At 57.2% G+C, this 57671-nt stretch carries 43 protein-coding genes, 1 pseudogene and 2 CRISPR repeat arrays (1 of these 46 running past the window's edge); of the genes and pseudogenes, 10 read left to right on the forward strand and 34 right to left on the reverse strand.

Annotated features, from left to right (window positions below; genetic code table 11):
* Window positions 1–81: 81 nt before the first annotated feature.
* The 4 genes from FD37_RS02330 to FD37_RS02345 form a co-directional block, all read right to left on the reverse strand.
* On the reverse strand, window positions 82–1011 hold the full coding sequence (locus FD37_RS02330; RefSeq protein WP_045806852.1) for an aliphatic sulfonate ABC transporter substrate-binding protein: 930 nt from the start codon (window positions 1009–1011) through the stop codon (window positions 82–84).
* A gap of 41 nt (window positions 1012–1052) precedes the next feature.
* Entirely contained in the window at window positions 1053–2564 is a 1512-nt protein-coding gene (locus tag FD37_RS02335) for an AMP-binding protein (RefSeq protein ID WP_056963171.1), read from the reverse strand.
* Window positions 2500–3720 carry an acyltransferase family protein gene (locus tag FD37_RS02340; protein WP_056963173.1) on the reverse strand — a complete coding sequence of 407 codons (1221 nt, stop codon included), beginning with the start codon at window positions 3718–3720 and terminating at the stop codon, window positions 2500–2502. Before FD37_RS02340 ends, FD37_RS02335 begins: the two co-directional genes overlap by 65 nt.
* Window positions 3721–3902: 182 nt before the next feature.
* Window positions 3903–5801 carry a DUF5776 domain-containing protein gene (locus FD37_RS02345; protein ID WP_056963175.1) on the reverse strand — a complete coding sequence of 633 codons (1899 nt, stop codon included), beginning with the start codon at window positions 5799–5801 and terminating at the stop codon, window positions 3903–3905.
* A gap of 373 nt (window positions 5802–6174) precedes the next feature.
* On the opposite strand from FD37_RS02345, the gene FD37_RS02350 reads away from it, so the two are divergent.
* The gene (locus tag FD37_RS02350) at window positions 6175–6891 is read left to right on the forward strand and encodes a sulfite exporter TauE/SafE family protein (protein WP_056963177.1); all 717 of its coding nucleotides are present in this window, start codon (window positions 6175–6177) and stop codon (window positions 6889–6891) included.
* A gap of 52 nt (window positions 6892–6943) precedes the next feature.
* Here FD37_RS02350 and FD37_RS02355 read toward each other — a convergent pair whose 3' ends face one another.
* The 3 genes from FD37_RS02355 to FD37_RS02365 form a co-directional block, all read right to left on the reverse strand.
* Window positions 6944–7147, reverse strand: coding sequence for a hypothetical protein (locus FD37_RS02355; protein WP_056963179.1), 204 nt, complete (start codon window positions 7145–7147; stop codon window positions 6944–6946).
* 222 nt (window positions 7148–7369) lie between these two features.
* Window positions 7370–9634, reverse strand: a complete 2265-nt coding sequence (locus tag FD37_RS02360; protein WP_056963181.1) for a KxYKxGKxW signal peptide domain-containing protein — start codon at window positions 9632–9634, stop codon at window positions 7370–7372.
* A gap of 298 nt (window positions 9635–9932) precedes the next feature.
* On the reverse strand, window positions 9933–10784 hold the full coding sequence (locus tag FD37_RS02365; protein WP_056963183.1) for a metallophosphoesterase family protein: 852 nt from the start codon (window positions 10782–10784) through the stop codon (window positions 9933–9935).
* A 711-nt stretch (window positions 10785–11495) separates the two neighbouring features.
* Between FD37_RS02365 and FD37_RS02370 the strand changes: the two genes are divergently transcribed.
* Window positions 11496–12410, forward strand: a complete 915-nt coding sequence (locus FD37_RS02370) for a hypothetical protein (RefSeq protein ID WP_056963185.1) — start codon at window positions 11496–11498, stop codon at window positions 12408–12410.
* Between the two features lie 61 nt (window positions 12411–12471).
* Window positions 12472–13169: direct repeats of the CRISPR family, unit length 28 nt; unit sequence GGATCACCCCCACACGTGTGGGGAATAC.
* A gap of 29 nt (window positions 13170–13198) precedes the next feature.
* Here the strand turns inward: FD37_RS02370 and cas2e are convergent.
* The 12 genes and pseudogenes from cas2e to FD37_RS02430 form a co-directional block, all read right to left on the reverse strand.
* Complete coding sequence (cas2e, locus tag FD37_RS02375; RefSeq protein WP_056963187.1) at window positions 13199–14086, reverse strand: type I-E CRISPR-associated endoribonuclease Cas2e; 888 nt, start codon at window positions 14084–14086, stop codon at window positions 13199–13201.
* The gene (cas1e, locus tag FD37_RS02380; protein WP_056963189.1) at window positions 14083–15036 is read right to left on the reverse strand and encodes a type I-E CRISPR-associated endonuclease Cas1e; all 954 of its coding nucleotides are present in this window, start codon (window positions 15034–15036) and stop codon (window positions 14083–14085) included. The genes cas2e and cas1e overlap by 4 nt, the downstream gene beginning before the upstream one ends.
* A gap of 2 nt (window positions 15037–15038) precedes the next feature.
* Complete coding sequence (cas6e, locus tag FD37_RS02385; RefSeq protein ID WP_056963190.1) at window positions 15039–15710, reverse strand: type I-E CRISPR-associated protein Cas6/Cse3/CasE; 672 nt, start codon at window positions 15708–15710, stop codon at window positions 15039–15041.
* Window positions 15711–15727: 17 nt separating this feature from the next.
* Window positions 15728–16435 (reverse strand): type I-E CRISPR-associated protein Cas5/CasD, encoded by a 708-nt coding sequence (cas5e, locus tag FD37_RS02390; protein WP_056963192.1) that lies wholly within the window; start codon window positions 16433–16435, stop codon window positions 15728–15730.
* Window positions 16416–17486, reverse strand: a complete 1071-nt coding sequence (cas7e, locus tag FD37_RS02395) for a type I-E CRISPR-associated protein Cas7/Cse4/CasC (RefSeq protein ID WP_056963194.1) — start codon at window positions 17484–17486, stop codon at window positions 16416–16418. Before cas7e ends, cas5e begins: the two co-directional genes overlap by 20 nt.
* A complete protein-coding gene (gene casB, locus FD37_RS02400; protein WP_056963196.1) occupies window positions 17483–18094 on the reverse strand; it encodes a type I-E CRISPR-associated protein Cse2/CasB in 612 nt (203 codons plus the stop codon). The genes cas7e and casB overlap by 4 nt, the downstream gene beginning before the upstream one ends.
* 10 nt (window positions 18095–18104) lie before the next feature.
* Window positions 18105–19823, reverse strand: a pseudogene (locus FD37_RS02405) (type I-E CRISPR-associated protein Cse1/CasA).
* Window positions 19789–22548 carry a CRISPR-associated helicase/endonuclease Cas3 gene (locus FD37_RS02410; protein WP_056963198.1) on the reverse strand — a complete coding sequence of 920 codons (2760 nt, stop codon included), beginning with the start codon at window positions 22546–22548 and terminating at the stop codon, window positions 19789–19791. The pseudogene FD37_RS02405 and the gene FD37_RS02410 overlap by 35 nt, the downstream one beginning before the upstream one ends.
* A 532-nt stretch (window positions 22549–23080) precedes the next feature.
* Window positions 23081–23657: a CRISPR direct-repeat array (repeat unit 28 nt; unit sequence GGATCACCCCCACACGTGTGGGGAATAC).
* Between the two features lie 209 nt (window positions 23658–23866).
* Complete coding sequence (locus FD37_RS02415) at window positions 23867–24604, reverse strand: DnaD domain protein (RefSeq protein WP_056963200.1); 738 nt, start codon at window positions 24602–24604, stop codon at window positions 23867–23869.
* 76 nt (window positions 24605–24680) lie between these two features.
* A complete protein-coding gene (locus tag FD37_RS02420) occupies window positions 24681–25865 on the reverse strand; it encodes a pyridoxal phosphate-dependent aminotransferase (protein ID WP_056963202.1) in 1185 nt (394 codons plus the stop codon).
* Between the two features lie 20 nt (window positions 25866–25885).
* On the reverse strand, window positions 25886–26398 hold the full coding sequence (locus FD37_RS02425; RefSeq protein WP_045806638.1) for a cell wall elongation regulator TseB-like domain-containing protein: 513 nt from the start codon (window positions 26396–26398) through the stop codon (window positions 25886–25888).
* A gap of 39 nt (window positions 26399–26437) precedes the next feature.
* Window positions 26438–29281: a helicase C-terminal domain-containing protein gene (locus FD37_RS02430; RefSeq protein WP_045806639.1), complete on the reverse strand. Its 2844-nt coding sequence runs from the start codon at window positions 29279–29281 to the stop codon at window positions 26438–26440.
* A 234-nt stretch (window positions 29282–29515) separates the two neighbouring features.
* Here FD37_RS02430 and mvk point away from each other — a divergent pair, with 234 nt between their 5' ends.
* Genes mvk through fni form a run of 4 tightly spaced genes read left to right on the forward strand, consistent with a single transcriptional unit; the run spans window position 29516 to window position 33638 of the window.
* Window positions 29516–30463, forward strand: a complete 948-nt coding sequence (mvk, locus tag FD37_RS02435) for a mevalonate kinase (RefSeq protein ID WP_056963205.1) — start codon at window positions 29516–29518, stop codon at window positions 30461–30463.
* Window positions 30463–31452, forward strand: a complete 990-nt coding sequence (mvaD, locus tag FD37_RS02440) for a diphosphomevalonate decarboxylase (RefSeq protein ID WP_056963207.1) — start codon at window positions 30463–30465, stop codon at window positions 31450–31452. Before mvk ends, mvaD begins: the two co-directional genes overlap by 1 nt.
* Window positions 31453–31506: 54 nt before the next feature.
* Complete coding sequence (locus tag FD37_RS02445) at window positions 31507–32580, forward strand: phosphomevalonate kinase (protein WP_045806642.1); 1074 nt, start codon at window positions 31507–31509, stop codon at window positions 32578–32580.
* A 14-nt stretch (window positions 32581–32594) separates the two neighbouring features.
* Window positions 32595–33638 (forward strand): type 2 isopentenyl-diphosphate Delta-isomerase, encoded by a 1044-nt coding sequence (fni, locus tag FD37_RS02450; protein ID WP_056963209.1) that lies wholly within the window; start codon window positions 32595–32597, stop codon window positions 33636–33638.
* A 172-nt stretch (window positions 33639–33810) separates the two neighbouring features.
* On the opposite strand, the gene FD37_RS02455 is transcribed toward fni, so the two are convergent.
* Complete coding sequence (locus FD37_RS02455; protein ID WP_056963244.1) at window positions 33811–35184, reverse strand: RsmF rRNA methyltransferase first C-terminal domain-containing protein; 1374 nt, start codon at window positions 35182–35184, stop codon at window positions 33811–33813.
* 190 nt (window positions 35185–35374) lie between these two features.
* Here FD37_RS02455 and FD37_RS02460 point away from each other — a divergent pair, with 190 nt between their 5' ends.
* The gene (locus FD37_RS02460) at window positions 35375–36187 is read left to right on the forward strand and encodes a Cof-type HAD-IIB family hydrolase (protein WP_045806644.1); all 813 of its coding nucleotides are present in this window, start codon (window positions 35375–35377) and stop codon (window positions 36185–36187) included.
* 54 nt (window positions 36188–36241) lie between these two features.
* Window positions 36242–36397 (forward strand): hypothetical protein, encoded by a 156-nt coding sequence (locus FD37_RS12740; protein ID WP_156153301.1) that lies wholly within the window; start codon window positions 36242–36244, stop codon window positions 36395–36397.
* A gap of 134 nt (window positions 36398–36531) precedes the next feature.
* Here FD37_RS12740 and FD37_RS02465 read toward each other — a convergent pair whose 3' ends face one another.
* From FD37_RS02465 to FD37_RS02490, 6 genes are all read right to left on the reverse strand, one after another.
* Window positions 36532–37575 carry a zinc-binding dehydrogenase gene (locus FD37_RS02465; protein WP_056963210.1) on the reverse strand — a complete coding sequence of 348 codons (1044 nt, stop codon included), beginning with the start codon at window positions 37573–37575 and terminating at the stop codon, window positions 36532–36534.
* A gap of 118 nt (window positions 37576–37693) precedes the next feature.
* Window positions 37694–40657: a KxYKxGKxW signal peptide domain-containing protein gene (locus FD37_RS12905; protein ID WP_056963212.1), complete on the reverse strand. Its 2964-nt coding sequence runs from the start codon at window positions 40655–40657 to the stop codon at window positions 37694–37696.
* A gap of 371 nt (window positions 40658–41028) precedes the next feature.
* On the reverse strand, window positions 41029–43341 hold the full coding sequence (locus tag FD37_RS02475) for a bacterial Ig-like domain-containing protein (protein ID WP_056963214.1): 2313 nt from the start codon (window positions 43339–43341) through the stop codon (window positions 41029–41031).
* A 368-nt stretch (window positions 43342–43709) separates the two neighbouring features.
* Window positions 43710–45215 (reverse strand): glycerol kinase GlpK, encoded by a 1506-nt coding sequence (gene glpK, locus FD37_RS02480; protein WP_045806647.1) that lies wholly within the window; start codon window positions 45213–45215, stop codon window positions 43710–43712.
* 183 nt (window positions 45216–45398) lie between these two features.
* Window positions 45399–45587 (reverse strand): 2-hydroxymuconate tautomerase, encoded by a 189-nt coding sequence (locus FD37_RS02485; protein WP_024746403.1) that lies wholly within the window; start codon window positions 45585–45587, stop codon window positions 45399–45401.
* Window positions 45588–45658: 71 nt separating this feature from the next.
* Window positions 45659–46549, reverse strand: a complete 891-nt coding sequence (locus FD37_RS02490) for a YitT family protein (protein ID WP_371862591.1) — start codon at window positions 46547–46549, stop codon at window positions 45659–45661.
* A 271-nt stretch (window positions 46550–46820) separates the two neighbouring features.
* Between FD37_RS02490 and FD37_RS02495 the strand changes: the two genes are divergently transcribed.
* Entirely contained in the window at window positions 46821–48236 is a 1416-nt protein-coding gene (locus FD37_RS02495) for a C69 family dipeptidase (protein WP_056963216.1), read from the forward strand.
* Window positions 48237–48287: 51 nt separating this feature from the next.
* Window positions 48288–49790 (forward strand): glutamate/gamma-aminobutyrate family transporter YjeM, encoded by a 1503-nt coding sequence (yjeM, locus tag FD37_RS02500; RefSeq protein ID WP_045806651.1) that lies wholly within the window; start codon window positions 48288–48290, stop codon window positions 49788–49790.
* Window positions 49791–49896: 106 nt separating this feature from the next.
* On the opposite strand, the gene FD37_RS02505 is transcribed toward yjeM, so the two are convergent.
* The 8 genes in view from FD37_RS02505 to FD37_RS02535 are tightly spaced (at most 41 nt apart) and all read right to left on the reverse strand, a layout consistent with a single transcriptional unit that may run on beyond the window.
* On the reverse strand, window positions 49897–51861 hold the full coding sequence (locus FD37_RS02505; protein ID WP_056963246.1) for a KUP/HAK/KT family potassium transporter: 1965 nt from the start codon (window positions 51859–51861) through the stop codon (window positions 49897–49899).
* A 41-nt stretch (window positions 51862–51902) separates the two neighbouring features.
* Window positions 51903–52103, reverse strand: a complete 201-nt coding sequence (locus tag FD37_RS12550; RefSeq protein ID WP_082605097.1) for a tyrosine-protein phosphatase — start codon at window positions 52101–52103, stop codon at window positions 51903–51905.
* A 6-nt stretch (window positions 52104–52109) separates the two neighbouring features.
* On the reverse strand, window positions 52110–53168 hold the full coding sequence (locus FD37_RS02510; RefSeq protein ID WP_082605100.1) for an oxidoreductase: 1059 nt from the start codon (window positions 53166–53168) through the stop codon (window positions 52110–52112).
* A 25-nt stretch (window positions 53169–53193) separates the two neighbouring features.
* Entirely contained in the window at window positions 53194–53538 is a 345-nt protein-coding gene (locus FD37_RS02515; protein WP_045806656.1) for a BMC domain-containing protein, read from the reverse strand.
* Between the two features lie 27 nt (window positions 53539–53565).
* Window positions 53566–54753 (reverse strand): acetate/propionate family kinase, encoded by a 1188-nt coding sequence (locus tag FD37_RS02520; RefSeq protein WP_056963220.1) that lies wholly within the window; start codon window positions 54751–54753, stop codon window positions 53566–53568.
* A 32-nt stretch (window positions 54754–54785) separates the two neighbouring features.
* Window positions 54786–55907, reverse strand: a complete 1122-nt coding sequence (locus tag FD37_RS02525) for a 1-propanol dehydrogenase PduQ (protein WP_045806658.1) — start codon at window positions 55905–55907, stop codon at window positions 54786–54788.
* 3 nt (window positions 55908–55910) lie between these two features.
* A complete protein-coding gene (locus tag FD37_RS02530) occupies window positions 55911–57344 on the reverse strand; it encodes an aldehyde dehydrogenase family protein (protein ID WP_056963222.1) in 1434 nt (477 codons plus the stop codon).
* Between the two features lie 2 nt (window positions 57345–57346).
* Window positions 57347–57671, reverse strand: the 3' portion of a protein-coding gene (locus FD37_RS02535; RefSeq protein WP_045806660.1) for a GlcG/HbpS family heme-binding protein. 158 nt of this gene lie beyond the right edge of the window; the window shows 325 of its 483 coding nt (coding positions 159–483); its start codon lies off the right edge, out of view — the gene reads right to left on this strand; it ends in the stop codon at window positions 57347–57349.

The raw sequence follows: 57671 nt of genomic DNA on the forward strand, positions 1-57671 counted from the left end.
AACATAGTAAAACCCCCTGAGTTTGGATTTACTCCAACTCAGGGGGTTCACTTTAAACTGACGAGGAACACACTTTTTTGATTAATCATTACTCTTCTTAATCGTCACGTGGTGCTTAATCAACCCTTCCTGGTAGAACAGGTCAGCAATCTTCTGTTCTTCCTTGATCTCACTAGTCGTCACCGCTGACATGGTGTAGCTGCGGCGCTCGACCATCTTTTTGACCACGGACTTGGACAGCTTCAGAGACTTGCTCAGCATGGTGATCAGTTGCTGATGATGGGTGTCGGCCCACTGCATGTCCTCACCCAGATACTTAGTCAGCAGTGTCGATACCTGACTGTTCTTCTTTTGATAACTTGGCGTGGTGACCAGGTAATCCCGGTTCTTACTCAAGCCCTCACCGGTGACCAGGATCTTCCCGTTTTCCGTCAGTTGGGCTTGCGCCGTGTACGGATCCCAGGTGACCCACGCGTCGACCTTGCCCTTGGCAAAGGCCACGCTGGCCGCCGACTGCTGCATGTTGACCCAGGTAATGTCCGACTTCGCCATGCCGGCCTTCTTCAGGGCGCTTAGCAGCATGTACTCGGACGCGGTCCCCTTGGTGTAGGCGACCTTCTTACCCTTTAAATCCTTGATGGAACTGATACTGCTCGATTGTTTGATCACGATGGCAGATCCCTGGGCCTTCGACGACCCGGCGGCCACGAAGGTCAACTTGGTCCCCGCCGCGATGGCGCTCACGGGTGGCGAGTCTCCTAACCGAGCGTAGTCGATACTCCCCGCTTTCAGGGCCTGCATCAGGGCACTCCCATCCTGGAACTGCTTATACACGACCTGGTACCCCTTTTTCTTCATCTTCTGGACCAGTTCACCGCGTTGTTTCGCGATGTCGACCGGGTCGCCCTTTTGGTACCCAATCGTGACCGTGGTCAGCTGACTTGAAGTCGAGGTGTCCGTGCGTGTCTGGGTGTAGCCGTAACCGGCCACCCCCGCCCACAGAACCAACATCAGGGTGATGACCCATTTCAACAGGCGCCGCTTCGCCGGCCTCACGCGCCCGCTCCCAGCTCAGCGACTAATTGGCGCCGCAGCTGTGGCCGCAGGACCTTCCCCGTGGCGTTCCGCGGGTAGTCCCGGACGAACAGGACCTGCTTGGGTTGCTCGTAGGTCGCCAGCTGTTGCTGGGCCTGGGTGAAGATGGCCTGGCGTTGCCGTTCCTGGTCACCGGGACGACCAATGATCACGGCCGTGACCCGCTCGCCGTAGAGGTCGTCGGGGGTCCCGATGACGGTGACCTCCTTGACGAAGGCCAACTGGCTCAGCACGTTCTCCACGTGAACCGGCGCCACCTTCTCGCCCCCGACGCTAATGATATCCTTCTTGCGTCCGGTGATGAAGAGGTAGCCGTCCGCATCGAAGTACCCCAGATCCCCAGTCAGGAACCACCCGTCTTGAAAGGCATCCGGGTGCGGGTCCAGGTAGCGGGTGATGACGTGGTCCCCCTTCACGGCGATCTCGCCGATCTGGTTAGCGGCCTTTTCGAAATGGCCGTTGCGTAGTACCGCCATTTCGGTGCCCACGGGACGACCCGCGGACCCGATCTTCGGCGCGTCAAACGGGTTCAGCGTGCACTGACTGGCGGTCTCGGTCATGCCGTAGCCTTCCAGAACCCGGGTCTGGTAGTCGTGCTCGAACTGGGTCAGCTTCTGGCGGGGCAGGGAGAACGACGAGCAGCGCACGAAGCGCAGCGGTTGCTGGCCCGTGTAGCTGGCGCGGGCCGCCGGATTGATCAACAGAATGTTAATGATGGTCGGCACCACCGACGCCCAGGTCACCCCGTTGGCCTGTACCTGGGGCCAGAAGTTATGAGCGCTGAACTTCGGGGTGATGACGAGCTTGCCCCCGGATAGCCGGGTCGAGAGGACCGAGACCACCTGGGCGTTGATGTGAAACATCGGCATGGTGATCAGCGTCGTGTCGGCGGCCGTCAACCGGTGACTCGCGATGTCGTGTTGGGCCCCGTTCCATAAAAGCCGGTGGGTCAGCCCCACCCGTTTCGGCTTGCCGGTGGTCCCCGAGGTGTTCAGGATCAACCCCAGGTCGTCTTCACCGGGGGCGGCGACCGGATGGCCCGTGACGGCTTGATTGCGGACCACGGCCAGGTGATCCACCGTGTTGAGCAGCAGCTCGACCAGCCGAGTCGGCCGCCCCGCCTGCGCGGCGGGCAACAGGTGATCACTGACGATGGTCGCCGCGTAAGTCTGTTCGTTTAACGCCGCCTGGAGTTCTCCGGCCGGCGTGGTCGCGGCGACCGGGTGCATCACGGCCCCGACCTCCCAGATGGCTTGGGTCAGGACCGGATAAACGGCCGAATTCGGGAGGCAAACGAACACCACGTCCCCGTGGCCAATGGTCTGCTGCCGGAACAGGTCGACCAGCTGGGCCACGTCGCCGGCCAGCTCCGTGCCGTTGAACCACCGTCCTTGACTTTCATCCTTAATGATCTTCTGACTTGACGCTTGTTGCAGGTGCTGGGTGAGACGTTGCGTGATTTGAGACATGTGCAAGAACTCCTTTCAGGGGGTGCCATTGCGGACGGCCAATCAACACGCCGAACGGTGGCACCCGGTAACAGAACCAGGAAATGGTCAGGGCCCCGCCTAAAACGAACAGGTACCCCACCGGTAATAGTAGTAACAGGCCCCAGGCCGGGACGTGCAGCAGTCCCAGGATCCCGTACAGGGCGAATAACGGCAGGCTTTGGACCAGGTAGATTCCAAACGACACCTTCGAGAAGGCTTGGACCAGCCGGTCGATCCAGCCGGGCAGGCCGCGTTGGCGGACCCGGGCGTACTGCAAGCCGATCCAGAAGACCAGGCTGATCATGAAGACGTCGTAGACGAAGATCAACGGCTGGTGGACCGAAAACGTCGCCGCCCGACTGAGGTGTAAGACGTTTTGATTTCCGAAGTACAGTCCCACCGTTCCCAGGGCCAGCAGCCCCGCCATCGTCGCGATGAACCGGTGTTGCCGTTCCAGCCAAGCCACGACGGCGTCATAGTGGATCGCCGTGAAGCCGCCGGCAATGAAGTAGACCTGATAGACCAAAACGTTGTTGCCGTAGCTGCGGAACCACCAGAGCCAGTGCTGGGTGTCCACCTGGGGCAGCCAGTACTTGATGGCTATTAGAAGTAACAGTTGCAGGACCGCGCTGACCCCCAGGACATGCAGGTGGTGCTGGGGCAACTTCTTGAAGAGCAGGACCAACAGCGGGAACAACAGGTAAAGCTGGAAGGTCACCAGGATATAGTACATGTAGTACTCGTTACCGTACTGCAGGGCGTTGCCCAGATGGGCCCAGTAGGCCGGCCAGTCGATGCCGCCCCCCGCAATCAGGGTCGCTACCAGCATGATGATGGCGTTCCAGGCCACGTACGGGATGCCGGAACTGGTATAGCGTTTCCACCAGAACTGCCCCCAGTGCGGGTCGCGATGATAGTAGTTCAGGACCAGCACTAGGCCGGTCATGAACATGAAGCCCATCCGGGTAAAGTGGAGCGCCAGGTGGGTCGCCTCTAGGAAGAGATGGCTTTTGGTGGTGTTGACCAGCCGGGATTCAAAGGCCGTCGTGGTGTGATTCAGGAGCACGCCGCCGATGAAGATGACCCGCATCAGGTCCACCTCGTGAAGATAGCGATGCTTGGTTTTTTCAGCCACGCGCTCACCTCGCTTTCTGTGCTGTTTTTGAGCATGTTCCCGTTATAGCATTGGCCGGCCGCCCCCGTCCTAATAAGGCGTTAAACATTTCCTATGAATTTCTTAGATAGCGGTTTCACGACTCACGGCACCTAAAAAAGCGCCTCCCGGCCGGCTGATGGACTGGGAGACGCTTAGATGGGTTATTGAATAACTTGAATAAATTTTCGATTGGCGGTCACGTACCCGCCGGCGACCCGGTAGCGCAGGGTCCCCCGCGTGCCAAAATCATTTGGATGGGAGTACGTCCACCCCAGGATCGACAGGTGCTTGCCCGCCGCGAACCGGCCGTTTCGACTCGTCAGGTTCGCCGTTCGGTACCGGTTGAGCGTTGTCTTGGTCCGCAGAGCCCTTGGCGTGGCCTGCGTGCCCGCTAAGACCAGCTTTCGGTTCGCCGTGACGTAACGGCCGTTACTCAACTTGAACCGGGTGGTCAGGCGGTGCTGCTGCAGGCCCACGACCTTCAAGACCGTTCCCTGCCGGTAGTGCACCGCCGCGCCCTTCAGGTCCGCCTTCCGGTAGGCGTTCACCCCACCCGGATTGATGACCGTGATCTTGGCGTGCTTGGCCTGGTAGTAGACCGGCAACGTGTAGCGCTGGTTCGCCGTGATGTACCCGGTCTTCCCCGCCGTTTGGCTCCGGTGGTTCACGTCGGTCACGCGGTACCGCAACGTGCCGTTGGCCGAGCGGGCATAGCCCTTGACCACGAACATCGGTCGGTTGATCCGCGGCTGCTGCACGTATTTGGCCAGCCGTTCACGATTCTTAAACGTCGCGTTGCGGTATAGGTAGATTGGTTTGACGGCGTAGACCACGCTCCCGGTCGTGGCCGGGGTCCCGGTGATCTGGTCGGCGGCGGACCCCGCCGTCACCGTTGAATCCGCGTTGGACGTGGCCGTCGAGGACTCGGTGGTGCTGGGCGTGCCGGGGTCGATCGGCGTGGTGGCGGACCCACTGCCACCCCCGGTGGTCGTCGACGAGCTGGACGACTCTTCCGGTTCCGCCTCCCACTTCAGCGCGTAGTACTGCATCCCATCGGCCACCAGGGTACTGCCATCCGCGTAGACGATGGGGTCAAGGTCGGGATAGTTGCTGTTATTGTACTGATGGTCCAGGATCACCCAGTTAAGGGTCTTATTCAGGCCCTGAACCAGCGCGTCGGTCCCGTCCTTCACGTAGGTGCCCGTGTCGTTGTAAAAGACGTGGGTGCTGGTCTGAATCGGTTCGCCTTCCAGCCCCTTGACCTGCGTGGGGAAGCGGTACGCCGTGGTCGGGTCATAGGTTTCCGGATCGATGTAGGTCACGGGCGTCCAAAAGACCTGGTACTGGCCAAAGGCGAGCAGGTCGATCTTGCCATACGACTGAAAGACCGAGAAGTCGGTCAGCTGCTGATTGGCGAACGTGAAGCGCATCGCCCCGTTGACGTTCTTGTGCTCTAGGTTGGCAAACTGGGTCAATAACGGCGCCAGCTGCGGGATATCGTCATTGGTCAGGCCCCCGTAGTTCCGGTACTGATTCTCACCGGCCAGACAGATCTGTCGGTAGCCGTACGCGGAGGGATCTTCCAGCACCCGAATCGTGTTCAGGGCGGCCAGGTCGCCGTCGTGCATCCCATCCTGCACGATCGTCAGGCTTCCCGACACCGCCAGATTCTGGAACACCGCCAGGGAGACGCCCTTGGTCAGGTGAATCTGAATCGCGATGCCAATGCCGGCGGGGAGTTCTTGAAGGCTTTCGAGCCCCGTCAAGGACGTGATGTTGCCCTGGACCGCGTCCACGTCTGGCTGCTTACCCTGGTAGTGGCGGATATCGCCGTAGGTCACGGCCCCCGTGGCCCCGACGGCCTTGCCGACTGCCGTGGCGAGCGCCGGGTCTTCAAAGGTGACCGGGTCCTCGTCCGCGTGGTCGGCACTCACCGTCTGGCTGGTCGGTGCCTCATCCGCGGCTTGGGCCGGAACGGTGGTGGTCAGGCCTCCCACCGTCAAAACGGTTCCAACGGCGCCCGCTAAGAGCCACCGCTGCCATGGTTCGACTGTTCGCATGATAAACTCCCCCTTTATTTACTTCGGCTGTCATCAGTTTATGGGTCTTATTATATCAAATTGCTGAAAGCGGTTCCATCTTTAATTGTGACGATTGTGGTTAAATGTGCAAGCGAGTAAACCAACAATTAATCTGCAAGAAAGCCCGTTTTTCGGTCAATTCAACCGTTAAAGAGCGCCATCGCCCCGGCTAATACCAGTTAAACCGTTTACCCTATTTGAGGCAAAAGCCACTGTTTTCCGGCCCCAGCCGACAGACTCGGCTGGTCAACTGACCGAACCAGCCGCGTAGGCGAATCAGTGGTGGGCATTGACAGGTTCCCCCATTATCCGGCACACTAGTCTTAGTATCTTTCATGAGGAGGCGGGTCGTGTGACCTGGTTATTGATTGTTTTTCCCGCCCTACTAGCGGGGCTGGTCCAAGGGCTAACGGGGTTCGGCGCGGTCATCATCATGATGATCTTCTTCCCGTCGGTCCTGCCGATGGCCCAGGCCGCGGGGGTCGGCGGTGTCATTATGTTCACCAGTGTGCTGGGATTGACGCTGCGTTACCGGCACCATTTACAGCTGAAACGGATCATCGGCCCCTTCCTGATCTACGCCACGGTGGCGACTTGGTCGGTCCATTTGGGGCACGTGCTCGATAGCCACCTGCTGCGCATGCTGTTAGGCGGGTTACTGGTGGCGTTGTGCGCCTACTTCACCCTGGCCAAGGGCGCGGGCGACCGGCGCTACCCCTGGTACGTGGCGGTCTGCTTTATGGTCATTTCGGGCTTCTTTAACGGTCTGTTCGGCATCGGGGGCCCGCTGATGGCCCTGTACTTCTTGTCGCTCTCCACGTCGATGCCCGACTACATCGCGAATATTCAGGGATTCTTCCTGATCGACACGCTGTACATCACCAGTGTGCGGGTCGCCACCGGCATCCTGACGGTCCACCTGATCCCCCAGATTCTGCTAGGGATGGTGGCCGCCAGCCTCGGGACCATCATCGCCGCGCACCTCCTGAATCGCCTGAATCCGGATACGCTGAAGCGTTGGATCTACGGGTTTATCGGGTTGAGCGGGCTGTATTACCTGTTCTTTTAGACGACACATCAATGGCCCCACAACCGCGCAGATTGTGAGGCCATTGGTGTGTCTAGGCCAAGACCAGGGATAAAAACAGCCAGAAGAAGCAAATCTCAACGAAGGCCACCGATAAAATGCCGCCATCGGTGTAAAACCGGTTGAAAACAATGCCACAAATCGCCTTAAACAGGGCGTACCCCAGCAATATCAGCAAACCAATCAGGTACCCCCGTTCCACACCGGCACTCACGGAAATGATTGCCGGCGTCACCATGAGAATCAATCCATAGAAAATCACGAGTCCCCACAGATACACATTTTTCTTGGTTGGATGGAACCATCTTAAACATGGCGCTCCCCTCCTCAGCTACCATCATAGTTTAATTATCCAAAAAAACAATTGCGAACATGAATTTTTCGTCCAACGCACTATTCACAAAAAAGCCTGTGCAACCAATCTCACTGGTCGCTCAGGCTTTTCATCTGCCTTCTTCAATTAACTGTTGCGGTGTTTCCGCCGGCCCGCTAGACCTAGCGTGGTCAGCAGGAGCAGAACCCCCGCCGCCAACGGATTCACGCTGGCCGCGCGCTCACCGGTCTGCGGCAACGTCGTGGCGGTCATTCCCGCCGACTGCTGCGTTGCCTGTGCGGAGGTCGGCGCGGAGTTTGCCCCCGCGGAAGCGGCCAGCTGCGTCACCCGACCCGCGGCCCGTGCCGTGATGGTCGTGGCGGTAGCGGCGGCGCCACCCCGTTGCGTTTGACTGGCCGTCACCTGGTTGACCGTCTTGGCCGGTTGCGGTGCGTTGCCGGGCTGCTGAGCCGTTGGCCGATTGGCATCCGCCGCGCTCCCACCGGTCGTGGGGTGGCTTGGCGTGGTCGTGCCGCCGTTATTGCCCGGATTGGTGGGCGTCGTCGTTGCCCCACCGTTATTGTCTGGGTCAGTGGGCGTTACGGTCGACCCACCATTGTCGCCTGGGTCAGTGGGGGTCGTGGTCGAGCCGCCATTGTCCCCCGGGTCGGTCGGTGTCGTGGTCGACCCACCGCCCTGATTGCCACCGTCGGCCGCCGGGTCCACGTGAACCTTGGCCGTGACCGTCACAATGTACGGTTCGCCTTTGCCATAGTAGTCGGCAGCGACCTGGTAACTGTACGTCACCGTCAGGTCCCCCGACCGGACGGCCTTGCCCGCCTGCATGATGCCGTCCGGGTCCTGCACCTGGACACCGACCTGGTCCGCCGTAAGCGGCGCGTCGGCATCGTCCAGCCCCGCGACAAAGTTGTCCAGGTCCGTCCATTGGTCGCCGACCTTCAGGGTGCTGTCCTTTGCCGTCAGGACCTTCCGTAAGGTGATGTAGACGTGCGGCGCATAGGTGCCCGTGGCCGCACTGCCGTCACCGCCCACGATGGCCGGGCCCGAATCGCTGCCGCCCTGTTGGTCCGCCTTGTTCTGATACAGGTACGTGCTTTGCGGCGTACCGTCCGCGTTCAACAGGACCGAGTAGCCGTGATCCTTCACCAGATCAGCGATTCCCGTGGCGGCCAGGTCGACGGAGACGTAGCCCCCGGTGTAGAAATGGTCGGCCGAGGGACTGCCCGGATTATAGAGGTTGTTATAGCTGACGTCGCCGGGTTTGACCTCGGGAATCAGGGCTTGAATATCGTTGGGGACGGATTCGTAGAGCTCGTTCAGCTTAACGGCCGTTACCGCGCGGTACTGTCCGGCCACGTCGGGCAGCTGCTCGGCGAAGCGGAAGGCCAGGTCGCCGCCGTTGGTGTTATTCATGATGTTCATGGCCCCCACCTTTTCGACCCCACTGATCGTGTAAAGGTCCTTCTTCAGGGCGGTTAGGGGCACGTTGATGGTGACGCTCTGGTTCGCACCGAGGGTCCCATCCAGGCGGATCTGCTTCAGATCGGCCAACTGGAAGTCCGGGTAGGCCTTCAAAAGGTCGGCGTAACTCTTGTAGTTACCATTTTCGACCGCAAAGGACATCTGCAAGCCCGCCGGCAAACTGCTGACCAGCTCATTGATATTGAAACTGTCGGCCACCACGACCTGACTGGTGGCGCTGGCCGCTTCGTAATACTTCGGCAGCAACAGCAACGTGGAGTAAATCGTTTGGTCGTTATCCGTTAAATTTTTCATGGTATAAACGGCCGTGATATCGGTTGCGTTGGCGTTCACGATGACGCCGGCATTGTTAGTGTCGGTCGATTGTGAAATCGTCGTCCCCTGATCATTCGTGGCCTTGATTTGGGCCGTCAGATCAACGTTGGTATCCACCACCTTATCCGTCGCCCCCGGGTCCTTGTCGACGGCGGGCGCCGGACTCGTGGTTTGCGCCTGCGCTGCGGGTTCGGCCGCGGGTGTCGGGTCAGCTTCCGCTTCCGGTTGCGGGGTCGATTGTCCGGCCGTTTCGGTTTCTTGGGGATTGGTTTCAGGCGTGTTCGCATCCGTCGTTTCGGGTGATTCGTCGTCCGCGTTCCCCGTCTCCTGGGTTGGTGCGTCCGCTGCTGCAGGCGCCGTCTGTGCGACCGGTAAGGTCACCGTTTGACTGGTGGTATCCACCGGTTGGTCGCTGACCGTTCCCTGCGCGGCATCGGTCGAACCATCGGCCGCCGTGTCAGCGTTTGCCTGGGCGGGGCCCATCAACCCGATTCCCAATGCCGTGACGCCGAGCGTGGCGTATAGCCACCGTTTCCCGGCCTTATAGCTTTTATAATGGACACTGGTCGTCATCTGTGCTGCCTTTTGCTTCATGTTACTCCCTCCAAACTGGCCAACGATTCACAGCTCCGTGATCTGAAACCCCTTACAAGTGATTTTAATCACAAATGACTGCCCGCAAAATATCGCCGGCTCCTCATACCACATCCCGATTAGTTCTCACACTTTTGGCAATGTGGATAAATGCTTTCTAGTTATAATTGTAATTGTTTTTATTGAAATATCAACCCCCAAAAACGTCTATTCAAAAAACCTTCTACACAACAATAAAAAGGCACCTGCTCCATCCCGGTAAAACGGGTAGAACGGGTGCCATCATCAAGTTTATGCTTCAATCATGGTCAGCGGCCGAATACCGGGCCACGATGGCCTGCAGGCGGTCTTGGTACCCCAGGCGCTGCGTTTCGTGGGCTAACCGATCCAGGTCATGGGTGTGGACCGCCCCCGTGCGTAACTGCTCGGCGTACAGGTCGACATACGGCAGGTGTTGCCGCTGGGCCAACGCCAATTCCGCTTCGCCGTCGTACGCCACCTTGCGAAAGGTCACGTCGGGCATGGCGCGTCCGTGGGTCGTCACGATAGCGTACTGGGCGCGTAAGTCGTGCGCAAATCGCGACCAATGCGGGAACGGCATCCCCACCGTTCCGGGGTTCAAAATGAACTGTCCTTGGGTACTCTGGCGAAATAGCTGGTGGTGTACGTGGCCGTACACGGCAACGTCGACATCGGGCGCGACCAGGCCATCGAAGGCCGCCTGGTCCCCGGTCGGGCTGAGCGTGTGGCCGGAGTCCTTGGTGGGCAGATTGTGGCTCAGCTGGAACCGGAGGCCCTCAATCGTTCGGGTCACGGTCAAGGGCAGATGCCGTAGCCGGGCGACCTCGTCAGCCGACAGGTGTTGCCGCACATAATCGTCGATCAGTGATTCGTATACGTCGCTGGGATCCGTTTGGTCGATCTGGCCGTCCAGGGTCTCTAGCAAACCGTGTTCCCAGTTGCCCCGCACGTAGGCCGTGATGGGCAGCGCGTCGAGTAACGCCAGCAGGTCGTGCGCGCCCGGCCCCGGCACGAAGAGATCCCCCAGAAACCAAAAATCCGTACACCCGGCCTGATGGGCGTCGTTGATCACCGCCTGTAGGGCGTGGACGTTACCGTGAACGTCCGATAGAATCGCAATTTTTCGCATGTTGCCACCTCGTTTAAGTCAATGGGACCATTATACCACGGCTAATTCGCCCCCCTCTGGCAGAAAGGCGGCTGCTCTCCTTTAACCCCCGGCGCGGCTAAGACGGTTCAGCCCTAACGCTTGTCGCATGCACCAAAATGGTCCCCAAAACTAAGTTAGGTCCCAAGCCCGTTTGCTCATGACTTGGGGCCTAGTTGGCTATACTGGAGATGGATAAGTTAATTCTAAGGGAATTAATCACACAAAACCGAAGGGAAGCCTGACCATGGAGGAACAACTAAAAGCCCATGCATTTTGGATTGACCCCTCTCTTGTCGAACACGCCACAGGAGAAGCGGTCCACCTGGCACCTTAATACTTGGAATCGAAAAAATACGAGACCTACTTTGCGGCACTCCGAGACCGGCACTACACGCTCGCCCCACAAGCAGATGGTGGTCTGAAAGCGTTAGCGCCGTTATGTGATAGCCATTCACAGGTCTCGACAATTACACTAACGCCCGTTGATGAGAATCAACCGCAAACACCGGCACAACAATTAGCCTACGAACAACGGGATGAGATTGTTCGTAGGCTAACTGTCTCGGCCGATTAACTCTAAAGAATCAAAAACCACTGGTCTGCAGACTGGTGGTTTTAATTTTTAGGTGACAAAATTCCCCGAAATTTCGTTAGTAAGAGTATAACCCTAAAATTTTCGGAGGATGTTTTATGCTGATCAAGACGCAATACGTGGCCCTACGCCTAACCCTCATTCGAAAGCACCGACTCAACCCAACCCTAGCGGTCATTTATAGTGCCCTCATCGACCGGATGCTTTCCAGTCGCCGACAGGGCCGCCGTTTTTTTAACGCATCTCGGCAGGCCTATTTCGTCAACTATGCCCAGCCCGAGATGGCAGCTAACTATTTCATTAGCCCGCGGACCGTCCAACGCGCTTACGATCAACTAGAAGAGATGGGACTTTTGCTAAAAAAGCACCGGCGAAACGCTAGCGATTGCTTGTTTTTACCCGAAATGGAAGGCTGGCTTTACGACTACCACGACAAATTGGCGCGACCAGCCTGGTCATTTTGGCCAACTAATCACTTGACCTTAAACCAATCTTTTAAAAGCACAGTTAAAACACTTAATACGCGCCCAGCGATTAGCGTTTCCGCACAATCATCCTCAGCTGGCGCTAACCAAGCGGCATTAAGTTCGTCTCAGATAGCCCCATCCGTCGGCCAGCCGTCTGAAAAATTACTCACCCACTTGGAATTTACCAATCTAACCCAATCGCTCACCACTGTGGGCGGAATCCCCACGACAACAGCTCAGCTAATGGCAGCTTTAGCCGATCATGACCACGCACGACTCTATGAGATGGCGCGCGTGATTTACCAAGCCAAAGCGGCGGTCTGTCGCATGGCCGAGGCTCAGCTGGGCCTTTCTGGTCGCTTGGCCACGCGGCTAGAACATAATTCGGTCCTAATCGAAAATCTACACACAGCCATTGCTCGCATCATCCCTGCGGCCTACCGCAAGAACCGCCAATCCTGGCAGGGCTACGCCTATGTGGCTTTCCGGCAGTTCTTTGAAGAGACGGCTAATGAGTGGCTAAGGGGTGAGATGGAAGCAGGTTGAAATTAACCCTCACATGCGTGGGGAATACTCTTATGATGGCAATCGGTCTTTGGATGCCGAAGAATCACCCCCATACGTGTGGGGAATACAACTTTTTAATATCGACGCTGACCGGCCCGTCAGGATCACCCCCACACGTGTGGGGAATACTGATTACACTAAGCACCTCGTCGGCCACACCTAGGATCACCCCCACACGTGTGGGGAATACGTTATCGTGATCTATCCGATGCCAAAAGTGGTAGGATCACCCCCACACGTGTGGGGAATACCCCTTCCAAAGCCCGCCGCTCTGCGGTATGCTGGGATCACCCCCACACGTGTGGGGAATACTGCCCCTTATCAGTATGGCCGAAGATAAATACAGGATCACCCCCACACGTGTGGGGAATACCTTGATCGAGAATATAAAAATGATTATAAAACGGGATCACCCCCACACGTGTGGGGAATACCGCCTGGTCGGTGTAAGGGCGGTGAAGTAATGGGGATCACCCCCACACGTGTGGGGAATACACCGGGAAGAACTTCCCGCAACACGAAAACTTGGGATCACCCCCACACGTGTGGGGAATACTGCATCCCCCTGGGTAGCAGAAAAGCCAACGGAGGATCACCCCCACACGTGTGGGGAATACGCAGATTGACTTTCATCGTGTGCCGGGGCGTAGGATCACCCCCACACGTGTGGGGAATACTCCTTGGCTCTCACGACGTAACTTTCGCCGGCGGGATCACCCCCACACGTGTGGGGAATACACTAAAGGATCCCTGTCATACCGGCATTCTCAAATCGACAAATCGCCTGTTTTCATTAACTTGTGTGCGAGGGTCAGCGTGGCGCGCGCATCCGCCAAAGCCTGATGCGGAGTTTCATTTGAAATATCGTAAGCCGCCAACACCGTTGGCAAACGGTAATTATCTAAGAACTGATTAGCCGTTTTCACAATCGGTAAAAGGTCCCGTGTGGTATTGGTTAAATCAGCTTGCTCCAAGCGTCTAAACCCATTAGCCAAAAAGGACGCGTCAAACTGGTAATTGTACCCGACAATCAGTGCCGACCCCACAAACTGGCGCAGGTCTGCCAGAGCTTTACTTAACGGCACTCCCTGCTCCATCAGCATCTCCGTTGTTAAGCCCGTCAGCTTCGTAATCGCTGGTGGAACTGGGCGCTCAATCTGAATCAACCGGTAAAGAGTGTCGCCATCCCCATTGGCCCCCGATTTCACCGCCCCAATCGATATTATCACGTCCTGGAAGGGATTTAATCCCGTCGTCTCAACGTCAACCGCGACCACTGCTGTTTCTTTATGGAGGCGTGGTTGATTGGTCTGCCGGGTCATCACCCGTGCTCGGTGGAATTTTGCCGCTTTGCTAAACCCATGTCGGGGAATTCCCGGGGCCACCGTTAAATGCATCATCAGTGGAATCCCATCAAAATCAACGACCTGGCGATCCTGCCGCGTCGTCTTAAATTGGTACCCGAGTTCATTCTGGGCGTTATACACCATGGTTGCCTCGCCCTGACCAATGGTTTTTAAAATGCGTTCCCATAACTGGTCCCGGATCCGGGCACTCACGTTTCCCACGTAAACCCCCGTTTGAATTTCCTGATACCACTTGGTCAGATCACCCCTTAGTGCCGCCGGGACCTTGGTCAACGTGATGACAATCATTCGGTCTCATCCTCTTCCATTTCATGGTACTGGACGCCGAATTTCTGCAGCCCCAGTCGGTCATCCCAGAGACTGATCAGGTCTGCCCCCGTTGCGTCGGCTTCAACACCGAGCAACGCTTTCAGATCCGTCACCATTCGGGACAACAATTTACCATCAACAAAGGCATCGCGCATCGCTAACCGGGTTTTCGCCGCAATATCCGAATCCTCACCATACTTGGCCGTTACCGCAAACGCGATTGGAATCGACACCTGTGCCTTATAAAGATCCGCGAAGTCATACACAAAGGACAAATCATGTCCCGTATGGACAAATCCCAATCCGGGTGACGCCCCCAGAGCAACAATCACGCTATAGCTGAGCCCATACAGTGCCTGATGCGCCGCCGTCAACGCCTTGTTGATCGGCGAACTCGCCTCAAAATCATCCGGATTATACTCCCGTCGGGTCCAGGCAACGTGCGTTTGTTGCGATTGCGCCAGATACACCCGCCGTACCCGGGCACCTTCCTTTCCCCGCAATTCTTGCATGGTCAGGTCGGAAACGTCTTGATCCGGAAAGCGCAGCTGATACATCTTGCGGGCCACGGCCAGCCGTGACCGCTGGTTGGACACAAGTTTGGCTTGGGCCACCAGCAACGCGGATGAGCGATTTAACGCGCGCCCGTGTGCATACTCTCGCACGCCCCATTCGCCTACCCAGACGACGCCCAGGCCCGAATCACCAATCAATTCCATGGCCCGGTGGGTCACATCCACACCTGGCCCCAACATAAGTACACTAATAATGGCCGTCGGCACAAAAACGGTCCCTCGCTGATCCGTCACGCGAATCGCACTGTCCTGACGATTCAGTTTAGCATGCTCCAGGTACAGAAAGGTCACCCGGTCGCGAACGCGTCCCAGCTCCGACAGCTCCGGCTTCTTAGCGCCCATTTTTCTGGCCATGGTCAGTTCACCGGAATGACCGTCAGCAGGCCCATGCCAAAGGCTTTTTCCCGACCCAGACCTGTCGTTAAGGTTTGACGAAAGGTCACCGCGTCGGTTACGCGAAGCACTCCCTCAAACGTCACCCGACTCAACCGTGCGCCGCGGCCTTGCTTGCGGTGGAGCATGGGCCAGTCACGACTGACGATGTCAAACGCCGGCTCGGAAAACGCCGCATTACCGTCAACATCCTGCTGGTCAACCAACTGAAACCCCGCCTTTTCGGCGCGATCCTCTACCCATTTCCGCTGCTGTTCCACCGTAATATGGGGGACCACGCGACCTTGACGCTCGCCCGGTCGTTTCATCCGGTACGACGGATTCGCCGTTAACCGAAAGCGCATAAGTTGGCCCGCTTGAACACGAGCCAGCAGTGGATCATACGCTTTGGATTGCACCGTTCCGGCAACCCCATAGCGGAGCAAGCCCGCGGGATCCGGTAAATCCTGACTCAAGACTAATAGATAGCGTTTGCCGGCTAATTGATCCAACCGCCATAAATGGCGCTGTCGCTTTCCCGCGGCAATCTCCGCCGGAAAGCTTTGTTCGACCCAGTTGTGAAAGGTTCCCAAATGGGTCAGATCGCGGGTCTTGGCTCGATTCGCCGTATCCACCTCGACTCTTGATAAATACATTCTGTCATCCTTCCTCTCTACAAAACGCTGAAGGGATCATGTTCGGTATCAGCTTGCTGAGAAGCCGTCGGCCGTAGTGTGATGGTTTCCGTTGCGACGGCGCGATACCCGTAACGCCGATCTCGCTGATCAAAGGACACCACCCGGTCGCGCGCCAGCCCACTATGCTGGTGGGGCAATAAGTCGGCATCCGCAATAATCTCAACGCGGACACTCTCGGCATGGCGCCAGTATCGCCGTTGATACCAATCCGCTGCGCGCCACGACAACTGTTCTAAGACCTCCACCGGCGATTGCGCCGCATACGTCTCCATTTGTAAAACCCCCGCCGGCGCATTGGACCGCCGGCCGAGATACAGTTGAAACTGCGGATGGCGCAAGGCCCTCTGAATCGCCGTTATCAGTTGCTCATCGTCGCTACCTAACGCAACGACGAATACCGCATCCTGAAGATACTCTCGGTGGGTGATCTTCCGTGTTCCGGGCTTCCATTCGACCGTTTGGTAATCCGTCAACGTGCGACCCGGCTGGTCGAGCCGTACCGCGAAATTGAGGCCGTTAAGGGCAACGATTCGTGGATCCGTTCGCTGATAGCCCAGAGCTGCCGCCACCATCCCGATGATGGCACTTTTGGTCGGGGCCGGGTCGGTCGTCCGCCAATCAAACGTGGCCTCGTTACCGTATGCCTGTAACGGCGCCGTTAGTCTAATCGTTAATGTTTTCATGCTGGACCGCCTTCGCTAACCCATCCGTGACCTGCTGCAATAGCGCCGTCAAATTATCAACCTGATTCTCGACCTTGGAGGCTTCTCGACTCAAAACGACCGACAGTAACGGTTGATCAACGAACGCCAGGGTTGACTGGTACTCCGCCTCTAACCGTTGAATCGATTCCGGTAAGTATCCTTGACGTGAGGAGACGGGTTGTTCAAAAGCCGAGACCAGGTTAACCGGCGTATCCGACCGCAATGTCACCATCACGTAGCTTGGTAACGTCTTGTTTGCGAACGTGTTTTGCTTCCCGGTAGGCATCGAGAGCAAGAAGTCCTTGATAAAGGTCACCGCTCCCTGAACGGCATCGGTCTCTCCCAGATTATTCCTTAATTCAGTCATGTTGACGTTCGCATAGCGATAAAGGGTCGCCGAACTAAAGTCAATGGTCCCCAGCATCGCGGCCCCCGTGGTATCATCGCCTTGCAGATCGTCTAGCGCCGTGTAGTAATCGTATTCTGGCACGATTTCGTGCGTTGAAATCGCGTGAGCCACTTGAGCGGCCCCGTCGACGTTCAACTCGGGATTATCGGCTACCATTCGACCAAACAGGGCCAAGTCCAGGGACTGGTCCCCTTTTAACACCTTCTTGATTTCCTTTTTATCGAAGTCGTCGTGGTCGAGAAGGTACTGTGCCAATTTATCAATTTGACCCGGACTCACGAACAGTAAAGCGCCCGTCTCCCGGTCTTTTAGCTTAATGCTTGCGGCCTTAAAGGCAGCGTCCACCTTAGCGATCACCGCGTCTTGGTCAAGCGAGGAATCCAATGTCGTGAGCTTATCCGCTAAGAGCTGGGCCGCTTGCTTGGTTCGAGTGCCGATGTTAACCGCATCCTGGGCAAACGCTTGGCGCACTGCTCGCTTCCAACTTTGAGAGGAAACTCGTGACCGGGTCACGCCACCATACAATGCCGTCTTAGGCGCACCGGTGTCATCCCGGTTAACGTTCGACGGCGGAAGTGTTTGTAAGACGTTCAGATCGATATATAAATTAGTTTGAGTCATGCGTGAGTCTTCCCTTCTGTTTGTGTGTTGCTACTTTCTTGCCAAAAATACTGCTCACCCCAGCGTAACCGAATCTGATTCGCCCACTGATAGTTTTGCTGCAGGCCGTACACGTCCTGAGCCAACTGGGCGTAATCGACCTGCGGTGCCCGTTTGCTGGCTTTTAGAATCTTCACCAGATGCGATAATTCGTTGAGGATACTTGCAACGTTGCCCGTTGACAGTACCGAGCGGACCCGTCGATCAAGGGCTTGCTGGTTATCCGCATTTCGGAATTCAGCAAGTGCCTTAAATAATTCGGTTCCCTTTGTCGCATCATCTTGCTGATGTATCGCGGGCGCGTAAGCACAGACGCTTTGTCCTTGCTGGTGAATGGCAAATAATCGAACGGCAGCGTACACCGCCGTCTCTGCCGCTGTTGGTTGACCCTGATGACTTAACATCTGCGGCGTCAAACTGGCCAACATCACCGGCCAAACCGCCTGCGCCCGGGGACTCGTAAACGATGTGGTACTCCGTGCACTGGCCAGGGCCGCCGTATTGGGATGTCCATCTTGGTAAAGCGCTCTCAATGCGTGCGCCGTGACCTGTCTAATTTCCTGATTCATGACCTGTGGTTCATCCCTTCGGTGCATCCAAGTGTTGACTAACATTGATTCTCAAACGGTTACTTGCCGTGAAGATATTCAGCAGGCCGTGGTCGGTCTCAATGCCCGTGACATCCCGTGGTGTCGTATTCTGTAGAACGTCATCCAGTGACCGATAAACGAGCGTTTGAAGAGTCTGCTTCCAGTCAGTAATCTTCTGGTCACGGTCATCGTCCCCACTCAAGCCCGCTAACCAGGCTTTGAAGGGAGCATTTAACCGTTCATAAAATTTTGCACTCAGGCCACTCGCAAATAGTCGTTTGTCCAGGTTACGAATCTGCGCCACGTCCGTTGCAAAATGATAATAGTCCGTTCCGATGGCTTGGGTCAGCTGAATCGTGTCCTCGATACGCACCGGCCACCGGCGTTGAAACGTCGGGTCGGTATCGAGGAGCACGGCAGCCTGTAAGCGCAAATCATCGGCAACCTCGACCGCGGGCGATTGTGACGTTGCGTTACCATCGCTAATCAGCGCCACCGAAACCAGATTCAAGGGTTACGTCCGCGGAATCAAGCCGCGGTCCTTTAGATCCTGTAACCAGCGCACCAGGTCGGGTTCGTGATCCTGGTCACTTTGCGTCACCTTCACGTATTGCCCAAAGTTTTGCCACATGGCCTTTCCCAAAGAGTGCAGGCTCTGGGCTGCTGGGCGGAAGGTCGCAATCTTTTTATCCCAACGCCAAGTGGTCATGGGTTCGATCAGGGCGCCTTCTGCACTGTACATTGGCAGCCCCGCACTAAAGATCTGGACATGCCCCTGGTCATCCCACTCCAGATGGAGAAGGCGTGACCAATCCGTATACAGCGCTGCCAAATTATCGGGCAACAGCTGCTTTCTGCGCTGATCGACGTAGGCCTGTAGGGATGGGGACTCCCAGACCGGCCGTTGCTGGACGACCTCATCCGAGACTGTCGGTCCCACTAAAACTAAGTTCAGCAGGAGGCTTTCAAACAGCGAATCTCCCTGAGCGAATACGGGATTCAACCGATACGTCCAACCGGCCGGATTCGAAAACTTCTCCGTTGTTTCAATCTTGGTCTTATCAGTGACCCCCGTGAAGTTTTGGTAGGTAATCAGCCAACGGGCCAAGTCAGCCAGCTCAATGTCATTTTTGGTATCTGCCGTCTTGGGGGCAAACAGCGCCGGTGAATTGGCACTTTCCGAAATTCGTCGATTGATCTGCTTAATCGCCACCTGGCCCGTTCCGGTAGCGACCCGCTTTTTGGTGGGGACAACCGCATCATATTCCGCGGCCGTTACCTGGTAAAAGGGCTGCGCACCAAATAGGTCAAATCGGTCAAGGTGTTGCTGTAAGTAGCGGGTCACGCTGGCCGAAAAGTGGCCGGCATGGGAAAGCTGCTCCCAAGTTTCCCAGAGAGCCTCAGTATCGAATGCGTCCTCATCCGTTGCGCGGACTTCCGATGTAGCCTGATCGATGGTCAGCCAGTCGTACGGCTGATCATCCGCGTCTAACCGTGAGTAAACGGTCGTCAAAATGGCCAGTAAAAAACGTAGAATTGTCAGATCCTGTGTCCGCATATCACCGGCCAACTGCCGGTAGTCCTGAGCGTGCCGAAAGAACTCGTCCAGCGAGACAGTTTGGGTCTGATTCGTCGTCCGGTCGACGACCCGTAGCCACGGATCCGTCACCAAATTAAAGCTTTGAGCCATGATCATCCTCCTTTTCATATCTAAGTCCCAGTTGACGAGAATAGGTCAACCGCCATTTTCCTAGCGTGGCCACCCCCTCTCGATTCAAGATCAGCGCCAACGACCCCCGTAACCAGGGATCCGCCTGCCAATTCGCGAAATTATGTGCCGTTGCGGTCTCTAATTCCTGAATGGCCGCTGCAATCTGCGGCGTCACCGCCACGGGGAGTCGCAACGTTTGCTGGGCAATCTCGCTCGACTCGGTGCCTCCAAGCGGTCGTCCATCCAATAGGCACACTCCTTGGCGCGTGCGTTGCACCAGGATGACTTCGATGGTTTCCCGGATGTCCCGCACCGCAGCGTTGGCTTGTTCTTCGTAGTTGGTGCCCCGAAATTTCGGGCTGCGATCCAACCAACCATGGATGGTCGCCTGGGGACGCGTCTTTGGGGAGTCAATCTGAAAGACCTTCGCCTTCTTCTTTTCCTGCTCAAGTGCCGTTTCAAACGCATCTCTGGCCGCATCAATGTTCGGAATGGCCGTATCCGTCGTCGCATCATAGACCTGCTGAACCAGTCGGGAAATATCGTCTGGAATCGCGAGTGTCTGGCCTAAAAAATGGTCGGTCTTCATCAATAGATAACGGCCGTAAATGGCTTCGTTGGCATCCCCATAATCCGCGGGATCCGCAGTTCCCAGTACAACTAGCTGGGGCTGCCGCAACGCTGCCGGACGCGTTAGTGAATGCCGATGTAACCGTCCCACCCGCTGCAGCAGCAAGTCCATGGGCGCAATATCGGTATATAAGATATCAAAATCAATATCGAGTGATTGCTCCAGAACCTGTGTGCCAATTACTACCAACTTTTCCGGTCGGTGGGCGTTTTTGCCGATAGCTGTCTGGATGGTCCTTTCCTGCGCGGCCCGGTCAGTGGCCAAAAAGGCCGAATGCAGCAACATCACGGGGACGTCGTCGGGAATCAGTTGCGCCAAGGCTTGAGCCCGTTTGACCGTGTTCACGATGACGCCCGCAATCCCACCATCTTTCAGCTGCGTCAATACCGACTGAATGACAGCCGCATCGTCCCCCGAGAAACGTTGAACCCGAACCTTTAAGAGCTCCCGATCACTTTTTTTCGAAAAGTCCGTCACCTGAGTCAGTTTAGGACCATCTATTAAACTGAGGAGTGGGTAGGCGGTGGCTTCCTGCCACCCATCCGGCGCCTCCAAGAAGTGGTGATACTTGGCGCCATACTTTCCTCGCAGGTAGGCCTTCACCAACTCGTTACGCTTGTCTTTAGGGAGCGTGGCTGACAGGATCACCACTGGCACGTGATAAACGCCCAACCACTGCAAGGCTTTGTAGAGATATTGGTTCATGTAGGCGTCGTAGGCGTGGACTTCATCAATCACAACGACCTTCTGACTAAACCCTAAATGTCGGAGAAACAGGTGTTTCTGCTTAAGACCCATGCGCAGCAGATTATCGATGGTTCCAATCGCGAACTCCGCCAGCATGGCCTTTTTGCCCCGGAACCAGCTGTTGACGACGACCCCACCTGCCTGATCATCAGCCGTTTCATAGACGCCGATGGCCCGGGGTAACTTCTGATAGCTCAGGTTATAGCGATACTTACCATGGGTCAGGGCCACTTCAAAGGGCTGACCGGTCGGATTCAACTTTTTAAGCCAGCCGGTCACCCGGTCAAACATCGCGTTCGTTGTCGCCTGAGTCGGTAAACCCATGAACAGACCATTCCGCCCCGTCGTATAGGCCCACTGTTCAACGGACGCTAAGGCGAGTTCCGTTTTCCCCATCCCCATGGGGGCCTCAATGATGGCTAAGCCCGGATCGATGGCCGCGCCGATAGCCGCTGTCATTTGAGCCTGCACGGGACGCGGGTCGAATCCCCAGCGCTCTTGATAAATCCGTTGCGGGTCGACTTGAGCTGACACCCACCGGCCATCTAGGTTCCACGCCGTGATGGCCTGTTGGTAACGGGCCGTCAGATTCAGATCTTGCCAGTCCTGGTCCAAGCCAATTAAGGGAAACATGGGGATTTTCTGCTGATCATCGAGGTACTCACTGGAGGCCAACCAGTCGGCCATAATCAGCAGTCCCTCTAGTAGAACCGCTTCCGGCTGACCAACCGTTGGTATTTCGGTCACTGACTGGTACCCCGAAGACCGCAATCCATAAGTAAAGAGTTCCTTTTGGACGCGTTGCCAGCGTTGTTGTGTCTTTTGATTTTTGTCCGCTTGAAGGAAATTAGCGGTATATGTATCGATTTGGTCGTAAGGACCGCGGCTCTCCGGCTTTCCATGGTGCCCGCCCACGATGGCACAGATGGATTCGGGAACCCCTTGATCATAAAGAAGTGCTTCCCCGGCTCGCGCGTGAGGCGACTTGTTCGCTGAGGCTAGGTCCAAGCAGTTTAGCCCCCGATAGCCTGCACGGATTAATTTTTCTAACAATTCATGATCAAGTGATTTGTCTCCCTCAAACGACTTCTTCGTTTGAAAGGCGGGAGTTGCTTTCCCTAAATCGTGTGAGAATCCTAAAAACTTAATCAGTCGTTGGAGCGCTTCATCTGTTAAACATTGTCTTAGAAGCCGCTTTTGTCCTTCAACTAGCCAATGATTAAACAGCCAATTAATTACTTGCTGAGTATCGTTTAAATGGACTATTAATGGTAGCCATTGTTGACTACCCTCTTCGGTTCTTTTTTTTGCCCATAAAGTCGCTGCTAACAGGGATGGGGTCATTTTTATCAGCTCCTCTTTTAAACATTTCAGTGAAAATCCTCTTCACAAGTAGTTCGCTTATCAGTTACACTGTTATTCTAATTCTGCAATGTAATGGTTTACGTTCTAATAAATATTCATTTCTAACGCTTAGTACCACGTTGCATATTCGAGGACATTCTTCATACTCCGTAGTCTCCAATGCATCAATTTTTCAGGAAGCAAAAACGTTCGGTTCTAAAGCGTAGGCCTAGCATACCTTAGAATATTACGGCTGCCAATCACAGCGCATTCTGCCAAATAAATAGTTGCTTAAGCTGACTTGCATCGTTTCCATGATACATAAAAAGTTCTGATCCTCGGTTAAGGTTCAGAACTTTCAAGGCATTTCTATCTAATCTTCCTCGGATACTTGCTGTTTCGTATGAAGAATACTGCCCCTTACATGTGGAGGAAATACGTAATACACGTGATGGACGGGGAAAATGGATGGAAATTACTCCCACATGAGTGGGAATAATTTGCTTGCAAGCTGGACAAAGACCCCTGTTAGAAACCACCCTCACACATGTGGGGAATACTGGGCCGACAATAAAATCACAGGTACCTCACCAGAATTACCCCCACACGTGTGGGGAATACGTGCCACTCATCACAGCAGAGAGCGGCCGGGCAGGATCACCCCCACACGTGTGGGGAATACTCATGGCGCACATGATGGGGAAGTACACCTTCGGGATCACCCCCACACGTGTGGGGAATACCCGCTTTTTGTACTTGTGAAACGCATAACGCCAGGATCACCCCCACACGTGTGGGGAATACTGATAGGCTGCTCGTTCAGTTCGTGACCACGGAGGATCACCCCCACACGTGTGGGGAATACGCCAGGTCGTCCCACGTAAGTCCCTTAATATCGGGATCACCCCCACACGTGTGGGGAATACCATGATGGGGAACGGCACATCAGCGTGGGCTAGGGATCACCCCCACACGTGTGGGGAATACGCACTGGCACTCAAACGGCTGTTTGGCTTGTCGGGATCACCCCCACACGTGTGGGGAATACGTGTGTTTGCTCATTTCGTCGATGCGAACCGAAGGATCACCCCCACACGTGTGGGGAATACACTAAACAAATCCCGGTATATCAACCTTTTAAAATTCCAAAATCGCCGTTTTTCATTAACTTGTGTTTTGACCATGACCCCAGCATACCTAAAAATTCTTCGAATGCCAATCCCTGTTCACCCTGACACGTAAAATATCGTCTAAACTGATTTTCATCTCATTCTCCCATCAAAAAAGGCCGCGTACTCTCGCATCGCGACCCCTTCACCTAATCCGTTAACTTAAAAATCGGCACGTCCGGAATCGTTGAATCGCCCCCGTTACCCGGGGCGCCCGCCTTCGGTGCCTGCCGGTCGGCCTGACGCGCCCGTTCCTGTTGGACCTGCGCGGCCGTCCGTAAGTTTTTCTTCTCCCAGTTACCCAGGATGCGGTCCATGTACTTCAAGTTATAGACCTGATTCAAAACGGACTCCTTCAGCGCCAACTGGATCAGCTCCGGTTGGTAGTGGTCCTGCTTCAACCAATCGTTGATGGTCTCCATCTCAATCGGCGACAACGGCCGCCCAAATTCCTGCTCGATCTGGTTAAACACGGCCACCCGTTGCGACTCCGCCTGTTTTGCCGGCGCCGCTGGTTGCGCGGTCGTGGTCGGGACCTCCTGGGCCACCCGTTCGTGGACCGCTACCTGGCTCAGCTTCTCGAGCAACAGCTGAAAATCATAGGTATCCTGTTGCTGCCCCTGTGCGTCGGTCACGCTGCCCAGCGCCATCAGCTTCTGGGCAATCAGTTCGTGCAGCACCTGATAGACCCGCTGCACGTCCCAGCCTAAGTGTTCCGCCATGGTTTCCGCGTCCGGCCACGGGTGGCCCTGGTCCATCAGCCGTCTAATCTGCAGGTACACCAGCAACTGGTCGGTGGTCATCCCCACCTCCCGAAAGTGGTCCAACAAAAAGTTGGCCACGCTGGTCTGGCCCGCCTGCACGTATCGTCGGGTAAAGTCGTCCATCGTTATTCCTCCCACAGACACAAACAACGGCCCCGCTAGTTATGCCGCGGACCGTTGTTCGGTCGTTTCTCATTTATCATTCGTTTTCCATAAACGTCTTCAGTCGGGCCATCGCCGTCAGCAGCGTCGCCTTATCGGTCGCGTAGCTGATTCGCAGGTGGTGGGGCAACCCGAAGGCCTCGCCCGCGACCACCGCGACGTGCGCCTCATTCAAGATACGGTCAACCAAATCAGCGGTCGTCGCGCAGTGCTTGGCCGTCATGGCCGCCTGCACGTCGGGGAACAGGTAAAAGGCCCCCGCCGGCTTCTGCGGCAAGTCGAACCCCGGCAGCGCCGCCAGTAACGGGTACACGGCGTCGAGCCGTTCCTTGAAACTGGCCTTCATCCGGGCCACCGGCGCCTGATCACCGGTCAACGCGGCCAAGGCCGCCGCCTGGCTGACCGCCGCGGTGTTGCCCGTCATGTGGGACAACGCCCGCGTCATGGTCGCCATCAGGTCGGCCGGCCCCACGGCCCAACCAATTCGCCAACCGGTCATGGCGTAGGTCTTGGAGACCCCGTTGATCACGATGGTGTGGTCTTGAACGGCCGCTCCCAACGTCAGCATCGACGGAATCGGGGTCGGCTGATCATAGACCAATTCCCCGTAAATTTCGTCGGCCACGATCCAGAGGTCGTGTTGGACCGCCCAGTCGCCAATCGCCTGCAGTTCCGCCGGCGTGTAGACCACCCCGCTCGGATTCTGCGGCGAATTTAAAACGATGGCCACCGTCTTGGCCGTGACCGCCCGTTCCAGCTGGTCCGGGGTGACCTTGAGGCTGGCCGTTGGGGCCACCTCGACGGGTACCCCGCCCGCTAGCTTGACCTGTTCGGCATAACTGACCCAGTAAGGCGCCGGCAGCAAGACCTCGTCACCGGGATCGATCAACACCTGAAAGAGCGCGTATAACGCCAGCTTGGCCCCGGTGGTCACCACCACCTGGTTGGCCGTCACGTGGACGTCTTGCGTATCGGCGAGGCGGTCGGCCACGGCCTGACGCAACGGCAGCACGCCCGGTGTGGCGGTGTAGCCGTCGACCTGGTTTTGCTCGATGGCCTCGATGGTCGCGGCCTTGATGGGTGCGGGGGTCGGAAAGTCCGGCTGCCCGACACCCAGGTTGATGACGTCGACGCCCCCCGCCTGTAAGTCTTTCGCGCGTTGAGACGCCTGTAAGGTTGCTGAGGGCCGCACTGCCTGGGCCCGCTGGGACAATTGTCGCATAAAACGACCTCCTCGACTGACTAAATGTTTTCGATCTGTTGCAGGACCTTGCCATTACTGTATTGGAAGGTCAGGTAGCACAGCTTGCCCGCCTTGTTCAGGTAACTGACCTGCCAGGCCGGCTTGCCATTAAAGATACTCAGGGCCGCCGACAACACCTTCTTGGGGTTGCGTTGCCAGACCCGTTGCAGGACTGCGTTGCGCGAGAGCCCCGCGCTTTGTTTCAGCACCGTGACGTCGGTGCCGGTCTTCGGCACGATGGCGTAGACCTTTTGCTTGGCCTTGTTCTGCCCGGCCACGGTGTAGTAGGTGGTATCCAGGTTCGTCCAGTAAAAGTTCGTGGTCGTCGTCAGCTTGCCCGCCGACTTGGCGACCTTAACGGCGTGCGTCTGGGCCGAATTGAACGGCTTGGTCGCGCGATGGATCACGTAGCCCCCGCCCAAAAGGAGGACCAGCACGACCACCAGGATCGTCAGAAGGCCCCACCGGCGTGGTCGCCGGCGTTGTTGGTACTGTTGTCTCATCAATGCCATCGTACTCCCTTATCAGAAATTCAAATTATTCTTATTATATCAAACTTCGGGAGGCGTCACCGGCGTGGTGGGTGTCTTTTCAAAAAACTTAACCAATGCTTGGGTGAGCTCCCCCACGTCCCCGGTCGTTTGCGGCATGTCCGCCGGCAGCGCCCGCAAGATGCTTTGCCCGTACTGGCGTTCCACCAGCCGTTGATCCAGGATCACCACGGCCCCGTGGTCGCGCGGCGTCCGAATCAACCGGCCAACCCCCTGCCGTAACTTCAGCGTGGCGGCCGGCAAGGCGGCGTTATAGAACGGGTTCTTGCCCTGCGCCTCCAGCCGGGCGTAGTTGGCCTTCACGAAGACCCGGTCCGGCGAATCGAACGGTAACCGCGTCACAATCAGCAGTTCCAGTTGTTCTTCCGGCAGGTCGATGCCCTCCCAGAAGCTGGCCGCCCCCAACAACACCGAGTCGGTGCCGGTCGCGAACCGCTTGGCGATCCGTTCCCGGCTCCCGCTGATGCCCTGCGCTAAGACCTCGCGCTGGGCAAATTCCGGCTGCTGGGTCAGCTGCTCGTAGACCCGTTCGATCACGTGTAACGAATTGAACAGAATCAGCGTTTGCTTGTGCACCGCCCCGGCCAACTGGGTGATCGCCCCAACCAGGTAGGTCACGTAATCGTCGGGGGCCACCCGGGACAGGTTGGGCCCCGCGTTAGCGATCAACAACTGGGATTGCGTCGCGTAGTCGAAGCTGCTGCGCATCCGGTGGGTCGTCGTGGTCTGCCGGTCCAGGTCGAACTGGTCTAAGACGTACTGCGACCGTCCCGACGAGAACAGCGTGGCCCCCGTCAACAGGACCGGTTGATAAGCGTCATAGATGCGCTCCTGTAAGAAGCCCTGGGTCGCCAGTAACCCACTGGCCAACTCCAGGCTGCCCCGGTCGCCCACGTGGTTGATGGTCACCCAGAACAGGTTACTGGTCGTGGTCGGTTTGGCCTGCTCGAAGATGCCTAATAGCCGTTGGAGCAGCTCGTCGATCACGTGCAGCCGCGTGTCCAACCGCTCGAACAGGTACCGTTGCGACGCCACGAAGCGGTCGTGCGCCTGGTCAAAGGCGTCCCGCAGTGCGCCCAGTTGCGCCATGATGGCCGTATCGCCCTGGGCTAACTGCTGTAACGGGGCCTGAAGCTGCTGGGCCTGCTGGTGCAGGTCCGTCGCCGGGACCAGTTCCTCGATGGGGGCGTTCTGCGCGTTGCCCCGTTTGGCCGCTAAGAATTTCAGGAACAACTGGTTCAAGACGGCCTTTAGCGCCGTCTCCAGCCGCTCGGTCGTGGCCTGCAAGTCATTGATGGTGTTAGTGGTGGCCTGGTCGTTAGCGAACAGGGCCAACAGGTTCGGCCCAATTTCCCGGCCGATATCGCGCTGGACGTGGTGGAGTTCGTTCACGATTTGCGCGAACTTCACCTGAGTCCGCCGCTGCCGTAAGGTGCTGTCGGACAGGTGCTGGGCCTCGTCGATGACCAGATACGGCCGGTCGAGCTGGGCGCCTAATTCCCGCGCGTGCTCACTCAGGTAAGCGTGGTTGACCACTACGAACTGGGCGTGCGTCAGCGCCGCGTCCCGGCGGCGCAGGAAGTCGTCGTCGTAGAACGGGTTATCGGCGCTCAGGCCACCCTCGTGCATGATCTCCTGGAAGTACGGCGCCCGGTAGGTGGCCAGGTGCAGCTCGTCGAGGTCCCCGGTCGTGGTCATGGTCAGCCAGACCAGTAACCGCAGCTTTAATAGCTGGGTCTGCTTGGACGTCTCGTCCAACGCCAGCGTGGTCACGAACCGTTGGAGGTCCAGGTAGTGGCGACTGCCCTTCACGATGACGGCGTTGATTGGAAACGGTACGATCTGCTTCAGGAGCGGAATGGTCTGTTCCATTAACTGTTCCTGTAACAACGTGGTGGCCGTACTGATGACGACCGGCCGCCCGGTCTGCCCCAGGTAGGCCATCGGCAAGGTGTAGCCCAGGCTCTTACCGATCCCGGTCGGCGCCTCGACCACCATCTGCTTGACCGGATGTTGGTCGGCCTGCGCGTAATTATTATAGATGTAATTCATCATCTTGGCCTGCTCGGCGCGCCATTCCAGGTTCTCCGGCATCAGCTTTTGTTTCTGCTTCTTGGTCTTGGGGTACTTGACCGGCGCACTCAGTGGCGTCGGTTCCGGTTCCGGGACCTTCCGCAGCGCCAAGCCATTCTTGACGTACAGGTAATCCGGCAACTTCCGGGGCTGCCGGGTGTTCAGGTCCCGGGCCACGGTGAAGAGCCGCGCGGTCTGCCGCGGCAGGTCCGCGTTTAAGTCGATCATCTGCTGCAGCGTCACCAGCGGCAACGCCCGCAACCGCCGGAACAGGAAGATGAAGAGTTCCGCGGTCGCCCCGGCGTCGCTATCGGCGGAATGGGGGCTGTCGTGCTCGATGTTGAAGTATCCGCTCAGGTCCCGCAGGCGAAAGCTGGGGGCCGTGGGCAGTAAGATCTGACTGAGGGACACCGTATCCAGGGCCTCAATCTCCAGCTCGGGATAGCCGACCCGGGACAGTTCGGCGTTAATGAAGGGCAGGTCAAAATTGACGTTGTGGGCCACGAAGACCGTCTTGGTCAACAGGCTGTACAACGTCCCCGCCACGTCGTCGAACAACGGCGCGTGCCGTACCCGGTGGTTCGAGATCCCCGTGAGCCGCGTAATCGCCGCGGGAATCTCCCGCAGCGGGTTCACGTCGGTGGTAAAGTGATTAATGATTTGATTATGCTGGACGAAAACGCATCCGATTTGGATAATGCGATCGCCATCTTGCACACTGGTACCGGTGGTTTCGATGTCCACCACCGCGTAGACCGTGTCTTGATCCATGTCTGCTCACCAATTTCTGCACAAATGCGATTATAACTGGCACTATGATACACCACTTAGGCCGCCAGCGCTACGCTTCCGGTCGCAAAGGCGAGTGGTTACTTTACAAAGGTTATAGAAAGCGTTAATTTTTAACGCTTTAACAGTTTTTAAACGGCAAAGCTAGCGTAATATCAACGAGTAGCGTATGATATTCTGGTAGGAAAAAACGAGATAGAAAGTGAGCGAGCGCACTTGAAGAAGTCGGTCATTGGAAAAAGCAACGCCAAGATCATTCTGCTGGGCGACCACAGCGTCGTTTACGGCCAACCGGCCATTGCTCTTCCATTAACTTCAGTCAACACGACCGTCACCATGACGGCCACCGCGGCGGGCCAAACCATCGCTAGTCGCTACTTCGATGGCCCCATCGCCCAATTAAACAGCCAATTAGCCGGGGTCGTTAAGTTGATAACGACCCTCTTAGAGCGCTTTGACGGCCAGCAAACGCCCTTTCACATGGCCATCACCAGTGACCTGCCCGCCGAACGGGGCATGGGCTCCTCGGCCGCCGTCGACGTGGCCATCACCCGCGCCATGTACCGGTTCTTCGACCGGCCCCTGACCCGTGACGAGCTTTTGGAAACGGTCGCTATCGGGGAGAAAATCACCCACGGCAACCCCAGCGGCATCGACGCCGCGACGTCCAGTTCCGCCGTCCCCATTTGGCTGATTCCCCACGAGACGATCAGCCAGATTCCTTTCCACTTAACCGGGTATCTGGTCATCGCCGATAGCGGCATCAAGGGGCAGACCGGTCAGGCCGTGGCCGCCGTCGCCCGGCGCCACACCACCCAACCGGACACCACCAACCGTCAAATCGAAACGTTAGGTCAACTAAGTTACGCGGCCAGAGACTGCCTTGCGGCGAACGAGATGACCCGCTTAGGCGGTATTCTTGATTCAGCACAGGAACAGTTAGCCGGTTTAGGCGTTAGCTCCCCCGAACTGGACCACTTGATCACGGTTGCCCGCGCCAACGGGGCCCTAGGCGCCAAGCTGACCGGGGGTGGCATGGGTGGCTGTATGATCGCCCTCTGTGCGACCGCCGCCAGCGCGACCGCCGTGCAACACGCCCTGGTCGCTGCCGGTGCGACCGCGACCTGGACCGAAGTTTTACACCACGAGGAGGAACCCGCCTGATGCCAACCAGCATTGCCCGTGCACACACCAACATCGCGTTGGTCAAATACTGGGGGAAGGCCGATACCGACCTGATCATTCCCCAGACCAGTAGTCTGTCTTTGACCCTGGATCAGTTCTATACGGACACGTCCGTGACCTTCGACGAGCGGCTCACTGCCGATCAGGTCGTGGTGAACCATCAGTCGTTGTCCCCGACCGCCAGCCGCAAGGTGCGCCACGTCCTGGACCTGGTACGCCATCAAGCCCAGACAACGACCTTTGCCCAAGTGACCTCCCAGAACCACGTGCCGACCGCGGCGGGGCTGGCATCTTCGGCGTCGGCCTTTGCGGCCCTGGCCGCCGCGGCGAGCCGCGCGGCCGGACTGACGCTCGACAGGACCGCCCTGTCCCGGTTGGCCCGGCGCGGCTCGGGCTCCGCGACCCGCTCCATCTTCGGCGGTTTCGTCGAATGGCAAGCCGGTCACGACGACGCCACGTCCTACGCGGTGCCCTTCCAGGAACACGTGACTTGGCCCATCGCCATGGTGGCCCTGGTCTTAGACCCGCACCGTAAAAAGGTCAGTTCCCGTCAAGGTATGCAGGCCAGCGTGACCACCTCACCCTATTACCCGGCCTGGCGGCAAGTCGTGGCCCAAGATCTGGCGGCCATCAAACCCGCCATTTTGGCTCAGGACTTTCCGATCGTGGGGACGATCCTCGAGTCCAACGCCATGCGGATGCATGCGCTGACCCTGAGCGCCCAGCCGGCCTACAGCTACTTCAACGGTGACAGCTTAGCGGCCATGCAAACGGTGCGCGACCTCCGCGCGGCCGGGACGGCCTGCTACTACACGCTGGACGCCGGTCCGAACGTCAAGGTCTTCTGCCAGGCGGCCGACCTGCCCACCATCACCCAGCGTTTCAGTGCCCAATTCGGCGCCGACCGGGTCCTGGTGGCCCACCCCGGCCCCGGCGTGCAGTGGCTTTCCGAACCATTAACCGATTAAAAAATAATGAACTAAATTGATTGCGACCTGACATCGCAGAAGGGACCTGATTCTTTGATTTCCGCCCAAGCACCCGGAAAACTCTATATTGCCGGCGAATACGCCGTCGTCGAGCCGGGTTATCCGGCCATTATCGTGGCACTTAACCAGTTTGTGACCGTGTCCATCGAGGAGAGTGACGACTACGGTCAAATCGCCTCCAAACAGTACCAAGAAAATTCCCTGTACTGGGAGCGCCAAGGAACCGAACTGGTTTTTGATAACCGGGACAATCCCTTCCACTACATCCTATCCGCCATTCACCTGACGGAACAGTACGCCCAGGCGCTGGGCAAGCCGCTGCGGATGTACCACCTCAACGTCAACAGTGAGCTCGACAGCGCGGACGGAAAAAAGTACGGACTGGGCTCTTCGGCCGCCGTGACCGTTGCCACCGTCAAGGCCCTCTGCCGGTTCTACCAGATTGACATCAGCCAAAGTGAGCTCTTTAAGCTGGCCGCCATCGCCCACCTGGACGTGCAGGGCAACGGCTCACTCGGCGACATCGCCGCGTCCGTCTACGGTGGCTGGATCGCCTACCGGGCGTTCGACCACGACTGGTTGGCCTCCGCGCGCCGGGAGATGAGCCTGGTCGACCTGTTACACGCGCAGTGGCCGGGACTCGACATCGAATTATTGACGCCGCCCGCACCGTTGCGTTTACTGATCGGCTGGACCGGCTCCCCGGCCTCGACCTCGCACCTGGTCGACCGCATCGCCCTCTTCAAGGCCACCCAGCGGCACAGTTACCACAGCTTTCTCGAGGAGAGCCGTGACTGCCTGCACCGGATGATCCAGGGCTTTCACGACGGGGACCTCGGCGCGATTCAACGCGAGATCACCGTCAACCGGCAACTGCTGAACCAGTTGGCCCACCAAAGCCACGTTCAGATTGAGACCAAGCTGCTCAAGACCATGTGCGACACCGCGGTCACCAGTGGCGGCGCGGCCAAGTCGTCCGGAGCCGGCGGTGGGGACTGCGGCATCGTCATCATCGACGCGGCCAAGGACCTCGCCGCGCTCCTCCACCAGTGGGAACAGCGCGGGATCGAACCCCTCAAATTAAACGTTCACCACGTTATCGACTAAGGAGATGACCGACCATGGTATTGTCTCGTCACGCCCACCGCAAGGATGAGCACCTATCACTTGCCGAAAAATTTTACGCGGACCAAGCGACCAGCCAATTTGATCAGCTCCGCTTCGTCCACCAAAGCCTCCCCGAGACGGCCGTGGCCGCCGTGGACCTGACCACCCGGTTGGGGGCCCTGACCCTACCCGTGCCCATCATGATCGAAGCCATGACGGGGGGCAGCCCCCGCACCGGCCAGGTCAACGCCCAGCTGGGGACCATCGCCGCACAGACCGGCATGGCCGTGGCCAGCGGGTCGCAGAGCATCGCCCTGAAGGACGCCGCGGCCGTGGCCACCTTCACCCCACTACGGGAAAACAACCCGGACGGCATCGTGTTCGCCAACATCGGCGCCGGGCACACCGCCCACCAGGCCCAAGCGGCCGTGGACATGCTGGCCGCCGATGCCCTGGAGCTCCACGTGAACGCCGCGCAGGAACTCGTGATGCCCGAGGGCGACCGGGACTTTACCGGCTGGCTCGACGGTATCGGTGAGACCGTGGCCCTGCTGGACGTGCCGGTCATCGTCAAGGAAGTCGGCTTCGGCATGGCCCGTGAGACCCTCGAACAGCTTCGCGGCGTTGGCGTCCAGTACGTCGACTTGGGCGGCCGCGGCGGCACCAACTTCATCGACATCGAAAACTTCCGCCGGCCAAACAAGGAACTGGCTTACCTGGACGGTTGGGGGCAATCGACGGTCGAATCCTTGCTGGAGGCTCGAGCCGTGCCGGACCTGGCCGTCATCGCGACCGGCGGCGTCCGCACGCCTCTTGACGTCGCCAAGGCCCTGGCCCTGGGCGCCAACGTGGTCGGAACGGCCGGTCAGGTGCTCCACAGCCTGATCAAGACCGATGCCGCGACCACCACCCAGCGACTGCTGGACTGGCAGGCCCAGTTAAAGACCCTCATGACGTTGCTCGGCGTGACCGATCTAGCGGCATTACGCCAACAACCGCTGCTGTACGCACACGATTTGCAGGCTTACGCCCAGCAACGGCACCTGCCCTTAAAATAAGTGAACCACGACGAAAAAGACCTTTTAGACCACCCGGAAATCAATTGCCCGGTAGTCTAAAAGGTCTTTTTTAATCGTGTAATGAATGGATGCAGGGTTGGCCATGGGGGGCCAGCTAAACGGAAGCAATCGACAGTTTCCGCCCAGCTGGCACTATCCGTGGCCCGGTCCCCTAGTCGAGGTCGTCCGGGTAAACGGTGAAGCGCAGGCCCTTCGGGAAGAAGTTCTTCACCGTCTGCCCCACCACCTTGCCAAAGCCGACCGGTTGGTGGTCACAGGTCAATAGGTACCAGCCCTTGGCAGGCGCCGTGGTCAACGATAGCGCCTCGCCGTGGACCCAGGCGATCCACTGGTCCTGGTCGATGGCCAGCGTCTGGGTCACCCGTTGCGGGTCACTGGCCAGGGCCAACGCGTAGGCCGGCTCGAAGCGGTTCTTCTTAAAGGTCCCCAGGTGCAGCCCGGGACGAAAGACGTGGGCGTGCTTCAGCGCCGGCAAGTTGGCCGGCACGGCAAAGAGCTGGTCCTTGATCGTGACCAGGTCGCCGGTCGGGGCAGCGTCTCCCAGGACCGTCCGGGAAAAATCGGCCCAGAGCCGGCGTTGTTCGCCGGTCAGTGCGGTCCCGAGGTGGGCCTGACCGTGGGGCTGAACCCCTTCGGCCGTGGTGGCGCGCTGCAGTTTGGCCACAAAGTGTCCCTCACCCTGCAAGCGGTTCGGGAACAGGCGCGCCGCGTTCTTCAGGTCGGGGTTGCCATCGGCCCACTCTGGCTTGGCGTCGATGACGCCCCCGGTCTTCTCGACCGGCACCAGCTGGAAGTCCGGGAAGGTCTTGACCAGCCAGGCCATCATCTGTTCGTCCTCTTCCGGCGCGAAGGTGCAGGTCGAGTAGATCAACTGGCCACCGGGTTTGACCATCTTAACGGCCTCCGTCAGAATCTCGCGCTGGCGGGCCGCACACTCATCCACATAGTCCAGGGACCAGTAGTCCATGGCGCCGGGATCCTTGCGGAACATCCCCTCACCGGAACACGGCGCATCGACCAGGACCTTATCGAAGAAGTCCGGGAAGACGGGACTCAGGGTATCCGGCGAATCGTTGAGGATCAGCGCGTTGGCCACGCCGAACCGTTCGACGTTTTCCGCCAGGACCCGCACCCGCTTGCGGTTGATCTCGTTGGTCACCAGCAGGCCGGTGCCTTGCAGGTAGCTCGCCAAGTGCGTCGTTTTGCCTCCCGGTGCCGCGCAGAGGTCCAAGACCCGTTCGCCCCGGGCTGGTGCGGCGGTCGCCCCCACGAACATGGCGCTGGGTTCCTGACTGTAGACCGTGCCGCTTTGATGGACCAAGCTGCGGCCCTTTACCGTGCCGAAATACCCCCAGGGCGCATAGGGAACGGTTGGCGCACTGGTCAACTTTGCCGGGACCTGCCGTTCAGGATTGACCCGGTAGCCGGCCGTATTCGCCGGTTCCGTCAGTGCCGCCAGAAAGGCCGGCGCCTCCGCACCCAGCAGTCGTTGATATTTGGTGATAAAGTCATCAGGTAATTTCACCGTCATTCCTCCATTTTGTTCAATACAACTAATTTATTTGCATCATACATGTAACGGTTCTCCCACCGTTTTCCGTTCCCCATTATACCCGTTTGGGGGGCTGGGCACTAGTCACAAATTCTCGCAATCCCCGGCGTTTTGTGGTAAGTTAGGAGGACTTAATCATTTCAGAAAATGCGAGGTGTGCTTCTTGGAACAAAAGTTAATTGCGCTTGATTTAGACGGCACGACCCTGAACAATGCGGCCATGATCAGCCCCAAGACCCAGGCGGTCATCCGGGCTGCCCGCCAAGCGGGACACGTGGTCAGCATCGTGACCGGGCGGCCCAACCGCCTGTCCGCCGGCATCTATGACCAGCTCCAGCTGGACGGTCCGATGATCAACTTTAACGGGAGTCTCGGTCACGTCCCCCGCCAACACTGGGCGGGCGAGTACCAGTACACCTTCGATAAGTCGGTGGCCTTCGACCTCTTGGCCCACCGCCAGGAGCTCGGCATCAACATGATTGCCGCCGAGGGCAAGGACCTGTTCCTCGCCGTGAAAGATCACCCGGTCGAACTGGGCTTCTTCCCGTCCGTCTTACAAAGCAACCAAATTCTCAACCAAAAATCACTCACTCAGGACCCGACGAGCCTGACCATCGCCGTCGACCGGGCGCACCAGGCGCAATTGCTCAGCTACCTGCAGCACCATTTCGGTGACCAGATCGACGCCGCACCTTGGGGCGGCCCCAACTCGGTGGTCGAGTTGGGCGCTAAGGGCGTTCAAAAGGCGACCGGGGTGGAAGTCCTGGCCGACCACTACCACATCGCCCGCAAAAACATCGTGGCTTTCGGTGACGAGCACAACGACGCCGCCATGCTGGACTACGCGGGTTGGGGCGTCGCGATGCGCAACGCCACGGACCCCATCAAGCACCTAGCCAACGACGTGACGCCACTGGACAACGACCACGACGGTTTGGCCGCTTATCTGCAAGACTACCTAGCCTTGGCCGAATAACGCGGTGGCGTGGTATACTAATGAGCAGGTTGAATCGAAACGGAGGAATCCCCCATGCAGATGCATAAGAGTATCAACGTCGGCCCATCCGGCCAAGTCAACAGCATTCAGGAAAAGGACAAGCAAGACGCTGCCAAGCACAAGCACCATAAGCAGGACCTGATCAAGGCCTACTTACAGCGCAAGCAACAGCGACAAGCTAAAAAATAAACCCCTTCAACGGGTTTGGGACCAATCAACGGCGCCCCAGACCCGTTTTCGTTTGCCGCCATTCAGACACACAAACACCCTTCCCAGGATTTGACGTCCCCGAGAAGGGTGTTTGTGACGGATTCATTTAACGGTTAGTCACTTACCACGACAAACGACTTGATGGCCTTGCGGTCCACCATGGCCTGGTAGGCGGCGTCGATGTCGGCCAGCTTAAAGCTCTGGGTGAAGACCTTCCCCGGGTTGATTTTGCCGTCCAAGACCGCCTTCAACAAGACCTGCTTGTCGTAGGTCGTCACGGAAGCCGGACCCCCGGCCAAGCTGATGTTCTTGTAGAACGACGGCGTGGCGTCCATCTTCGGCGTGTGCGGCAGGCCGACCCGGCCCACCACGGCGCCCGGACGACCGACCTGCATCGCCGTGTCCGTGGACAATTCCGTCCCGACACATTCAAGGACCGCATCGGCCCCCGCACCGTTCGTCAAGTCCATGATCTGCTTCACGGCGTCGTCACCCCGAACGGCCACGTTATCGGTCGCTCCGAATTCCTTGGCCAGCGCCTGCCGGTCGGCGTGCCGACTGGTCGAAATGATGCGCTTAGCCCCCAGTAACTTCGCCGCGATGATGCCACATTGGCCCACGGCGCCGTCACCTAGGACCACGACCGTATCACCGGTGTGCACGTTGGCGACCCGAGCGGCATGGTAACCGGTCGCCATCACGTCGGCCAGCGTCAGCAGGGACTTGAGCATCCCCTCACTGTAGTCCCCGGGTTGACCCGGCACCTTGACCAGGGCCCATTGCCCGTGTTGGAACCGGATGTACTCGGCTTGGTTCCCGGAACTAAAGTTATCCGTGTGCGCCTGGCACACCCCATCGAACCCGGCAACACAGGCCGGACAAGCACCACACCCGTGGGTGAACGGTGCGATGACGAAGTCGCCCGGTTGCACGGTCGTGATGGCGTCACCAACGGCCGTGACGATCCCGATGGCCTCGTGGCCGCCGTTTTCAGAATTGGCCGCCTTGTCTTCCAATCCCCGGTAAGCCCAGAGGTCGGACCCACAGACACAGGCCCGGACGACGCGAATGATCACGTCATCGGGTTGTTGGATCGTGGGTTGGTCCACGTCCTTGATCACCATTTGTCCCGCTTTTGCAAATACAGCTGTTTTCATCTCATTTTGCCTACCTTTCGAAATCGCTTACTTAAATTATACTCATCGACCATGAAAAAGGGAAACCAATCCACTCATGAATTGGTTTCCCTTTTAATGGTTGTTTTCAGTGAATCATTTAGGACCGCTTCTTAGAACGCGCACCGGCCAAGCCCAACGCACTCAGCAAGCCCGCCAGGCCAACGGCGATCCAGCCAGCCGCTGGACGGTCACCCGTCTGCGGCAACTGGGTGGCTGCACCGACCGTTCCAGCGGTGACCGTTCCCGTCGTCGTGGCGGTTGGCGTCGTGCTGGCGGCCGCATTAGCCGTCGCGCCGGCCGTCACCGCGGTCGTCGCCCCCGACTGAGTTCCGGTTGTGACCGTCGCCGCAGCGCCGCCCTGCTTGGGGGCCGTTTCGGTCGTGGCCGCGCCGTTACCGTTGGTTGTCGTCTGCGGTGCTTGGGCCGTCACCGTCGCCGCCTGGCCACTCTGGTTGACCTGTACGATGGGATCCGTCGTGGTCACGACCGTATCGCCGTCGCCCGCGTCGCTGACGACCGGGTTCGTGGTCGTGTCAGTGCCGCTGGTTCCTTCATCCGGTGCCGTCGGATCCGTGGTGGTCGCGCCTGGGTCAGTCTGATGGCCGGTTCCCGGCGTCGTCGTGGTCCCTGGATCTGGCGTGGTATCAGGTGCTGGCGTGACCGTCACCGTCGCGGTCCGGGAAACGTCGTAACCGTCCGCCACCTGGTAGGTGTACGTGACGTAGAGCGTCCCCGCCCCCGTGGTCTTGCCATCGTGCAAGATGTTGCCCGGGTCCTTCACGGAAACCTGCACGTCCTTTACGCTCAGCGGATTGTCCTGATTATCGATGCCCGATACGAAGTTATCCGCATCGCTCCAGCTACTGCCGGCCTGAATGGTGCTGTCCTTGGTGGCCAGCACCTGCCGAACGATGATGTAGACCGACGGCGCGATACTCGAATCGCCCGCCGCAATTAGGTCACCCTTCGGCGAGAGATCATGCCCCAATGAGGCGTAGGCAAGGCTTTCGATGGGCTGTCCCTGGGCATTTAGCGCGACCGAGTACCCGAGATCCTTCAAGGCATCCGCGATACCCGCCTTCTTCCAGTCGACCGTCACGGTCCCCCCGTTGAAGAACGTGGTCGACGAGTAATTGGTGGCGTGGCCGCCCTGGTCATAGTAGTTATAGTAGGCGACCTGGTCCTGACCCACGGACGGCATCGCTTCCTGGACCTCGGTGGGGGCGACTTCGTAGTCGTAGCCGTCATCGTCCGGATCCGCCACGATGGCCTCGTATTGGCCCACGACTGGATCCCGGGGCGTGGCGACCTTAAAATGCAGCGCCCCGTTCGTGGTGACCGCTCCGAAAGAGTACTGGGACAAGATAGAGACCCCCTGCGACGTATACTCGTCGTTGGTTTGCACCGTCAAAGGAACGTTTAATGTATAGCCGGATTGTCCCGCCAAGTAGCCGGTCACGTGGAATTGTGTCAGGCTCGACCAGTGAAAGTCCGGATTGGCCGCCATCAGGGCCTCGTAAGACGCATACGACGTGTTACCGACCACGAAGTTCACGTGCAGGCCGCTCGGGACCGTCGCCAGCATCGCCTGAACGTCGGCATCGTCTGACATGGTGATCTGACTGGTTAAGCTCGAATTCAGACTGGTGTAGTAGTTGGGCAAGCTAAAGTACGTGTTGACGACCTGCACCGTGTTCGTCTGATTTGTCAGGTCCATCAGGGCCGTTAAATCGGTCGCATTGGCATCCACGATGGCCGCCGTGTAGGTCTCCAGGTCATTACTGGTGCTGAATGACGTGGCCGTACCGTTTTGATTCGTCGCCGTCAGCCGAACCGAGGCATCAACGGGCGCGGTATCCGTCACCTCCGACCCGTTGGGATTGTTGGTGATGGCCGTCACCGGCGTCGTCACCGTGGGGTCGATCGTGGTCACGGCATCCGGCGTGGTCGGCGTCGGCAAATTTGTCGGCGTATTCGGCAGGACCGGATCCATGGCCTGCAGATAAAGCGTCGAGCCCGACCAGTCTGGCGTAAAGTCATGAACACTCAGCGTCGCGGTCTCCGTGGCGCCTTTTGACGTGATGACCAACGGAATCGTCGCGGTGTAGCTGCCGCCAACGGCCAAGGTCCCGGTCAGCTGCAACTGCCGAACCGTCGATAGGTCCAGCCCCGCTGCGGACCGGTACTTACTGCCATCGATGGTGATGTAGTTCAGCTGAACCCCCTGAGGAATCTGGGATTCCAGCGCACTCACGTCCGCGTCCCCCGCCATGACGATTCCCGTATCGTGGTTCGCGTAGGCTGGTAAGTCAAAGGTAATCCACAACCCCTGACCCGTATCCGTCTGGTTCGTGATCTGATAAGTCGCGGTCAGGCTGGTATCCTGATTGTTCACACCAATCGTTTGATTGTTGGTGGTCGAATTCTTAGAGGTCAGCGTCCCCTCATCGTTGGTGGCCGTCACCTTGACCGACGTTGCGACCTTGTTTTGGCTCTGGTCAGTGGCCGTTCCCGCGTTGATCACGGTCAGCGGCGCCGTCATATCAGCCGAAGATGTCACGTCCGTGGGCTCAGTCGTCTGAGAATCCGTGTCGGCATCCGGGGTCGTCACGGGGGTGCTTTCCGTCACGGGTGCGATAGTTGCCGAGTCTGAAGCCGACTTTTCCTGATGGGACTCGGTTGATGACTGATCAGCGTTCGCACCACCGTCTGAATTGGCCGTCCCGTTTGACTGGTTTGACGTGTCCTCATCGGATTTTTGACCACTTCCTGGCTGCGCCGATTCATCCTGCCCGGCGGCGGTCTGGTCCGTCTTGCTTTCTTCGGTCGTGGACGCCGGTTGTTCGGAGTCGTCGCCCGTCGGCTGAGAGCTTCCCGCTGAGTCACTCGATGAATCCGCTTGCACAACAGTCGTCGAATCACTGGCGTCTGCTGCGTTGGTCGCCGCATTGGCCGGCACCGTTAAGGCGAGTCCGGCGCAAAGACTGGTCACCCCAATGGCCATGTACAGCCACTGCTTACCTGCCTTGTAGCTCTTATAATGGACCTTTGTTTCGAACATACTCCTCATCCTCCAGACATAATTGCTTTAGTATGTAGACCAATTTCTCTATAATCAACTATATTTTAATCCCGGAATTTTATAAGTCAATACCTAATTAACAATAACAATCATTTTATATCGAAAATAATCGGCTAAACCAGGAATGTTCGAGCAAAATAGCGCCAAATCAGCCTTTTACCAAAGTGTCTTTACAAACCCCAAGGCCGTTTTCGGTAAACTGGCTGCGCTGATTTTTCCTCAAATCTTTTTTTGCTTTTGATTTCAATTCTCAAAAACCACCCAGACTAACCAAGGTGTGACAGCCATTGATCCACAAAAAATCACCTCAACCGTTCGTGAGGTGATTCATTCTTCGGATTAGATGCTTTTCATGACCGCTTCTTAGACCGGACACCGGCTAAGCCCAATGCGCCCAACAGGCCCGCCAAGCCAACGGCAATCCAGCCAGCCGAGTGCTGTTCACCGGTTTGTGGCAAGACCGTTGCGGCCGTCTTCACGGTTTCGCCAGACCGCGTAGCCAATTGCGTGGTGGCGGTCGGCCCTTGTTGCGTGGTCGTCGTCAGCGTGGTCGCCGGGGTCCCGTTTTGCTGGGTCGGGGTCCCCGCGACTTGGGCCGCTTGGGCACCAGACCGCACTGGCGTTGTGCTGGCCGCTTGACCAGCCTGCTTATTCTGAACCGTTGGGGTCGCCACGGCTTGGTCCGCCGCGCCCGACTGTTTGAGGTCACTGGTGTCATCATCGTTAGTGACCGCCGTATCGGCCGCATCACCCGTGGTAACCGGGGTGTCGCCCGTTTCATCCGGCGTAGTCGCCGGGTCGGTCGGCGTGGTTGGTGTGGTTGGTGTGGTCGGCGTAGTTGGTGTCGTCGTACCGGTCGTGGTCCCACCGTTGCCACCACTCGTGGCACCCGCATTAGGATCCGTGACCGTGACGTAAACCACCTTTTGTACCACGTACGGCTTGCCCGTTCCGTTATAATCATCGGCCACCTGGTACGTGTAGGTCAGCGTTGCCGTTCCGGCCTTGGCCGCCTTGCCGTTCACCAGGACGCCCGCGTCGCCACCCACGGTGACCTGGACGTCACTCGCTTGCAGCGGCTGGTTTTGATCATCCAGGCCCGCCACGAAGTTATCGGCGGGTTGCCAGGTATCGCCGACCTTCAGCTGGCTGTCCTTGGCGTCCAGCACCTGCCGAACGATCACGTAGACAGAACCGGCCATCTGGTCACCCTTGTAGCCGTTGGCCAACAAGTCGTTGCCCCCGACTGTCAGGTCTTGGCCCTTGGACGTAAAGGTGTAGGTCTGGTAAGGCTGACCGTTTGCGTCCAGCTTCAGCGAATAACCCATCTTGGCCAGGGCATCTGCTAGGCTATCTCCGTTGGCCGTGGTGATGTTCTTCCACTGATTGACCACCGTCCCACCCTCGAAGAAGATGGGGTCCGAGTTGATTTGCTGGTAGGCGACATACCCGTTATCAAAGTCCGAATAGTCGTTGTGGTAGGCAATCTGGTTCAGTCCCACGTCCGGCATCAAGTCTTGAACGGCATCCGGGGCCGTGATCAACGCACCGGTAGTCGGATCTTCCGTCACGGCCAGGTACCGACCGCTGACGTTATCCCGTTGGGCCGCATACCGGTAAGCCAACGTTCCAGCATTGCTACCAACGCCTTCGCCTTGAGCACTCACCCTAAAGACCAACTGACCATCACTAGAATATTGGTCAATTTGGGTTGCCGTAATCGGGGCCACAGCATCATAGCTTTGACCGGCCGCCAGTCTCCCCATAATAACCACTTTACTCAGTTCGTCCCAACTAAAGAGCCCCTGATCAATGGCCGTTTGAACAACCTTGGCATTAAAAGTCTGCGATTTAGTCGAGTAGAACAGCACCGTCTGGTTACTTGGAAGCTGACTCAACAACTGGGAAAAATCGACCGTTATCTTTGAAGTTTGCGTATAATACTTAGACCAAACTGGCATGTCTACTTCAACGTTCGCAAAAGTCGTCTTTGTCGGATCCCCGGTTTCCTCATTATGCACGTGAAGGTGCAAGGTTAAATCCTTAACCGTTGGGTCAACAACCGAAGAGACGCCGGCCCGGGTTGAAACGTCGTTGTTCGACGTCAAAGAGGTACTGGTGCCTTGAGCGTTGCTTCCTGTTAGGTAAATGGTTCCCGTCACATCGGACCCGGTATTATAGTTTCGGTAAACACCGTCCGGGTTGTTCGTAATCGCCTGTGGTGCATCGATGGTGGCGTTCGGGTCGACCGTGGTGCCAGGGGTCTTCGAAGGTGTCGGCGTCACGTCGGGCACCGTTGGATCCTGGATGGCCGAATTAACGGGCGCTGGGTCCGCGGCCGGCGTTTGATCATCCGTTTCGGTCGCAGCCGGGGCATCCGAATCGGCTGACGACGAGGCGTCCGAATCATCGACCGGATCCGATTCGGTCACCGGCGTTGCCGCTTTAGTTGCCGGGGCTGGTTGTGCGGGCGTTTCCTTTGCCGGCGTTGGTGAATCCGTTTTCACGACTGCCGTTGATTCGGCCGTAGCTGGTGTATTATCCGCCGCGTTGGCCGGCACCGTGACGGCCAGTCCCGCACACAGACTGGTCACCCCAATGGCCATGTACAGCCACTGCTTGCCTGCTTTATAGCTCTTGTAATGAACCTTCGTTTCGAACATGTGCCTCATCCTCCAGACTTGATTGTTTTAGTATGTAGACTAATTTATCTTTGATTAACTATATTTTAGTTCGGTTATCTTATAAGTCAATACCTAATTAACAATAACAATCATTTTAATCAACAATCGTCTAAATAAATCATTAATTTCCGGCTTAAATACCGCTAAACAGGGATTTTTCTAAAGTCACCTTACGAACGTAGCTGGTTCTTTATCGACCAATTCAACCAGTCACCCGACCCACGAATACCCGAACAGTGGCTGCTAACCAGTTTCAAAAATGTCCAGACCCGTTAAGGCGTAACATCCCTGACAGACGTAAAAAAATCACCTCACGCAACCGTGAGGTGATTCATGGTTAACTTAATTTAGTCCGCATGGTGAAAGGCTTGCGTCGCGGTGATGGCCGCTTGCCACCCCGCGTAGCAGTGACTCCGCCGGTCTTCCGCCATCTGGGGGGTGAACTCATCCCGCAGCTTGTGCATTTGGCGAATAGCGTCCAGGTTCGGCCAGAAGCCCACGGCCAGCCCGGCTAGGTAAGCCGCCCCCAACGCCGTGGTTTCGTTGATGGCCGCCCGCTTGATCGGCGTGTTGAGGATGTCGGCCTGGAACTGCATCAGGAAGTTGTTGTTGGCCGCCCCACCGTCGACGCTCAGGGAGCGAATTGGCAGACCCGTTTCGTTGGTCATGGTATCGACCACGTCTCGCGTCTGGTAGGCAATAGCCTCCACCGTGGCCCGCACGAACTGTTCGCGCGTGGTCCCCCGGGTCAGGCCAAAGACCGCCCCTCGGGTCTCCTGGTTCCAGTACGGCGCACCCAGCCCGGTAAAGGCCGGCACCACGTACACGCCACCGGTGGTCTCGGCGTCGACCGCCATCTTCTCGGACTCGCTGGCGTGCTCGAAGAAGCGCATTCCGTCACGCAGCCATTGAACGGCGGACCCCGCCACGAAGATCGAGCCTTCCAGGGCATAGGTGATCTCGCCGTTCAGCCCGTAAGCAATCGTGGTCAGCAGGCCGTTGGTCGACAGGGTCGGTTGGTTCCCGGTGTTCATCATGATGAACGCCCCGGTCCCGTAGGTGTTCTTCACCATCCCCCGGTCAAAGGCGGTCTGACCGAACAGCGCCGCCTGTTGGTCCCCGGCGATACCGGCAATCGGCACCTGGACTCCGGAGAAGGTGTACCCCGCGGTATACCCGTAGATTTCCGATGAGGACCGGACTTCCGGCAACATCACGGACGGGATCCCCAGCCAGTCCAGGATCTCCTGATCCCAGTCCAGCGTTTGAATGTTAAACAGCATGGTCCGGCTGGCGTTGGTGTAGTCGGTCGCGTGGACCCGGCCACCGGTCAGCTTCCAGAGGATCCAGGTGTCGATGGTCCCAAAGAGCAGCTCGCCCCGTTCGGCGCGCTCCCGGGCCCCCGCGACGTGGTCTAGGATCCACTTGATCTTGGTCGCCGAGAAGTACGAGTCAATGACTAACCCGGTCTTGCGGTGAATGTCTTCGGTGCGGCCATCCGCCTTTAATTGGTCGGCGATGGCGCTGGTCTGCTTCGACTGCCACACGATTGCGTGGTAGATGGGCTCCCCGGTACGCTTGTCCCAGACCACCGTGGTTTCCCGTTGGTTGGTGATCCCGATGCCCCGGACCTTGTACGGTTGAATCTCCGAGTCAATGAGCGCGTCCGAGATCACGGATTGAACCGCGTTCCAAATCTCGTTGGCGTCGTGTTCGACCCACCCTGGTTTCGGGAAGTATTGGTGAAATTCCCGTTGGGCCTGGCCAGCAATCTGGCCGTGCCGATCGAATAAGATTGCCCGGGTACTGGTCGTCCCTTCGTCAATTGCCATCATGTATTGTTGATCATCCATTGTCAGAATCTCCATTCATTACGTTCATTAACAACGGTGACGTATCACCGCGCTATCACAATTGTCTCTAGTATACCGAAAAGTCCCGGTAACGCCAATAATAAACGTCAATAAAACCGCTACCATGTCGATAACGTCAACGATGGTGGCGGTTCATAATTTTTTCTTCAGTTTGGCCAACGACTACTTTTCGTCGCTCTTCAAAACGCCGGCAACCCCGTAACGGTTGGGTTGCATCTCCCGTAAGATGACGTGCACGTGTTCCGCTGGGGCCCCCGTGTTCTTGGTGACCGCCGTGGTAACGTCCTCCACTAACGCCTTGAGTTGGGCTTGTGACCGGCCCGCAATTAAATCGATATTAACGATTGGCATGTTTCTCGTTCCCTTCTCTATTCAAAGTGGTTCCTATTATACCGGTAACTGGGGTGAAGAGCAATCGTCGATTACTTGCTCCCGGCCTGCCGGGCCTTCAGCTGCTCGGTCTCGTTGTAGAAGTTCCCCTCGATATCGATGGTGTTCACCAGGTTGACGAAGGCGTGGGGATCGGTCTCCTTGACCGCGTGCTCCAGCGTGTAGAGCTCGTAGCGTGAAATAACGACCATCAAGACGGCGCTCTCCGTGCGGCGGTACGCCCCCACGGCCGGCATGATGGTGATGCCCCGAATCAGCGTCTGATTCAAGGCCTTGATCACGGTGTCCTGCTGCTGGGTCACGATAAAGGCCGTCAGCTTTTGGTGCCGGGTGTGAATGCTGTCCACGACCCGTGACATCGCGTAGATCGAGATGATCGTGTACAGGGCACTCTCCCAGCCGAACAGGGCGCCGGCGACCAGGACGATGCCCAGATTGATCATTAACATCAAGGTCCCGATGGTGCGTCCGGTCGTCTTTTCGAGGACCACGGCGACGATGTCCATCCCCCCGGTCGAGAAACCGTACTTGAGCGGGTAGGCCACGCCCACCCCGGTCAGGATACCCCCGAACAAGGCGGCCAGCAGCGCGTTGTGGGCCACGGAGGTCACCGGAATGGCAATCGTGAGCAGGGACGTCAGGATCGCCACCAGGATCGAATAAAACGTGAAGCCGCGGCCGACCTTAAACCAGCCTAACAGGCCAATCGGTACGTTGAACAGGAGGATGAACCACCCGGTACTGACGTGCACCCCCACCATCTGCAGCAGCATGGCGATGATCTGCGAAATCCCGTTGATCCCGGCACTAAAGATCTTTCCCGGAATCAAAAATTCGTTCAACGCAATCGCGCTAATGATCGACGAGCCCACCAGCACCGCAATGTGGCGGCCCAGTTGTTGCTTTTCTAATGCCATTCTCATTTTTCACCCTTTCTGATTATACGTATTGTCATTATTTAACCACATCCCGCGGTCCCTGACTAGCCTTAAACACCCCTTTGACCGGGTCACACCGGAAAATGAGCCAGGTCACCCAATATGCATGTAACCGGTACCTTCTGCATAAATAATTTGTAATATGAGAATTATGAATAAATTAATTAAAACTTTCCCGAAAGCCGTGGGGGTTCCGGGAAAGATGGTAAAATAAAAATGTGCAACTTTATACAAAAAAGATGAAAGGAGCCTTCTCATGAATTACTCTGCTTGTACCAGTATCCTCATTGGCGCCAAGGCCAGCATGGACGGGTCGGTGATCATCGGACGGAACGAAGATGCCAAGGCCGCTTGGCCCAAGCATTTTGTGGTCCACCCGGCGAAAACGGCCACCACACCGCAGACCTACGTCAGTCCGGATAACGGCTTTACCATGCCGCTGCCGCTAACGGCAGCCAAGTACACCGCCACCCCGGAATGGACCACGAAGTACGGGCTGTTCGAAGAGGCCGGCATTAATGAATTTGGGGTCGCCATGAGCGCGACCGAAAGTACCTATTCTAATAATCGGGTGCTCGGCATCGATCCGTTGGTCAAAGACGGGATCGGTGAAGAGGCCATGGTGACCGTGGTGTTACCCTACTGCCATTCGGCCCGCGAAGGGGTCCAACAGCTCGGGCAGATCGTCGAGCACTACGGGACCTGCGAATCCAACGGGATCCTGTTTGCGGACCAGCAAGAAGCCTGGTATCTCGAGACCGGGGCCGGTCACTACTGGGTCGCCCAACGGATCCCCGATAACGCCTACGCCGTGGTCGCCAACCAGATGGCCATCCAGGCCGTCGACTTCGCCGACCCGGCCAACTTCCTGTTTGCCCGGGACCTGCCGCGGTTCGTGGCCGAAAACCACCTCAACCCGCACAGCGACCGCTTCATCTGGCGCGAGATTTTCGGGACGCAGGACCAATCTGATCTGTACTACAACACCCCACGGGTCTGGTACGGTCAGCGCTGCTTTACGCCGCAGGTCACTGCCCAACCGCAATCATTCGATCTTCCGTTTATTCAATACGCTGACCGAAAACTCGCCGTCGATGATGCCCAGGACTACCTGAGCAGCCACTTCCAGGGGACGCCGTACGATCCCGTGGGTGACGGTTCCGCCGCGGACAAGACCCGCTTCCGGCCGGTCAGTCTCGCCAAAACCCAAGAATCCCACGTGTTGCAGCTGCGGCCCGGTTATGAACCGGCACTCGCCGGCATTCAGTGGCTCGCCATGGGCGTTGCAGCCCAGAGCGTCTACGTGCCGTTTTACGCCGGCATCGAGCACACGCCCGCGGCCTACCACCTGGGAGAAGCGACCTACGACGACCAATCGGCCTACTGGGTCTACAAGTTGGTCAGTGTCCTGACCGACGCCCACTACCACAAGGCTTGGCCCGCGGTCAGTGACGCGCAGGATCAGTTACGCATCGACCTAAAGCACCTGGTTCACGATACGGACGCCGTGGCTGCTCAGCTGACCGGCCCCGAACTGAATCATTATCTGACACAACGCTCGAACGACGCCGCTGCATTGGGAATTAAGCGGTATCGGGCGCTGGCGGCCAAGTTGATCACCCAAGCCACCGACCTGGGCCCCCTCAACTACCACCAAGACCTTAATTTATAAATCCGGTCTGGACTAGAGTCCTAGCCCATCACCAAATGGGAGATATTTATCATGGAAAAACAGAAAAAGATTAAACTCGGCAATTTAATCTTAATGATCTTCACGGCCATCTACGGTTTCGCCAACACGACGGTGGCCTTCGACCAAATGGGATACGCCAGCATCATCTGGTACATCCTCGCCGCCTTACTCTTCTTCTTACCCAGTGCCTTAATGATGGCCGAATACGGGTCCGCCTTTAAGGAAGCCAAGGGGGGCATCTACTCCTGGTTAGCCGGTTCCATCGGCGAACGCCTGGCCTTCATCGGGACCTTCATCTGGTTATCATCCTGGATCATCTGGATGCTTTCCACGGCCAGCAAGGTCTGGATCCCACTGTCCACGCTGATCTCCGGGAGCGATAAGACCCAGACCTGGTCCCTCTTCGGCCTGACGTCGACGCAGACGATTGGGGTCCTCGGAATTCTCTGGATCCTCGTGGTCACCTTCTTCGCCAGTCGCGGGGTCAGCTCCATCGCCAAGATCTCCTCAATCGGGGGGATGTTCGTGATGTTTCTGACCGGCCTGTTCTTCGTGGCCAGCATCGTGATCTTGATCGCGAACAAGGGCGTCCTCGCCGAACCGATTCACGGCGTCCACAGTTTCGTGGCCTCACCGAACCCGTCGTTCTCCTCACCGATGGCACTTTTGTCCTTCGTGACGTACGCGGTCTTCGCCTACGCCGGGATGGAATCCATGGGGGGCATCACCGATAGCATGGACAAACCGGAAAAGACCTTCCCGAAGGGCCTGATCATCTCCACCATCGCCATCACCCTGATGTACTCCATCTCGATCTTCCTCTGGGGGGTCAGCACCAACTGGACGGAGATCCTGGGGAAAAACGAAGTCAACCTGGGGAACATCACCTACGTTCTGATGAACAACCTGGGACTGGTCTTCGGTCACGCGCTGGGCTTATCCGCCGGCACGGCCGTGGGCTTGGGTCACCTGTTCGCCCGGCTGACCGGGTTGAGCATGTTCATGGCCTACATGGGCTCCTTCTTCGTGCTGATCTACTCGCCGCTGAAGTCCTTTATCTTGGGCTCCAACCCGAACCTCTGGCCAAAGAAGATGACCCGCTTGAACAAGGTGGGCATGCCCGCTTATGCGATGTGGGTGCAAGCCGCTATCGTGGCCGTCTTCATCTTCCTGGTCGCCTTCGGGGGCTCCGCTGCCAACGAGTTCTACCTGATTCTGACCGATATGGGGAACGTCTCCACGTCCTTCCCGTACCTCTTCTTGATTGGGGCCTTCCCATTCTTCAAGAAGCGCACGGACCTGGAACGGCCCTTCGAGATCTTTACCAGCAAGACCTGGACCAACGTGATCACCACGATTGTGATGATCATCCTGGTCGGCGGGATTGGCTTCACCTGCCTGCAACCGATCCTGGAACACGACTACATGACCGCCTTCTGGACGATCATCGGCCCAATCTTCTTCGGGGCCGTGGCCTGGATCTTCTACCGCAACGCACAGAAGCGGTCCTCTAAGGACATCGCTGAAGATTAGTCTCTGTCTCAAAAGGCGTCGAGCATCGTGCTCGGCGCCTTTTTGGTCCGCCGTCAAACCGCCCCACTTGTCAGTGAGCTTGACTGGCAAACGGGGCGGTTTGGCGTTACCGTTTCACTTGTTTTTGTTGCAAACTGTCGTCGGGCTTTTGCCCGATGAACAGCGGCGCACGTTCCTCAATCACGTCGCTGAATTCCAGGCCGTACCACCGCGCCGAGGACAAGGTGATCCGTTGCAGCAACAGCCGCCCCCCAATCAGGAAGTGGTCGAGCCACGACAGGTCCCGGGCACTGAGATCCTGGAACTGCTGGTTCAGGAACACGAACTTGAAGTTGCCGACGCGCCGGTGTGGCACGCTGGAGTAGTACGGCGTTTGGTCGTCGATCAGGTGCTCATTCAGCAGGTCGTTGACGATTTGCCGCAGGTAGACGTTGATGTGCTGGGACTTCTTGAATCCCAGGTACAGCTGGACGTCGACCACGTTGCGGGTCCCCAGCATATCGACCGTGTAATAGCAGTCCGCCGGGTTATCCGTTTCATTGACCGTCAAGAACCAGTAGACTCGCGCGCGCTTCGGCTGCTGGTCCAGAATCGAGTAGATGACCGCCCGTTTGATGGCCAGGTTCGGCCGTAACCGGTTGATGTAGACCAGGTTCGTGGCGAACGAGGGAACTTGGTCGTCCTGACTCAGGGCCTGGAGCTGGGGCAAAAAGGCCGGGAGCGGTACGTACTCGGTCTCTTGTAAGTTGGCGTCGCGCCGCCGGTTGCCCTCGTACCAAAAGACCATGATGATCAAAATCACCAGCGTCAGAAACAGCGTGACGTACCCACCGTGCCAGAACTTGACCAGGCTGGCCAGTAAGAACAGGCTTTCCAAGGCGCCGAAGCCCACGACGAAGAGCCGTGCGCCCCACGGATGCTGGGGCCGCAGAAAGGCGTGCAGGAGCAGCGTCGTCATCAGCATGGTCAGCGTGATGGCCAGCCCGTAGGCCGCCTCCATGTGCGCCGAGGTCTGGAAGTACCAGACGACACTCAGGGTGATCATGCACAACAGCCAGTTGACCGTGGCAATGTAGAGTTGGCTGGCCTCGTTGCCCGGAAACTTGATGCGTAACTTAGGCAGGAGTTTCAACCCAATGGCCTCGTGGACCAACGTGTAGGACCCGGTGATCAGGGCCTGTGAGGCGATGATGGCCGCCAAGGTCGCCAGGACGATGGCCACTAGTTGCAGGTGCGTGGGCACGATGCTGTAAAACGGGTTGAGCCGGTGCAGCTGGGTCGTGGTCAAGGCCTGGTGCTGTAACAACCAGGCCCCCTGCCCCAGGTAGCTCAGCATCAACATCAGGTAGACGAACGGCCAGGTCGCATAGATGTTCTGGCGACCGACCTGGCCCATATCCGAGTAGAGGGCCTCGGCCCCGGTCGTGGCCAGGAAGATGCTGCCGAGGACGAAGATGCCTTGCCGGTTGACGGGGCTCAAGAGAAAGCGAATCGCATAAAGGGGTGACAGCGCCCGTAAGACGCCGGGAGCCGCGATCAAGTTATAGGCGCCGACCCCGCCGATGAAGCTGAACCACAGGAGCATGATGGGCCCAAAGGAACGGCCGATACGGGCGGTCCCGAAGCGCTGAATCAAGAAGATGCCTAACAGGATGCCCGTCACGATGCCCAGAACCAGGCTTTGATTTTGGCCGATGCTCAAGGGCCCCAGATGTTGCCCCTTGAGGCCTTCAATCGCGGAGGTCACGGTCACAGCTGGCGTCAGGGTCCCATCGGCCAATAGCGCGGCTCCCCCAATCAAGGCGGGCACGATCAACCACCGGGCTTGATCCCGAACCAGCGCGTACAGAGCAAAGATGCCCCCTTCGTTATGGTTGTCTGCGTGCATGGCTAACAGGACGTACTTAATCGTGGTAATCAACATCAGTGTCCAAAAGATTAAGGAGATACTCCCCAAGAGCGCAGTCGAGCTAGTGCCGGCTGGCTGTTGGGCTTGGCCCGTAATGGCGCTCATGACGTACAGGGGGGACGTCCCGATATCGCCATAGACGATGCCCAACGTGATCAGCATCCCCGTCCCGGAAAGGGCCTGTGTCGTCAACTTCAAACTACTCACCTTCTTCGCGTCCCATCATAGCTGAAACCGCCGCCATAGTCAATCAGCTGATCCCAATCGTTTCCGGTCAGGCTACTCAAGTGTGCCGTGCGTAACAGGCGTTGCCACGCAATGGTTTGCCCGCTTTTAGTCTGATAACCTCCGAGTTCACGAAAGTTAAATCCACCGGCTAATTGTAAAACGCGCGTTCGCTCCATTCTGCCTCACAACCCCTTCATTCCCAATAATTGCTTCAGAAACAGTGGACTTAGGCCCAACTGTTCCGGGCTCTGACACGTTGCCCCCTTACCAGCCGGCCGACGCCGATCACTCGGCCAATCAGGCTCGAAAATCAACGGTGACCCCATCGCAACGAAAGCGGCCTCACCCGCTAACGTCTCGAGATCCGCCTGTGTTCGAACCCCGCCAGCCACCATCACCGGTAAGTGGGGCAGTTGCTGGCGAAATACCTGAACCACCGGGAGGGTCTGCGTACCGGTAATGGCCGGCTGGTGGTAATTGTGCAAAGACAGACTCAGGTAATCCACGTTCAGGCCCTCAAGCAGGTGCGCTAAAACCACCGTATCGATGAGTCGCAACCCACCTGCTTGACGTTCCTCTGGCGAGAGGCGGTAGCCCACGGCAAAAGACCGGTGATGCCGTTGCGCCATCTCGGCCACCTGCTGAACCCGCTGAACGACCCGTACGGGAAACGTTAGCCGTCGTGCCAACGACCCGCCAAATGCGTCATTGCGGTGATTCGTAAGGGAGGACGTAAACTGCTGTAGCAAGAAGCGGTTGGCCCCCTGTACCTCAACACCATCAAACCCGGCCTGATAGGCACGTTCTGCCGCATGACCGAAGGCATTAATGGTCTGTTCGACTTCATAAGTCGTTAACGCAACCGTGGTCTTCGTGGCACTGGGTCCAACGGGCGTTCGGTAACGCGAGTCTAACTGTGCGCGCACCCCCGCGTGCGATAATTGCAGAATCGCCTTGGCCCCTTGCCGATGGATACGTTGCGCCAATTGATGTAATCCCGTGATCATAGTGTCGTGCGCAACGCTGATGGCGCCACTGCAAGTTCGACCACAGTCACTGACGTAGGCCGACCCAACGATATCCAAGCCAACGGTCCGTGTATGTTGTTGATGAAACCACTCGTCATTTCGACTGACCGTTCCATCGAACAACGCGAGCCGCAGGTCTAACGGTGCCAACACAAACCCGTTGCGCAGGGTTAACCCGCAGCGAAGCGTTTGTGGCTGATCAAAATTTATCATCCGTTGGTTTGTCATCCCCACCACCTCACGTTCGTGTAATGGTCGGAATATCAAAGTTCAATAAATCATGCAACGTCGAAACGACCTGATGCAGGGCTGAATCAACCTCCGAAACCTCGCCGACGATCACCACCGAGCCACTGAACCGGTCAATAAATCCTAGGTCAACGTTACTCGACTTGGTCGCAACGTCGCCCGCGATGATGGCCGCTTCACTAGGGGTAATCGTTAAGATTCCCAGCGCATTTTTCGGTGACTGAATCCCTAATTTATCGTAGATATCCTGAGTTGGGTTAGCAACGATATGGGCTAAGGTAACCTGTTTGCCCGGCACGTATTCCTGAATGGTCCGATCAATATTTCTGGTCATCTTTGCCGTCTCCTTTAACTAACGCGACTAATTCAATCCTAAAACCTGAATAATATCACGGGCAATGATGGACTCTTCGTCCGTCGGAATGACCGCAACTTTGACTTGACTGTCCGGCGCCTCAATACTCAGTGCGTTGGCTTGGTTCTTAGCCTCATCCAGCTTAACGCCGAGGTACCCGAGTTGCGCACAGACCGCTTGCCGAACAATGGCCGAGTGCTCACCCACGCCCGCCGTAAAGACTAGCGTGTCTAACCCGTCCAAATCGGTGGTATACGCCCCAATATACTGTTGAATCTGGTGCACGTATACGTCCAATGCCAGTTGTGCCCGTGAATTGCCCTCGTGCGCGGCCTCACTGAGGTCCCGCACGTCATTAGAAATGCCCGACAGACCGAGCAAGCCCGAATCTTGGTTCAACACTTTCCGCACGTCTTCTGACGACAGATGGAATCGTTCCTCAATAAAGGGAATGATCTCCGGATCAATGTCCCCTGACCGAGTGCCCATCAATAACCCCGCTAACGGGGTAAAGCCCATGGATGAGTTCACGGATTTTCCGTCTAATTCCGCACACAGGCTGGCGCCGTTTCCCAAATGACAAGTAATCATCCGGTGAGTTTGCTGTTCACCGAACAACTCACGGGCCTTTAAGGTGACGTACTCATGTGACGGACCGTGAAACCCATAACGGCGAATGTCGTGATCTTCAAAGTAACTGTATGGCAACCCATACATGTATGCCTTGGCTGGAATGGTCGCATGAAAAGACGTGTCAAAGGTCGCCACTTCCTGGGCCTCTGGTAAAATCTTCTCCAGCGCCTCAATTCCTGCTAAGTTCACCGGATTATGCAACGGTGAGAGGACCGAAAGCTCTTTGATCTTAGCCTTTACCGCGGCATCAATCCGAACTGGATGCGTATAGAAACGCCCACCATGTGAAATTCGATGTCCCACCGCCACAATTTCCGATTTGTGTTCGATCACGTGGCTGGTCAAGAGGCCGTTCACGACGGCCTGAATCGCTGCTAGATGGTCCTTCATTGCTTCGGCTTGAACATTTTGTTTACCATGAATTTCAAAGGTAAACGTACTATTCCGTTGGCCAATACGATCAACGTGTCCGTTGGCCAAAACCGTTTGATCCGGTAATTCATATAACTTAAACTTGAGCGATGAACTGCCTGAATTAATGGCTAAAATCTTTTGTGACATATGTGATTCCCTCTTTGAATAACGGCGAACCGTTATTTGATTATTTGATGATAAACCGTTGCGAGATCCTGATCACTCGGAACGACTGGATTCCCCGGGAAGGTCGCATCTAACTTCGCGTTTGCAACGATGGTATCGGTGGCGTCCAAGGCTTTCTTGGGATCAATGCCAAAGGCTTGTAAGGTCTTCGGACAATCCATCTGACGCATCATCAACCGAATCTGGTTGATCAGCCGCCGAACGGCTACCCGATCGGCCATTCCCTGCGGTGCTAGTCCCGCTTTCTTGGCCGCTACGGCATACTTGTGCATCGCCGTTTCGTCATGTTCCGCGTTATAGGCAACCACGTAAGGCAACAACATGGCGTTCGCTAACCCGTGGGGAACGTGGAAATTCGCGCCTAACTGATGGGCAATTGCGTGGCAGAACCCTAAACCAGCATTGTTAAAGGCGATTCCGGCGCCACAAGACGCCTCATGAACCACTTTCCGGGCAGCCGTATCGTCCCCATGCTGGTAACAAGTCACCAGGTGATGGGTGATGACGTCAACGCCCTTTTCTGCCAACGCATCCGTCAGCGTGTTGGCCCCTTTAGCCACTAAAGATTCCAAGGAGTGGGTTAAAACATCCAATCCAGAGTAAGCGGTCACACTCTTGGGGGCCGTCATGACCAGTTGCGGATCCAATAACGCGATATCGGGTGTGAGGTAATCTTCCATAATTGGGAATTTCCGCTCATTTTCGGTATCGGAAATGACGCTGGTATTGGTCACTTCAGAGCCCGTACCACTCGTGGTTGGAATGGCAATAAAACATGCCAGTGATGTTTTCGTCAGTTTCTCACCGAAAAACCGAATCGCTTTTCCCGTATCGATGGCGGAACCGCCACCAATTCCAAGCATGACCGTCGGCTTTAACGCGATAAACTGCTTAACGCCCGCCATAATGTTCTTCAACGGTGGATCAGGCTTAACGTCCGAGAAGATTTCAACCTGATTACTGCTGTCTAACTCATCGCAAATGTGCTTAAGCGTTGGGGTATCCGGCAAGAAGGCATCGCAAACCATCAAGATGGTTTGACCGTGCAGATCCCGTAAACGCTCCAAGCTATCGGTCCCCGAGTAGATTTTGGTAGGAATTGAAATTTCTTCCATGGCTTACGCCTCCCAAGTCCGTAATGAGAAACCTTCTGGTGAATTCAACCGCCGCCGACGCGTATACGTCTTCGCCGTGGCCGTTCCTTCACCCGTTGGAGTCGCAATCGTTAAGGCTGAAGCGCCGGCATGTGCCCCGGCTGCACCAACCCCGGTCCCGGTATAAGTCGGTCCGTTAACAACGAAGATGGAGGTGTTCATCCGGTGCGCGGCCTTGTTAATGTGTGGCAAGTTTTCGGAGTGAATAGACGCCGTGTGGTGTAAGCCTTGTTCAACCTCGACCGCCGTCGCTAAGACGTGATCAAAGTCTGGGCAGCTGACAACCGGCACGATTGGCATCAACATTTCAGTCATCACGAGTGGATGATCCTTCGCCGTTTCCATAATGATCAACTTCGGGTCACCGGTGTAGTGAATCCCTGCTTGGTCCAGAATGTAGGTGGCATCCTTCCCAACGAACTTCCGGTCGGGTGCTCCATTATCCCCAATGGTCATGTCGGCCAACTTGTTAATTTCGTTGGTGTTGGTCACCAGGTAGGCGCCCTCTTCTTGCATCTTAGCAATCAGGTCGTCCTTGACACTGGCCTCAACGATGACTTCCTTTTCGGCCGTGCACAGAATGTTATTATCAAAGGCCGCGGAGTCCACAATGTTATGGGCTGCCTTGGCAATGTTCGCCGTCGCATCCACCATAGCAGGTGGGTTACCAGCGCCCGCACCAACGGCTTTCTTGCCACTGATCAAGGCTTGGTGAACCACCGAAGGACCCCCTGTGATCGACAGCATCGCAATATCGGGATGCTTCATCATTTGCTGAACGGATTCAATCGATGGCGTTTCAATGGAGACCACCAGATTATGTAAGCCCGTTGCATCGGCAACCAACTCATTCAATTTCTCAATCGTCCACCGCGTAATGTCCTTGGCACCTGGATGGGCGCCAAAGTAGACCGTGTTACCACCGGCCAACATCATAATGGCGTTGGCGATCACCGTTTCCGAAGGGTTGGTGCTGGGTCCTACGGCGCCGATAACGCCGAATGGCGCGTACTCGTACATGACCAGGCCACCGTCACCCGTTTCGGCTTCCGGCTGTAGGATCTCAGGACCGGGCGTGTTGTACAGCGCGTTGTGCAGCTTGGCCACTTTGGCCTCCACCGTTCCCATTCCGGTTTCCTTGTAAATGCGTTCCGCCATGCTTTGAATGTAAGGACGGAAGCCCTCACGGATGGCGTCCAAGACCTTGTTCCGCATGGAAATTGGTTGGTCAACGTAATCCTCTTGTGCAGCCTTCGCCGCCGCAATGGCGTCGTCGACCGTCTTAAAAATACCGTTATGCCCACTCGCCGAAGACGTTGCGGTAGCAGATGCCGTTCCCGCTTGGCTGAGCTCTTCATTTAAGATTCTTCTGATTTGTTGTTCAATATTTTCTGCCATGCCTACTTACTCTCCTTCATAAATGAAGCAACGGCTGCTTCACAGATTGATTGATCTTCTTCGATCAATCCACCACTGACCCCGATAGCACCAATTGGGGTGCCATCCAAGACCAACGGAATTCCGCCAGGGAAGGAAACCAACTTACCATCCAGCATGGTCTCCATTTGGTACAAAGGTGCCCCGGGTTGAATATCTTTACTGATATCCTTCGTCGGTTCCTTCATGGCAATTGCTGACCACGCCTTCTTCGGTGCCAAAGTGGAACTTACCAGGTTGGCATTGGGCATGTGATAAAACATCTGAACGTTAGTGGCTTGATCCATT

Origin of the sequence: Levilactobacillus spicheri DSM 15429, assembly GCF_001435095.1 — a bacterium.
In the GTDB taxonomy this organism is placed as follows: Bacteria; Bacillota; Bacilli; order Lactobacillales; family Lactobacillaceae; genus Levilactobacillus; species Levilactobacillus spicheri.

Excerpts from the sequence above, each read along its gene's own strand:
- FD37_RS02330 (WP_045806852.1), bottom strand. The coding sequence starts at position 1,011 with ATGTTGGTTCTGTGGGCGGGGGTGGCCGGTTACGGCTACACCCAGACA.
- FD37_RS02335 (WP_056963171.1), bottom strand. The coding sequence starts at position 2,564 with ATGTCTCAAATCACGCAACGTCTCACCCAGCACCTGCAACAAGCGTCA.
- FD37_RS02345 (WP_056963175.1), bottom strand. The coding sequence starts at position 5,801 with ATGCGAACAGTCGAACCATGGCAGCGGTGGCTCTTAGCGGGCGCCGTT.
- FD37_RS02355 (WP_056963179.1), bottom strand. The coding sequence starts at position 7,147 with ATGGTGACGCCGGCAATCATTTCCGTGAGTGCCGGTGTGGAACGGGGG.
- FD37_RS02360 (WP_056963181.1), bottom strand. The coding sequence starts at position 9,634 with ATGAAGCAAAAGGCAGCACAGATGACGACCAGTGTCCATTATAAAAGC.
- FD37_RS02365 (WP_056963183.1), bottom strand. The coding sequence starts at position 10,784 with ATGCGAAAAATTGCGATTCTATCGGACGTTCACGGTAACGTCCACGCC.
- FD37_RS02370 (WP_056963185.1), top strand. The coding sequence starts at position 11,496 with ATGCTGATCAAGACGCAATACGTGGCCCTACGCCTAACCCTCATTCGA.
- cas2e (WP_056963187.1), bottom strand. The coding sequence starts at position 14,086 with ATGATTGTCATCACGTTGACCAAGGTCCCGGCGGCACTAAGGGGTGAT.
- cas1e (WP_056963189.1), bottom strand. The coding sequence starts at position 15,036 with ATGGCCAGAAAAATGGGCGCTAAGAAGCCGGAGCTGTCGGAGCTGGGA.
- cas6e (WP_056963190.1), bottom strand. The coding sequence starts at position 15,710 with ATGTATTTATCAAGAGTCGAGGTGGATACGGCGAATCGAGCCAAGACC.
- cas5e (WP_056963192.1), bottom strand. The coding sequence starts at position 16,435 with ATGAAAACATTAACGATTAGACTAACGGCGCCGTTACAGGCATACGGT.
- cas7e (WP_056963194.1), bottom strand. The coding sequence starts at position 17,486 with ATGACTCAAACTAATTTATATATCGATCTGAACGTCTTACAAACACTT.
- casB (WP_056963196.1), bottom strand. The coding sequence starts at position 18,094 with ATGAATCAGGAAATTAGACAGGTCACGGCGCACGCATTGAGAGCGCTT.
- FD37_RS02410 (WP_056963198.1), bottom strand. The coding sequence starts at position 22,548 with ATGACCCCATCCCTGTTAGCAGCGACTTTATGGGCAAAAAAAAGAACC.
- FD37_RS02415 (WP_056963200.1), bottom strand. The coding sequence starts at position 24,604 with ATGGACGACTTTACCCGACGATACGTGCAGGCGGGCCAGACCAGCGTG.
- FD37_RS02420 (WP_056963202.1), bottom strand. The coding sequence starts at position 25,865 with ATGCGACAATTGTCCCAGCGGGCCCAGGCAGTGCGGCCCTCAGCAACC.
- FD37_RS02425 (WP_045806638.1), bottom strand. The coding sequence starts at position 26,398 with ATGGCATTGATGAGACAACAGTACCAACAACGCCGGCGACCACGCCGG.
- FD37_RS02430 (WP_045806639.1), bottom strand. The coding sequence starts at position 29,281 with ATGGATCAAGACACGGTCTACGCGGTGGTGGACATCGAAACCACCGGT.
- mvaD (WP_056963207.1), top strand. The coding sequence starts at position 30,463 with ATGCCAACCAGCATTGCCCGTGCACACACCAACATCGCGTTGGTCAAA.
- fni (WP_056963209.1), top strand. The coding sequence starts at position 32,595 with ATGGTATTGTCTCGTCACGCCCACCGCAAGGATGAGCACCTATCACTT.
- FD37_RS12740 (WP_156153301.1), top strand. The coding sequence starts at position 36,242 with ATGCAGATGCATAAGAGTATCAACGTCGGCCCATCCGGCCAAGTCAAC.
- FD37_RS02465 (WP_056963210.1), bottom strand. The coding sequence starts at position 37,575 with ATGAAAACAGCTGTATTTGCAAAAGCGGGACAAATGGTGATCAAGGAC.
- FD37_RS12905 (WP_056963212.1), bottom strand. The coding sequence starts at position 40,657 with ATGTTCGAAACAAAGGTCCATTATAAGAGCTACAAGGCAGGTAAGCAG.
- FD37_RS02475 (WP_056963214.1), bottom strand. The coding sequence starts at position 43,341 with ATGTTCGAAACGAAGGTTCATTACAAGAGCTATAAAGCAGGCAAGCAG.
- glpK (WP_045806647.1), bottom strand. The coding sequence starts at position 45,215 with ATGGATGATCAACAATACATGATGGCAATTGACGAAGGGACGACCAGT.
- FD37_RS02485 (WP_024746403.1), bottom strand. The coding sequence starts at position 45,587 with ATGCCAATCGTTAATATCGATTTAATTGCGGGCCGGTCACAAGCCCAA.
- FD37_RS02490 (WP_371862591.1), bottom strand. The coding sequence starts at position 46,549 with ATGAGAATGGCATTAGAAAAGCAACAACTGGGCCGCCACATTGCGGTG.
- FD37_RS02495 (WP_056963216.1), top strand. The coding sequence starts at position 46,821 with ATGAATTACTCTGCTTGTACCAGTATCCTCATTGGCGCCAAGGCCAGC.
- yjeM (WP_045806651.1), top strand. The coding sequence starts at position 48,288 with ATGGAAAAACAGAAAAAGATTAAACTCGGCAATTTAATCTTAATGATC.
- FD37_RS02505 (WP_056963246.1), bottom strand. The coding sequence starts at position 51,861 with ATGCTGATCACGTTGGGCATCGTCTATGGCGATATCGGGACGTCCCCC.
- FD37_RS12550 (WP_082605097.1), bottom strand. The coding sequence starts at position 52,103 with ATGGAGCGAACGCGCGTTTTACAATTAGCCGGTGGATTTAACTTTCGT.
- FD37_RS02510 (WP_082605100.1), bottom strand. The coding sequence starts at position 53,168 with ATGATAAATTTTGATCAGCCACAAACGCTTCGCTGCGGGTTAACCCTG.
- FD37_RS02515 (WP_045806656.1), bottom strand. The coding sequence starts at position 53,538 with ATGACCAGAAATATTGATCGGACCATTCAGGAATACGTGCCGGGCAAA.
- FD37_RS02520 (WP_056963220.1), bottom strand. The coding sequence starts at position 54,753 with ATGTCACAAAAGATTTTAGCCATTAATTCAGGCAGTTCATCGCTCAAG.
- FD37_RS02525 (WP_045806658.1), bottom strand. The coding sequence starts at position 55,907 with ATGGAAGAAATTTCAATTCCTACCAAAATCTACTCGGGGACCGATAGC.
- FD37_RS02530 (WP_056963222.1), bottom strand. The coding sequence starts at position 57,344 with ATGGCAGAAAATATTGAACAACAAATCAGAAGAATCTTAAATGAAGAG.